Source organism: Dyadobacter sp. (assembly GCF_051859145.1).
Lineage (GTDB): Bacteria > Bacteroidota > Bacteroidia > Cytophagales > Spirosomataceae > Dyadobacter.
Genome location: NZ_JBHYGF010000445.1, coordinates 1 through 46,490 on the forward strand (window position 1 = coordinate 1; position 46,490 = coordinate 46,490).

Here is a 46,490-nt window from a genome sequence, read left to right on the forward strand (position 1 = left end):
AATATTGCTCTCAGATGCATTTTAGCGAGGTTATTTTAGTCACAGTTAAAAAATAGTGTTTACGCCCACCTCATAGTTTTTGAATATTTTAAAGATTGCTTTCTCAATTTCAGCCATGATCATAATTGTTTATTAGATGTACAAAATCATTTTTACCATATTTTTCTTCTTTGTTTCCATCCTATCAAAAGCGCAGGTTAGCACTGCTGATAGGATCTTGGGGGATTGGATTAGCGAGGAAAAGGACAGCCGGATTGAAATCTACAAAACGGGTCAGACATATTTCGGCAAGCTGGTGTGGTCGGTTGATCTTTTTGAAGCAGATGGTACCACTTCCCGGAAAGATGTACAGAACAGAGAAACTAATCTGCGTTCCCGTGAACTACATAATGTGAATTTGCTGCAAGGGTTTGTGTATAGTGACGGTATTTGGGACAACGGGAAAATGTACGATCCCCAAAGTGGCAAAACCTATAACTGCATTCTTCGCCTGAAAAATGATTTGCTTGAAATTCGCAGCTACATTGGGTTTCCGCTACTTGGGCGCTCGACCTACTGGAAACGTGCCCTCAAAGAAGCATTGTAACTGCCCTACTTTCTCGAAGTACACTCCATTTTCTTTATAGTAGATGAAATCATTATTTCTGCAAGAGCGGGCAGTGCTGAAAACAGGCTGCGTTCATTCGAGGTGATTTCAGAAGCATTAATTTGAGGGAAGCAGTAGTTTAAGCATATTTGCGTCTGATCTCTTCTTACCCGACGCAAATGAACCGCTTTGACCGCATTACTGCCATTTTGATACAGCTTCAATCCCGCAAAATCGTCAAAGCGCAGGATTTGGCAGAGCGTTTTGAGATTAGCCTGAGAACAGTTTACCGGGATATTAATTCGCTTGCGGAAGCAGGTGTACCAATCATAGGTGAGGCAGGTGTTGGCTATTCCATTATGGACGGTTATCGCCTGCCTCCCGTTATGTTTACCAAGGAAGAGGCGCGGACGTTCATTACGGCCGAGAAGCTGATGGAGAAGTTCACCGATTTTTCGACACAATCACAGTATCAGTCGGCGATGTTTAAAGTAAAAGCTGTGCTGCGGAGCAGTGACAAATCAATGGTCGAAAACCTTGAAAACCACATTGAAGTCCGGAAAAGCCACCACGCGTTCCACAAACCCAACAGCAACACACTCGACGTACTATTAAAAAGTATCTCGGAAAAGAAGATCGCCAGAATCAACTACAATGCGATCAACAGCGACGACCCGATGGAAAGGATCGTGGAACCCGTCGGCGTTTACCACGAAAACAGCTACTGGTACACGATCGCCTACTGCCACCTGCGCAGCGATTACCGCAACTTCCGCTCTGATCGCATTCTGAGCTGCGAGCTGACCGAACGGTCCTTTGAACACAAGCACGCGCCATTAAAAGATTTCCTTGAAGAAACCTACAACCACGCTGACCTCCGGCTTGTGCGGATCAGAATGGACAAAAGAATCGCCAGGTACGTTCGTGAACAGCGCGCGTACTACGGATTTGTCTCCGAAACAATCAAGGATGATGAAATCGAAATGAGCTTCCTTACCGCGTCGCTGGAAGGCTTTGCCAGATGGTACCTGATGATCGCTCCAAACGCCCGGATTATGGAACCAGTATCTTTAAAAAACACGATCAGAGGCCTTATAACAAAGATTTCAGAAAATCTGGATTGACTGAGAAGCTGCTGACATACTGTTGTCATCTGACTGATTTTATTTTGTCATAAACCAAAACAACAGCTAAAATGTCACAACTCACTGCAACTCCCGCAATTGAATCCAGCCTGGCTTATCTGATGCAGAACTACGCGGATTACAACCACTGGGCAAACTGTACATTGATCAACTGGTTAAAGACAAAACCTGGTGAAGTTGTTGAAAGAGAGACACTTTCAAGCTTTCCGACGATCCGCGAAACACTTATTCATATTGTGGAAACACAGCGTTACTGGCTGTCGGTGATCAATCCGGACGCTGATTACAGCGGCCAGGATTTTGATGGAGACCTGGACGAGACTTTTTCCTTCGTTATGGCGCAATCTCAGGAGCTTGCAGAGTACGTTGAAACGCTCTCACCCGGCGAACTGGCAGAAGAAACGTTGGTTGTCAATCCGTGGTTCGAATGCAACTTTCCAAAATTTGAGTATATCATGCAATGCATGAACCATAGCACCTACCACCGCGGACAAATCGTGACAATGGGCCGGAACCTTGGCTTCACTGATGCGCCGATGACAGACTACAACTTCTATAATGTCATGGCGAAGTGAAGATTGTTCCGGGATAGCTACCCATCCTGAAATATGCTACATTGTACCGATGGAACAAATACGAATTCTCGGGATTTCAGGAAGCCTGCGCACCGATTCAACAAACACGATCATCCTGAATACCTGCAAAACATTGCTGCCTGCAAATGCGGCACTTACTATCTTCCAGGGCCTGGACCGGATTCCGCATTTTAGTCCGGGGCTGGAAGACAATGAGGCTGTCGCCAGCTTCAAGTCTGCGATCTCACAAGCTGATGCAATTATATTCTCCACTCCTGAATATGCATTCGGGCTGCCCGGAACTTTGAAGAATGCATTAGACTGGACGGTCGCCACAGGTGAATTCAATGACAAACCGGTGGCTGCGATCAGCGCCTCTCCATTGAATACAGGCGGAGAAAATGCGCTCGCTTCCCTCCTTCTCACATTGACCGCGCTCGGCACTTTGCGGAACGATCACTCCGCAGCTGCCATTCCCAACATCAAAGGCAAAATCGAACACGGCTACGTCGCTGATCTTCAAATATTAAAGATCCTCCAATCTGTGATTGATAACCTGATAAGCCAGCTGGAACAGCGCGGGGTAATTTGAAGCGGAAATATCCAATTTATTATCCGGCAAACAAAAGACTACCAAATCAGTATAGTTCTATCGTTATTTTAATACATTTGGGTTTAATCCACATAAAACGTATTAAAATATGAAATTTGAGACCTTGCAGCTACACGCAGGCCAGGAACCAGATCCTGTAACCAACTCCCGTGCGGTACCTCTTTACCAGACTACATCCTACGTCTTCAACAATGCCGAGCACGCTGCAAACCTTTTTGCATTAAAGGAATTCGGAAACATCTATACCCGGATCATGAATCCGACCAATGATGTTTTTGAGAAAAGGGTTGCTGCTTTGGAAGGCGGTGTTGCCGCATTAGCTACTGCATCCGGGCATTCAGCGCAGTTTCTGGCCATTAATAATATTACAACTGTTGGGGACAACTTCGTTACGACTTCCTTTTTGTACGGCGGTTCTTATAACCAGTTCAAAAATTCATTCAAGAATATCGGCGTTGAAGCAAGATTCGCCGATGGTGACGATGTTAGCAGCTTTGAAAAGCTCATTGATGATAAAACCAAGTTCATTTATCTCGAAACAATAGGAAACCCAAGTTATAGTGTTCCCGATTTCGAGGCCTTTGCTGCATTGGCCAACAAATATGATCTCCCATTGATCGTGGACAATACTTTCGGTGCTGCCGGGGCTATTTTCCAGCCTATCAAACATGGAGCACACGTAGTGGTACAATCTGCTACCAAATGGATCGGCGGCCATGGAACTTCTATTGGTGGTGTGATCGTAGACGCGGGTACCTACAACTGGGGCAATGGGAAATACCCGCAGTTTACCGAACCTTCTCCGAGCTATCACGGATTGGTGCTAAATGATGTATTCGGAATAGGCGGTCCGTTCGGTAACATCCAATTCATCATCCGCGCACGCGTGGAAGGTTTGCGCGACTGGGGTCCCTCACTTTCTCCATTCAACTCATTCCTGTTCCTGCAAGGTCTGGAAACATTGTCTCTGCGCGTAGAACGCATCGGTGAGAATGCATTGAAACTCGCACAATGGCTGGAACAGCACCCTGCTGTGGAAAGCGTGAACTACATTGGCCTGGAAGGAAACAAGTACAACACGCTAGCTAAAAAGTACCTGACAAGAGGTTTTGGAGGTGTTTTATCGTTTGCTTTAAAAGGAGAGAAAAGTCAGGCGGAGAAGTTTGTAGATAACCTCAAACTGATCAGCAACCTGGCTAACGTAGGCGATGCAAAAACGCTGATCATCCACCCCGCGTCGACCACGCATTCGCAGCTCTCACCCGAAGAGCAGATCAAAGCAGGTGTACACCCCACCCAGCTTCGTCTCTCCGTAGGAATCGAGCATATAGATGACATAAAAGCGGACATCGAACAGGCGATCGGAGCATTGTAAAGGCAATCGGCTGTCAGCCATCGGCAAGATCCCAATGCCGTCAGGCATGAAACATCGGTAGGCATATAATATCGGTGGAAAAGGAATGCAAGCGATAACGCAAATGCCGTTAGGCATGAAACATCGGTAGAAACGAAATGCAAGCGATAACGCAAATGCCGTCAGGCATGAAACATCGGTAGAAACGAAATGCAAGCGATAAAGCAAATGCCGTCAGGCATGAAACATCGGTAGGCATATGATATCGGTGGAAACGCAATGCAAGCGGTAACGCAAATGCCGGTAGGCATGAAACATCGGTAGGAATATGATATCGGTGGAAACGAAATGCAAGCGATAACGCAAATGCCGTTAGGCATGAAACAACATCGCGAACGTTATGATCCGGCCATTGATATTACATCCCTACGGGATTTGACATCGGGCGATAACCTTACATTTCTACCGAGATTATATCCCTACGGGATTTGGCATTCGTTGGATACACCGACGTTTTACCGAAATTACATCCCTACGGGATTTGACATCGGGCGATAACCGTACATTTCTACCGAGATTATATCCCTACGGGATTTTCAGGAGCCAGGCGACCCTTTGGGTGCTTGGCTTTTTCTTGGCTGACGCGATTCGAAGCTAATTGCCGATTGCCGATTGCCGACAGCCGACCGCCGCCCCCTACTTTTCAATCCCTTCCAGCGCGAACATAAATGCGTATTGTAATGCGATTTCTTTGAGATAATCGAAGCGGCCTGAGGCTCCGCCGTGGCCGGCTTCCATGTTTGTTTTCAGGATCAATACATTTTTATCCGTTTTGTGCGTCCGCAGGCGGGCTACCCATTTGGCTGGTTCGAAATATTGTACCTGACTATCGTGCAGGCCCGTCATCACCAGCATATTCGGATAAGCCTTTTTCGCCACATTGTCGTAAGGCGAGTAGGATTTCATGTACGTGTAAGATTCCTTATTCTTAGGGTTACCCCATTCATCAAATTCATTGGTAGTCAGCGGAATGCTTTCGTCCAGCATGGTTGTAACCACATCTACAAACGGTACCACCGCAATAATCCCGTTCCAGAGATCAGGCCGCAGGTTGGAGACGGCGCCCATCAGCAGTCCGCCCGCACTTCCCCCCATTGCGTATAAGTGCCGCGTAGAGGTATAGTTCTGCTCGATCAGGTACTCGGCACAGTCGATAAAATCGTTGAATGTATTCTTCTTTTTGAACATTTTCCCGTCTTCATACCACTGGCGACCCATTTCCTGACCACCGCGGATATGCGCAATTGCGAACACGAAACCCCTGTCGAGGAGGCTCAATCTTGTGCTGCTGAAACTTGCATCGGTACTGTATCCGTAGGACCCGTAGGCGTAGAGTAAAAGCGGCGTCTGCGGACTCCTGCCCGTCTTCTTTTTATAAACAATGGAAATCGGAATGCGTACTCCGTCGCGGGAATTGGCATATAACCTTTCTGTTACATACTCTTCGGGATTATATCCCCCCACCACTTCCTGGCGCTTCTTCAACTCCTTTTTCTTCGACTCCATATCGTAATCGTATACAGAGCCCGGGGTTGTGAGCGAAGTATAAGTGTACCGCAGGTTTTTAGTATCGTACTCGGGATTTCCGGAAGGATGCGCAGTGTAAGCCGCCTCGCCAAAATCAACGTAATGTTCTGAATTGTTCCTCAGATCGCGAACCCGGATCTGCAGCAAACCATTTTTGCGCTCGCTTACGACCAGGAAATTCCTGAAAACCTCAATATTTTCAAGCAGCACATCATTTCTGTTCCCGATTACTTCCTTCCAGTTCTCCACGCCCGTGTTTGAAACCGGCGTTTCCATTAAGCGGAAATTCAATGCATCCTTATTGGTAACGATCAGAAACTTGTCTTCATGGTGGTCAATCTCGTACAACACATCCTTCATTCTCGGCTGAAAAACCTGGAATTCACCCTCAGGCTGGTCCGCATCAAGAATGCGGTACTCCGACGACATGGTAGCCGACGAACCAATCACAATGTATTTCTCCGACTTGGTTTTGCCCACGCCTATGTAGTTGCTTTTGTCCTTTTCAGCATAAACAACCACATCCTTTTTCGCGTCGGTACTCAAAGTGTGCCGTTTGATCTTCTCGCTCAGCAGCGTTTTCGCGTTTTTTGAAGTATAAAAAAGCGTTTTATTATCATTTCCCCATTCATAGCCGGGATCGGTACGCGGAATGGCGTCGGTGAAATTCTTTCCTGTTTCCAGATTTTTAACAAACATGGTATACTCCCGGCGCGAGACTGTGTCAACCCCATAAGCCAGCAGCTTGTTGTCCGGACTTACACTGAAACCATCCGCAGAATAGTAGGTATGTCCCTCGGCGAGCTGGTCTACATCCAGGAGAATTTCCTCCGGAGCTTCCAGCGAGCCTTTCTTGCGGCAGTATTTGAAATATTGTTTCCCTTCCTCACTCCTCGTGTAATACCAATATCCATTTGTAAAAACGGGCACAGATTCGTCTTTCTCTTTAATCCTGCCCTTCATTTCCGAAAACAAATCCTCCTGGAATTGCTTTGTTCCCGCCATCAACGTGTCAGCGTATGCGTTCTCCGCTTCGAGGTATTCTACTACTTTATTGCTGTCGGGACCGTTACTGAAGTAGTCCGCCATCCAGTAATATTCATCATTCCTTTTGTCGCCATGCATTCCGGTTTCATGGTCTTTCTTCTCTGCTACGGGCGCTTTTGCGGCCGGCCATTGATATGCTTTTCTTTCCAATTTCTTATTCTGATTACATGAAAAAACGATAACAGTTAACAGGAGTAAAATGATTCTCATTGCAAGGTGTAATATTAAATGTTTGAAATGTATTGTATGTTTAAAACTTACTTAACTTTTTAGATTACTTATAAACTACATACTTTAAATAAATTCATTACATAATAAATGGTCTAACAATATTCCACTTACTAGAAAATTTGAACATAAAATACATTTAATACTTTTGTAATATTTGATAGTATTTAAATGTATTATCCTTCTAGTATTTAGAATAAACTCAATACTAACCTGACAATTACAACATTTAAAAAGAACATAGCTGTACAAGCCTCTAAGTCAGCAAGCTACAAAAATACCTTTGTTATCCCTGTCGGTCGTTCGACTTACGTTATATTTGAGTCTTGTAACAAGACTTACCTCATGGATAAACCCGTTCATAAACTCTTTCTGCTCGACGCGATGGCGTTGATATACCGTGCACACTTTGCATTCATCAAAGCGCCGAGGATTACATCGAAAGGTTTAAACACCAGTGCCGTTTTTGGATTCACCAATACGCTGCTGGAAGTACTGCAAAAAGAGAAGCCCACACATATCGGTGTTGCATTCGATACCGCAGCACCTACGTTCCGCCACGTGCAGTTCGAAGCTTATAAGGCCCAGCGGCAAGAGCAGCCCGAAGATATTACCGTGGCGATCCCGCTCGTAAAGCGACTCCTGAAAGCAATGTGTATACCCATTCTCGAACTGGACGGTTACGAGGCCGATGATATCATTGGTACCATCGCCAAGGAAGCTTCCCTCGCAGGCTTTGAGGTTTTCATGATGACGCCCGACAAAGACTACGGTCAGCTGGTGGAAGAACATGTTCACATTTACAAACCCGCGTTTCTGGGTAAAAGTGCGGAGGTACTCGGAGTGAACGAAATTCTGGAACGCTGGCAGATCCAGCGCATTGACCAGGTGATCGACATACTGGGGTTAATGGGTGATGCAGTAGACAACATTCCAGGTGTGCCGGGTGTAGGTGAAAAGACTGCCCAGAAACTGATTTCTGAGTACGATACCATTGAAAACCTGATCACGCACGCAGATGAGATCAAAGGAAAACTTGGTGAGAAGATCCGCGAGAATTTCGATAAGGCTGTTTTGAGCAAACAGCTGGCCACGATTGATATCAAAGTGCCCGTACCTTTTGACGCGGAAGACCTAACCGTGTGCCCTGCCAATGCAGACCAGATCGTGGAGCTGTTTGACGAACTTGAGTTTAAAACCCTCAAACAACGCGTACTCGGAATCGGACACCCGATACAAACGACACAGGTAACCCGCCCGGTTGCCAAAACGCAGAAAGCCCAGCTAGACCTGTTTGGGAACCCGACAGAAGAAGTAGGCAAGCAACCCGCGATCATCAGTGAAGGCATTGCTGACGACGATGCCCCGGAACAAGCCTACGAAGACCTGCGAATACCCACAACCAGGCGCACGATTGACAATACTTTCCACAGGTACCACACCGTGGACACGCCGGAGCTCATGAAAAGTTTGGCTTATTACCTCAATCTGCAGGATGCATTCTGTTTTGACACAGAAACCACTTCGCTCGAAACGATCCACGCAGAACTGGTTGGCTTGTCATTTTCATATCTCGCCGGCGAAGCGTTTTACGTGCCGGTACCAGCAGATCGCACGCAGGCGCAGGAGATTGTGGAGTATTTCAGGGGCGTTTTTGAAAATGAAAACATTGAAAAGATCGGGCAGAATGTTAAATATGATCTGCTGATCCTGAAAAATTACGGAATAGAGGTAAAAGGAAAACTGAGCGACACGATGCTTGCCCATTACATTCTTGAACCCGACAAACGCCACGGAATGGATATTCTGGCGGCATCTTACCTCAACTATGATCCCGTTTCCATTACTTCCCTGATAGGCAAAAAAGGTGTGAAACAAGGAACAATGCGCGATGTCGCGATTCCTGAAATCACCCAGTATGCCGGTGAAGATGCGGATATTACCTTGCAGCTAAACGAGATCTTTTCGCGTGAGCTGCCGAAAGTAAATGCTTCAAAGCTGTATTACGAAGTTGAAATGCCGCTGACGAAAGTACTCGCTTCCATGGAAAGTACCGGCGTGCGGCTTGATATCAATGCATTGCGGGAAATGTCTGCCGTGCTGGAATCAGACCTGCGCGCAACGGAGTCGGAAATCTACGAAGCGGCCGGACAATCTTTCAATATCAGCTCTCCGAAGCAGCTGGGTGAGGTTTTGTTTGAAAAAATGAAACTGATTGAAAAACCCAAAAAGACCAAAACGGGCCAGTATGCTACCGGCGAGGATATCTTGTCGGACCTGGAAAACAACCACATGATCGCGCGCAAGATCCTCGACTACCGCGAGCTTCAAAAGCTGAAATCGACCTATGTGGATGCATTGCCACTGCTGGTCAGCAAGAAAAGCGGCCGCATTCACACCTCGTACAACCAGGCGGTAGCCGCTACCGGAAGATTGAGTTCAACCAATCCAAACCTGCAAAATATACCGATCCGAACGCCACGCGGGCGCGAGATAAGAAAGGCATTTGTGCCTGATACAGAGGAATTCCAGATTCTTTCTGCCGATTATTCGCAAATCGAGCTGCGGATTATGGCTGCATTCAGCCAGGACGAGAGTATGACGGAAGCCTTCAACCAGGGGCGCGATATTCACTCGACGACAGCCAGTAAGGTGTTCAAGGTAGATCTGGAAGATGTTACCTCGGATATGCGACGCAAATCGAAAATGGTCAACTTCGGTATTATCTACGGTATTTCCGCATTTGGGCTCGCTCAGCGGCTTGGTATCGCGCGTGGTGAAGCGAGTGAGATCATCCGTGCCTATTTCGAGGAATTTCCGGCTGTAAAAGGTTACATGGACCGCGTGGTGAATGAAGCACGGGAGAAGAAATACGTGGAGACGATCCTCGGCCGGAGAAGGTACCTGCCGGATATTATCTCAGGCAACCAGACCAACCGCGGCTACGCGGAACGAAATGCTATCAATGCGCCTATTCAGGGCTCAGCGGCAGATATGATCAAAGTGGCGATGATCAATATTCATGACTGGATGCAAAAAGAGCAACTGAAATCCCGGATGATCCTGCAAGTGCATGACGAACTTGTTTTCGACGCCCACAGGGACGAAATCTCGTTGCTGAAAGAAAAAGTGGATGACTTAATGCGCAATGCAATTCCGATGAGCGTGCGAATAGAAACAGGCATTGGCGTAGGCGCCAACTGGCTGGAAGCGCATTGAGTTGTGACAAACAAAAAAGAGCGGCAAGCCGCTCTTTTTTGTTTAATACCATCGTGGAATGCTTTCCTACTTCGACAACCAGATCTGCTGATTGATATCATCCTTACCAGCAAACTGGCTCTGAACGGAAGCATTGTAGTTCGCCTCATTCGTGGTACGTTCCGACAGCGGGTATTGCCAGCGCACTGCGATGCGGCCGGAGTTACCGGTTCCAACGCCCGTCATAAACTTCGGAAAACCCGTGCGGCGGTAATTGAAATAAGCCTCCATGCCTGAATTCATGAAGAATGCGAGGTACTTCTGCGTCACGATCTGTTCAAGGCCCGATACATTGTTGCCTGCATACTTCACGAGTGGTTGCGCGTAGTATTCATCAAAATTGAAGTTGATCGTATAGTTCGCGAAATCCGAAGCTGCGCGGCCGCCGGTTTTGGAGTAAGTCATCGTCAGCGCGCCGGTTTTCACACCATAAAACTCCTGTGAAGCCTGAATACCTTTTTTGTACCAGTCTTCGGCATTTCCGGTTGCCCAGCCGCGGTTGATACCTTCCGCTATGTTGAAGCACATTTCAGGATAGCCGATAATGAATGCATTCTCGCCAGTATAATTGGAATAATAGCGCGACCGGCTCTGGAATGAATATTCACCCGGAGCAAAGCCAGGTCCATTGTTTTTCCCCGCTTTATTGGACATATCCGAAAGATCCTCGCCTGAACTCGCTGCGATGAATGCAGAGAAGTCCGAAGGTTGCTTGCCGGCTTTCAACTGGGCGCCTGCTGGCTCAGTGGTCACCATCACGCGCGGATCTTTGCGTGCTGTAAGCAGTCCCACGTAGGTTTGTGCCATATTCTGGCGGGTCGCATCAAAACCGAAGTTGTCGGGATTAGAGGGATATTTATTGAAGGTATTGAATTTAAATTCCAGGTTATCTCCCATTCCTACCATCAAAGGATACTTGGCTGGATTTGAAATGATATCCGCAAACTGCGATTTTACATTCATTCCCGCCTCATTTTCTTTTTTACTCAAACGGATTAAAATGCGCAGACGAAAGCTATTAACCACTTTCTGCCATTGTTTAAGATCCTCGTTCAGGTAAAAATCCCCTGTCACTTTGGTATCGCCGGCAGCGATCAGCGATGTCATTTCTGCATTTGACTGGTCAAGCCAGGTCAGGATCTGCATGTAAATTTCCTTTTGAGAATCGTATTTCGGAGTTACATTTTCAAGTCCGAGCAGCGCCTCGCTCATTGGGAGATCACCGGCGCGTACAGACATCTGATCAAAGAAAAACGCCCGGGAAAACTTGCCCAATGCCGAGTAAACATTCACGTCGGCAGCACCGGCGCGCTTGGCCTCCTCCTCCATTTTGATCACATTCTTCAATGTAGGATAATGGTTTTCAAAGGAAGACCATTGGTACTCATTGTTTCCGTAATAATTGTAATTGATCGCGTAAAACTGGTTCCAGCGCATTTCGTCGCTGAAAGGCGTACCGATTTTATTATACATATCCATTTCAATCCCCTTCAAAACGAGGGAAGCGGGAGCAGTTACGGGCCGGTTTGGATCTTTTTCCAGATCCTCAAAGCTCCTTTCGCACGACGAAAGCGTGAATGCGAAAACGGCGCTTAATCCCAGAAGTTTTATGTTCAATTTCATTGTTCTGAATATTTCAAATGACAGTTTAAACAGTCGGATTTTAGAAAGTCAAGCTTACGTTAACACCGTAGCGGCGTACAGAAGGCGTTTGCAGATCAGAGCTGCCGCCTGCTACAAACTGGTTCAGATCGAGGTCTTTTTTCTCCGCGAAATAAAGCAGGTTACGTCCTACGAGCGATACTGATGCATTGCGGATGAACTTGCTTCTGGTCAGCCAGGTTTGTGGTAAAGTGTAGCCAATTACTACCTCACGCAGCATTCCGAAAGAGCGGCTCATCAGGTTACCTTCATCACTGTTGTAATAGCGGCTTACCCAATCCTGAACGTTTTGTGCAGTTGCATTTGGCTTGAAACGCAGCTCCGAAAGGTTCGTGATCTTGCCGTCAGCATCAAAATTCAATGCTGTTCCGCCTTCAACCTGCACACCCGGACCTACATACGTTTTGTTCTCGGTGTTGTTTTTGAAAGCCTGGTAATCCGTTTCCCTTGATGCACCCAGCTGGCCTTGTATCAGCTCAATGTGGCGACCGCCGCGGAAGGTTTGCTTTTGAATGTAGTTGGAAATCACACCGCCAAAGCGCCCGTCGAACTGGAAGCTGAAATTGACATTCTTGTAGTTGAATTTGTTATTGATACCCAATACAAACTTCGGGTTCACGTAACCCAAAAACTGGTTTACAGGAGAATATACCGGGCGACCTGAATCGTCATTAATAATCTGTCCATCAGCAGTTTTTGCGAAAGCGCGACCATAGTACTTGTCCATTCTGTCACCCACGCGGAAGAATGTGTTCAAAGCATCCTGGCCAGGGTAAATGTCCGTCAATACTTCCTTGAAAGTTGAATAATTGGCTACAACGTCCCAGTTGAAGCCGCCGTCAGTCTTCACGGGAGATCCTGTAACAGAAGCTTCCCAACCTGTTTTCTTCGTCTTGATACCATTTACCAGCGCCGTACTGTAACCGGTCGTAGTTGAAATCGGCAATGCAAAAATCCGCGGACCTTCGTTGGAGGTAAAGTAAGTCACGTCAAATCCCAGGCGATTGTTCATGATACGCAAGTCCAGGCCCACTTCGGTTTGAGAAGAAGTATTGGGTACCAGCGCCGGGTTGTTCAGCTGATCTGTAAAATACGCTGCCGGGGTATTGTTGTAAGCAAAAGGCGTAGAATAAACTGCTGCATTCTGGTAAGAAGGCCCGTCATAAGGTGATTTGTACTGATCGCCATACTCCTGCGGGTTGACATTGTTGGCTGTTGTGCCGATGGTCGACATCTTTAATCCGTCTTTTACATTCGCATAAGAACCGCGCAGTTTCAGGAACGAGATCACCTCAGGCAGCTGCACATAATCCGATATCACAGTAGAAGCGGCAACTGAGGGATAAAAGAAGGTATTGTTACCCGAAGGCAGCGTAGACAGCTTGTCCATTCTACCCGTAGTTGACAGCGTGAAGTAATCTTTGTAGGTAAAATCGGCAGAATAATAAGCCGAAGCCACGCGCATCGCCGAATTGAAATTCTCAATTTTCACCGGGTTCGCGGAGTTGCTGAAATTGTACAAACCCGGTACGTTAAGGTAATTCGTTGTGCCATAAGCAGAGTTGTACTCAAAGCTTCTGATGTTACCACCAGCCCATACTTTTGCATTCAGACCTGGTAAAATATCCTTATCAAATTTCACGAGAATATCCGTGTTGTTCTCAAAAAGGTTACGGCGGTCTTCCCTGTAATCACCACGGCGCTCATCACGTCCGTAAGCGCCCGCCGAATAAGGCATTTTCTCTGTGCGCAGCAGGTTCCAGGTAGTGATTTGCGAGCGGAATGTAGCTTCAAGGAAATCGGTGAACTGGTATGTCATGGCAGCTTGTCCGATGATATCCGATTTCTGGTGACCTCTCAGCCACTCGTAGCTCATGAAATAAGGGTTGTTGTAACGCTGGTACTCCGCGTAAATCTGCTGTATACCTTCTTTTCCAGGCTGCCAGTAGTTGCGCATCTGGTCAACATCCCAGTCAGCCCCTGCCCAGAGTACAATGTTGTAAATGATCGAATTGGGTCCGTAGTTCACGTCGGGAATGTTGGGCGTGTACTGGCGGTTGTACTGCAACGAGGAATTGAATTTCAGCTTTTTGGAAAAATTATAATCCGCCACCATGTTGAAGTTGGTGATATTCAGCTTCGTATTAGGCACAATCCCTTTCTGGTGTGTATGCGAAGTTGAAAAACGCAGGTTGTACTTTTCACCGGAAGCAGACACCGAAATGTTATTGGTAGAAAGCAAACCAGGTTGCAGGAAGCGTTTCAGGTTGTCTTTCCCGCGCGCTACCCAGGGAGTACCCTGCCGCTTGCCCGTAACCGGGTCCACCGGACTGTCATACTGCGGGATCAGCTGACCTTCAAACTTCGGGCCCCAGCCTCCATCGTAGTCACCATCGTTCAAACCGCCGCCTTTTCCGTCTCCGAATGCATACCGGCCGTGGTCACCCGGGCCGTACAAGTCCTGTACTTTCGGGATTGCATAAAAACCATTGTCCATCATAGTCGATGAATTGAAATCAACCGAAAACCCGCGCTTGTCTTTCGAGCCCCGCTTGGTGGTGATCAGGATTGCGCCATTCTTTCCGCGAAAACCGTAGAGTGCCGAGGCAGAAGCGCCCTTTAAAACCGAGTAAGTATCAATATCATCCGGACTCACGTTCCAGGTATCGGAGTTCACAGGTACCCCGTCGACTACGAAAAGCACATCAGAATTACCGCGTAGCTGGATATTTGGCTTGCGCAGCAGCTCCGACTGGATACCTACCGTCAATCCCGCTACTTTACCCGCAAGTGCATTGATCGCATTCGGTTCACGCGCTTTCACCACCGAATTTCCATCCACTGTCTGGATAGCAACACCAATGCGTTTTACGTCTTTCTTGATACCCAATGCAGTTACAACAACTTCGCTGAGCTGCCTCAGGTCGGTACCCAAAGTCACATCCACGGTACTCCGTCCATTCAGGTTAACTTCCTGGGTAGCAAAGCCGAGGAATGAAAAAGTGAGCACCGACGCATTGTCGCGCACTTCGATTCTGTACTTTCCTTCGGAATCTGTAATTGTCCCGTTGGTAGTGCCTTTCACGATGATACTGACACCGGGAATGGGCGCATTATCTTCACTGGCAGTTACTGTCCCAGTCACAGCCGTCTGTGACATAGCAATATGCGAGAACATCATGCAGGCAAGCAGAAAGCCGGCTTGCCTACTTCGCCTGAATAACTTCAGCCGCAGGTGGGAGTAAAAGTTTTCAATCATTTGACAAACGATTTGGGTGTTATGGATTAGAGAAAAGCTTTTGTTTAAACAGTTATTTTGAAATGCAAAAGTCAGACTTTGCAGAATTTTTGATGTTAAGTATTTATTAACATACTATAAACAAATAGGGCTGACCGGGACGGTGTTGCAGGAAAATGATATTGTCAGAAAGCAGCCGAAAGCGCTCCGTTAAAGTCGACCACATACTGGCCGGCCCTGTTGCAGGATCGCGCTTGCCCATGAAAACGGGAATCGAAGCCTATTAATCTGGCAAATTGGCATTAGTAAAAAAGGAAGGCTAGTACTCTAACTATGAGTTGTTTGCGGTACAAGTGATATTCAAACTTTCCAAATTGCTGTTTTATATTTGATTTGGTAAAAAGTTTTTTTCATACATTGACGAAGTCTCACTGCATTAGCTGACGTGGCAAATAAAATCCGGAATGTTGGTTTTGTTAAGCAGGCATTAACTTGTCTGAACAAGCTAACATTCACTACCACGTTTTTAATATAATTAAACATTTACCCGAAAAAAGCCAATTGCTTTTTTGTCACGCTCACCGTTACCTCACGCCAGAATACGCGTATCAAGGTCAATCGAAAAAAGATTTAAGAAACGGTTAGCAATGTTTACAAAGCAGGAAATCCAAATTCTCCATTTTATTGCGAGTGGCTATCCATCTGCCCAGATCGCCGAAAAACTTTTTATTTCCAGGGAAACGCTCAAAACGCACCGGAAAAATATCATCCGCAAGATCCGCCAGTCGCACGATAGCCGCATTACCCTGCTGCAATTCGCAATCACCTACGCCAAAGAGGTTGAAAAATCCCCCTGATGTGGGTATTTACGAGCGTTGGTAAAGCAACTAGTTTTGTCAAATTACTAATCTTGACAAAACATACTATTATGATGAAAATCACGCATTTATCCGCCTTTCTAATTTTAGCAGCGTTCGCGATCTTTCTTGCATGCGAAAGGAAATCTGACGAGCCTGGAAAACCATCATTCATCGAGGATGCCACTAATTTGGCCGATCAAACTGACGGATTTTACTCGAAAGTTGCTCAGGTATCTGTCGCAAAGGGTAGTGAGAATGGCCAGCACATGCTGCAACTGACCCTTTCCAACTCCGACCTCCTTCCCCAATCAGTAAAAATCTATTTTGAGGATGAAAATTGGGAGAAAGTAAATCTCCAATCCGGACAATACGAAGTGCTATTTTTAAAGTACGCGCTGATTGTTAACGACCCAATGAGCGGCAAAAGACAGGAGTTTATAGTTAACGCACAGCAATTGAGCAGTGTCTTAGAGAAATTACCAAAAAACTTTTTATCGGCATCTGCAGTGCCTGCGATCGGCATTGCGGTATACGGCCAACATAGCGCTTTGAAAGAAGGTCCAAATTTGGTACCTGATTGCCCGACCTCAGGTGGAACCGGGACTATTTCCTGTTCTAACTCTTGCTGTAGTATAACCTGTAACTCGGGGTACTATGCTACCTGCGCTGGTAGCTGTAGCTGCAGTAAAACACCCAAAGACCTTTGATGTCATAAAAATATTGGCTATTGCCACCAGCTATGGCCTTAGCTACCATAGCTGGTTTTTTGTCTAACTTTCTTAAAATAAATCCTAATACTTCCGGGTATAATAGAAGAAAAATTTGCGAACTTCGCTTTTTAATTGTAAACAATACACTTAATAGAGCCGATGCTTCATTTTTTCCGGAAAGTCTCTCTCCTTTTACTCGCTTGCCCGGCACTTGTCTTGGGCCAGGGTACAAAAGGGAACTACACTCCCCTGCCTCTCAAAGACCTCAGTGCATTTGAATCCGGCAGCCCCAACTGGACAGTTCAGGGGAACATTGCCATTCACCCGGCCGGTTCGGCCAAGATCAAGACCCAGTCAGGCGAAGGAATCCTGGTCGGCAGTCCGGGCAAGCCGATCGTGACAAAACTGAAAGCAAACGATCTTCGCTTCTACGCAGAATTCAATCTGTCCCCAGGCGCAGAAGGGAACCTGATCCTGCCCGGCGGCCAGAAAGTGCGCCTGTCAGATAGCAGCAAGCAAAAAGGACAGGGAACGCAGACCTCGGGTTATGTAGGTCAGTTTCCAACTCAAAATGCAGCAAAAGCACCGGGTTTATGGCAGACGATCGAGCTGGCTTATGATGCATCGGTTCCCAACCTGGCTGGCTCTGCAAGGCTGAATTCACTTTCGCTGAATGGAGTCACTGTTTTGGAAACGATCTACCTACCGAGTTCGAAGTCGCCTGCCGAAGGTCAGTCCATTGCGATGGAAGTGACAAAAGGCACGATTGCATTCCGGAATGTTGGCTACCAGCTGCTCGCAAGCCGCAAGCCGCTGACTTTGACTAGTCTGAACTATAAAGTATATTCAGACAAATGGGACAGCAAAGAATACAGCAAGCTGGACCACGAAGGTACCTCCGGCGTACTTACCCAGGAAGTGACGAATGGAATGCGCGAGTTCCACCTGGTTTATGAGGGTGATATGGAAGTGAACGAGGCAGGTGACTATATCTTTACCAGCATTTACTCCGGACCGATGCTCGATATGGAGATCGACGGAAAAAGCGTGCTCACCAGCGGAGAAGCCACTTCTCAGGAATCGCACCAGGGTACCGCAAACCTCACACAGGGAAAACACAAATTTAAACTCCATTACTCGCGCTTTCCGTGGAGACAGCCTGCACTCGGGCTGAGAGTTGAAAAAGCAGGCATCAGACCCTACGATCTGCACACATTATCGTCGCTTCCCGAGCCTGAGCCAAAACCTTACATCAGCGTAACACCTGATATGCGGCCCGAAATGGTTCGTTCTTTCATTCAGATTGATGGAGAGAAAATGAAGCGTACGCACTGCATCTCGGTCGGCAGCCCCGACGGATGGAACTACACCGTGGACCTTAACCGCGGCGCATTGATCCAGGCGTGGCGCGGACAGTTTGCTGATGTTACCGAAATGTGGTACGAACGCGGCGAGCCGCAGCTGCTTTTTCCAGCAGGTCTTAAAGTGCATGTATCCGGACGCAGCAGTCTGGCTTCGCTCGAAAACAGCAAGGCAGCCTGGCCTGATTCTTCCAACATCAACTACCTGGGTTACAACATCAATGCGCAGGGTTATCCTGTTTTCAGGTATGCGCTTGGTGCGGCAACTGTATCGGATCAGCTTGTTTCTGCCGGCAATTCCCTTTCCCGCACTTTTCAGGTTCAGGGCAATGCAGCCTCGCCACTGTTCGCGTTGGTAGCGTCCGGTAAGCAGATCATTGAAGTCGAAAAAGGTTTATACCAGATCGACGACCGCTTTTATGTTCAGCTTGACAAAAAATACAAGCCGACGATCAGACCGGCGGGAGAAGTGCAGGAACTGATCCTTCCTGTTTCGGGTACCACCAGCTATTCCATGTTTTGGTAAAATCTTTTGAACTGCATCCTTTTTAAATGAAAAATATACTTTTAACAACCCTGATCTCCTTCGGCTGCATTACCGGCTATTCTCAGTCCAAACAGAATAAAGAGGACGATTTTTACCGGATCATCACGATCCCCATTCCTGAGAATATCCAGATGGAAGTGGGCGGAATGGCGGTACTGCCCGACGGGCGGCTCGCTACGTCAACGCGCCGCGGAGAAGTGTGGCTGATCGGCAATCCATACCTGAAAGGTGACGGTAAGCCTTCCTTCAACAGGTTTGCAGCCGGCTTGCACGAGCCGCTAGGACTTTTGTACCGCGGCAAGGATTTCCTGATCTCGCAACGCGGCGAGGTAACCAGGCTTGCAGATACCAACAACGACGGCGTCGCCGATGTGTACGATTCATTTGCAAAATGGCCGCTTTCGGGCAACTATCACCAGTACTCCTATGGTCCCGTGGCAATGCCCAACGGCGAGTTGCTGGTCACACTCAACCTCGACTGGGTAGGTCGTGGCGCCAGCCAATCCAAATGGCGCGGCTGGATGCTGAAATTGGGCGAAGACGGAAAGCTTACCCCCTACGCTACCGGTCTACGCTCTCCTTCCGGCTTCGGATCTTACAAGGGTGATATCTTCTATACCGAAAACCAGGGCGACTGGGTAGGTTCCGGAAGAATGACGCATCTGGAAAAAGGTAATTTCGCAGGTAACCCGGCCGGATTGAAATGGAGCAAGGAAGAAGGCTCTCCCGTGAAGCTGAGCGCAAGCGATATCCCTAATACAGGCGAGCCGCTTTATGACGTAGCCAAGAAAGTACCGGGTATCAAGCCGCCCGCAGTGTGGTTCCCGCACACAATCCTGGGTATCTCTACTTCGGACTTCAAAGAAGATGTTACAAATGGCGGCTTCGGTCCGTTCACAGGACAGATGTTCGTAGGTGACCAGGGCCACAGTATCATTACCCGCGTGGATCTTGAAAAGGTAAATGGCGTTTGGCAAGGTACCGTTTTCCCTTTCCGCGAAGGTTTTATGTCAGGTATCCTGCGCCTGGAATGGGGACTGGACGGTTCATTGTTTGTAGGACAAACGAGCCGCGGCTGGTCTGCGACTGGTAAGTCTAACTTCGGTATCCAGCGACTGGTTTGGACAGGTAAAATGCCTTTTGAAATGAAAACAGTTCGTTCAATGCCAGACGGATTCGAGATTACATTCACGAGCCCGATAGACAAAGCGGCTGCTGCCAGCCAGGATGCTTACAAACTGAGCAGCTTCACTTACAAATACCACTCTACTTACGGCAGCCCGATCGTGAATACACAGGAAGTACCTTTGAAAGGGATTGTTGTGGCAGAAGACGGCCTGCACGTGCGGCTGGTGGTAGACCCTGCTATCCTCAGAAAGGGTTATATCCACGAGATCAAGGCGGAGGGAATCAAGTCGGCGGAAGGGAACTCACTGCTGCATACAACCGGCTACTACACGCTCAACGAGATCGCATCAGGCAACCCTGTGGCGGCCAGCCAGTTTACAACCACTGTGAAAGCGGCTGCTGTGGATCACAGCGCACACGCAGCAGCTGCGTCGGAAACTGCTGCCAGCACAGCTCCTTCGGCGAAGAGAGTCACTGAGATGCCAGCGAGCTGGACGAGCGGGCCGGACCAAACCATTACGATCGGTACTGTCCCTGGTTTGAAGTTCGATATCTCGGAAATACAGGTAAAAGCCGGTTCCAAAATCAGGATCGTCTTCAATAACAATGACGATATGCTGCATAACCTGGTTATCACCAAGCCAGGCACTGCCAATGCAGTGGGTGAAGCGGGTTTGAACCTCGGCCTGAAAGGTTCTGAAATGAACTATGTACCCCGCACCAGCGATGTACTTTTTCACAGTAATATCGTAGAGCCTGAGAAATCAGAGTCCATTTATTTCGTTGCTCCAAAACAAACCGGCACTTACCAGTATGTCTGCACATTCCCAGGGCATTACACGCTCATGCAAGGCAAGCTGAAAGTTGTGAGGTAATCCGATACTTCATCCGCAGGACCAACTTTCCACTCCGGTCCTGCGGATTTTTCAATACAATTTTAGCATACATCACACAGCCGCGGCAATAGGAGATTTATAAGTCCGTCCGTTTTGAGTAGCACAATTCTTTGAATAAATTAAACAAACCATCGTCTGTCATTTGCGCAAAGAAGAGATTTCATACGACCCCATCGAACTGGATGTGCAGCTCTGGAAGCGGTTTAAAGCCGGCGATCCCGACGCAATGGGACTGCTCGCACAGATCCATTACCGCGCGCTGTACAACTATGCTACCCGGTTCTCCTGCGACCCCGATCTGATACGCGATGCGATCCAGGAACTTTACCTCGATCTGTGGGAACGTCGTACCTTCCTCAGCGAGACTGCATTCGTGAAATCCTACCTGCTCAAAGCATTAAGGCACAGGCTGATCAAGGAAACGCTGAAACTTAAAAAATTTCACGAGCCCGAACCTGCATTCTTTGATGAGGATGATACCGATCCTTCAATTGAAGCAAATATTATTGACAACGAAAACCTTCGCCACCAGCAAGGTCGCTTGAAACAGATCATTTCGCTGCTATCAAAAAGACAGCAGGAGATCATCTACCTCCGCTTCTACCAGAACCTGAGCAACGAAGAAATTGCCAATATCATGGGGCTGGGCAGACAAAGCGTGGCCAACCTGCTTTACCGTACCCTGAAAGAGATCAAGCAGTTCTGGGTTCCGGCCGAATTCTTCTGGCTGCTGATCATCAGCTTCGTAGCTTCCTGACACATCCGCATTGCAGAGCGCATCAACCCGGATTGTCTAGCCGCACATTTCGATGCATTATCATTATTTCAAAAATATTTTGATTTTTTTGGTTATAACCTGACGATATTCTGACATAGTGTTTAAAGACCAAAGCAAAACCGGCTTTTCCGCAAATCTTTAAGCTATGATCAATTACAGGACCCACTCAGTGGAAGAACTGGCAACTGATGAAATGTTCCGCCGCTGGGTCATTGATCCTACGCCGGAGCTCCATTGTTTTTGGTCGCAATGGATCCGGGAGAATCCGGACAGGTTGCAGACGGTTAATCTCGCAAAGGAACTGGTGACTTCGGTACAGGGAATGTACAGTGACCAGCTTACCAGCGAAATGATGCGGCAGGAGATCAGTGAGATTGTCAGACTGGCAGCTGAACGGCGGGATACCAACACCTGGCGTATATACCTGCCCGCCATCTGGCGGGTAGCGGCCGCATTTGTCCTGATTTCAGGTCTGAGTCTTGCGTATTACAACGCCCGGCATTTACCCAAAAATGTGGAGACAGCACAGAAAATGCCAGCTATACCTGCACCTTTAATGCAGGTCAGTTCCAACAATGACCGGGAGGTCATGACGGTGCTGCTCAGTGACAATACGGTGGTAACCTTGTCCAAAGGCAGCTCGATCACCTACCCTGCCGTATTTAATGGAAGCGAGCGGCGCGTTTCACTCCGTGGAGAAGCGTTCTTCGATGTGAGCCGCAATGAGCAGCAACCTTTTGTGGTATATACCGGGGAAACTGTGACGCGGGTACTTGGAACGAGCTTCCGGATCAAGGCATTTGACCAGGACAAAACGGAACTGATCGCTGTAAAGACGGGTAAAGTCAGCGTTTTCGCGAAAAAAGAATACGAAAAAGCCAGCACAAAACCCGATGCTAAAATACCCGGCGTGATCCTGACGCCCAATCAGCAGGTGGTATATATCCGCAAAGAAAGCCGGCTTGAACGTGGCGCGGTAAGTCAGCGTGCAATGCTCGTGGAATCCATAGCAGACAGGGCGCAGCTTTTCGACGACAAACCGGTAACCGACGTACTGGTATCTCTTGAAAAGCTGTATGGAATCGCTATCCGCTACGATAAGGAACTGCTATCCAAATGCAGGATCAATGCGCAGTTCGACGATGAGAATCTGAAACAAAGAATGAATGCGATCTGCCAGGCAATCGGGGCAAGCTACGATATAGTTGACGGTCAGCTGGTGATCACCGCCAGGGGCTGTAACTAAACACAGTTTTACATCTTCAATTTTTAACAAACAATTATCTGTATGAAAAAACGTCGACGCACGTCCTGGCAAATTTACAGGCTTTTCAGAATATCATTTTACCAACTATTAATTGCCTTTATCTTTGGCGCTTCCGCAATTGCCGCCGGAGCACAAGATATCCTGAACCAGCGCATTACACTGCAGATGAACAATCAGGAGATTAAAACGGTGTTAAGCAGGCTGAACAAACTGACGCAAGTCAAATTCACCTACAATTCCTCCCTGATCAGGCCACAGCAGAAAGTCACGATCAACGTCGTCGAAAAGCCGCTTTCTGACGTGCTGGACGAACTTTTAAGGCCTTTGAATGTGGGCTACAAAATTGAAGGGAAGCAGGTTGTGCTGGTTAAAAATACCGCAGAGCCGACCAGCGGCATGATCCTCCGCCAGCTTCCTCAGGGAATTGACAGGACAATCAGCGGAACAGTGTCAGACGAAAAAGGCCAGCCGCTGCCGGGTGTCAGCATTGTGCTCAAAGGTTCAAAAGCGGGTACCGCAACAAACACCGAAGGTACCTACCAGCTCAATGTGCCCGACGCAGGCGGCATGCTCACTTTTTCCTACGTAGGCTACACGCCGCAGGAAGTTGCGCTGGGAAGCCAGTCTGTATATAACGTTACCTTGCAGCCCGACGTGCGCAACCTGGAAATGGTCGTAGTTACTGCATTGGGTATCAAAAGAGATGCAAAAAAGCTAGGTTACTCCACAGCTACCATTGACACAGAAGAACTTACAACGAACCGTACAACCAATCTGGGAAACAGTTTACAGGGAAAAGTAGCTGGCTTGAATGTAACGCCGCCTGCGAGCGGACCCGGTGGTTCTACCAAGATCCGTATTCGCGGACAGTCTTCATTTGGCGGCAATAACTCGCCCCTGATCATTGTAAATGGCGTTCCGATCAACAACAGCAGCGTTTCTGCGGGTGGATCAAATGGAAATGGAACAGGTAACCCTACCGGCGGCTCGTCTGATGCGGGTGACGGTCTGCAAAGTATTAACCAGGATGATATCGAGTCGATGACGGTGCTCAAAGGTGCGGCAGCTGCTGCGTTGTATGGTTTCCGTGCGAAAGACGGCGCTATTATCATCACGACCAAAAGCGGCAGCAGGACAACTGGCATCGGTGTAGAACTTAATTCCAACTTCCAGGCGCAGCAAGCACTGGATTATACCGATTTCCAATACGAATATGGTCAGGGAGAATTTGGAAAACGCCCAACGAACACAGCTGAGGCACAAAGCTCGGGTGTTTTTGCATTTGGTGAAAAACTAGACGGCAAACCGACTCCCCAGTTTGACGGTAGCACCCAGCCTTACATTGCACACAAAGACCGCATTAAAAACTTCTACCGCACCGGCACCAGCTTTACCAATTCCATTGCGTTGTCAGGCGGAAATGAGAAGGGAAATTTCAGGCTGTCATTTGCCAATACCGACGCGAATGCGATCATGCCGAATTCGGATTACCACAAGCGCATTTTCAATCTTGGCCTGAACTATAAGTTCTCCAAAAAACTGTCTGCGCAGGTAAATGCCAATTATTCAAACGAATACAACAAAAATCCGCCTCAGATTGGTATCCAGGATATGAATGCGAATACGACAATTTATACCCTCGCAACCAGCATTGATACGGATTGGCTCAAAAACAGGAAGGACCAGAATGGAAATGAAATGCCACTTGCACGTTTTACCAATCGTAACAATCCTTATTGGGTGGCTTACGATCGTTTCGAGAATGTAAAGCGCGACCGGATTTTTGGAAACACCTCCGTACGCTATGATTTCACAAGCTGGCTGTTTGTTCAGGGACGTATTGGTCAGGACTATTACACCCGCCCCTACAACTACAACCGCCCGACCGGAACACGCTCGATCAGTGCAGTTACCACAGGGTTTAATGGGTATTACTACCAGGATGTATCCACGTTCCGTGAGCGGAACCTGGACGTGCTCATCGGCGCCAACCGTACTTTCGGGGACTTTGGTATCGACATTACCCTGGGCGGCAACCAGATGTTGCAGGTTAGTGACAATGTATCTACGGCAGTGACCAACTTCTACGTCCGCGATTTGTACACGATCGCAAATGGTCAGGTGAAAACCCCCAACTACGGATATAGCAAGAAGAAAGTAAACTCCATTTACGGTGCCGCTGAATTCTCTTACAGAAACTTCCTGTTTGTGAACGTAACGGGCAGAAATGACTGGTTCTCAACATTAAACCCGGAATCAAACAGCTACTTATACCCTTCTGTGAGCGGAAGTTTTGTATTCAGTCAGGCATTTGCAAATGCACCGGCCTGGCTTAACTACGGAAAGTTGCGCGCGGCTTACGCGGAAGTGGGAGGAGATACTGATCCGTATTCAAACAACCTTTATTACGGGATCAATGCAAATCCATTTAATGGAACTGCTTTGGGAAATTTACCTTCAACAGTAAGTCCGAATGCCAATTTGCGTCCGCTTAAAGTGAAGGAAACGGAGATCGGTCTGGAAATGAAAACGTTCGACAGCCGCCTGAACCTGGACGTTTCGGTTTACCGCAAAAATACCGTCGATGAAATCCTGAACGTGGATATTTCAAATACCTCGGGGTTCAGCCAGACCAAGGTGAATGTGGGTAAGCTGCGTAACCAGGGCGTTGAATTCCTGCTGACGATCGTGCCTGCGCGCACAGATGCATTTACCTGGGAAACAAGCTTCAATGGAAGCTATAACATCAGCAAGGTGATTGAGCTGGCAGCTAATCAGCCCCGGTTTGACGTCGGCACGGGCGAATTCTTTGGCATTGTCTCCCATGAAGTGGGCAAGCCGCTGGCTTCTTTGCGCGGATTTGATTACAAAAGAGATGCGCAGGGCCGCATTATCACATCGGGCGGTTTGCCGCAGCAGGGTAACCTCACCACTTTCGGCAGCGCGATCCCAAAATGGGTAGGTGCCTGGGTGAACACATTTAATGTAAAGGGAATCCGTATCGGCACGCAGATCGACTTTAAAGCGGGTCACAAAATCCTTTCCAACTCCAACCTCAACTTCCTGCGCGAAGGTTTGTCAAAACCATCGCTCGTGGGACGTGAAGGCGGCGTACTGCTGGACGGCGTCAAAGCGGACGGATCGGCGAACGATACCCGCGTGGAAGCAGAGCAGTTTTACACGGCTTACCGCAGTACCAACCTCGCTTCGCCATTTGTGTACAATGGTGCATTTGTAAGATGGAGGACGCTCTCGCTCGGCTACGATCTTTCCCGTTTCGTCAAAGACAAAACCTTCATCAAGGGCCTGACGATTTCGGCGATGTGCACCAACGTGTGGCTGATCAAAAAATACATCGACAACCTGGACCCCGAAGCCCAAGTATCCGCCTCCGACAACCTACAAGGAATCGAAACCCATACCCTGCCTACAACGAGAAGTTATGGTATCAACTTGAATGTTAAGTTGTAAAAGGGAGGAAGGAGGATGGAGGAAAGGGAGGATGGAGGAAGACTCATTCACTCACTCACTAATTCAACATTCAGTCATTCAATCATTCACTCATTCAAAATTAAAAATGAAACAAATATTCCTATACGCAGCAACCATCGCCATTCTTGCAGGGGCTAGTTCTTGCGACAGTGGTTTTGAGGAGGTTAATAAAAACCCGGTGCAGGCTACCAGCATCGATCCGATTTACCTGTTTTCCAATGCCGAGTTTTCGTCGGCTATTGCTACACAGCATTATCAGATGCAGATCGTGCAGCAGATCAATACGCCATTTACGGGCGTGGTGGAAGGCGGGAACCATAATGTGGTTACCGACCCGAATTCAAATGCAAACTTCAATTCATTGTACCTGCAAAACGGCCCGGTGAATCTGCTGACAACCGTTATTGCGCAAACCAAAGACAATCCGGCGCGGTCCAATCTGTATAATATGTCGCGGGTCTGGAAAGCGTATGTGTTTATGGTTTTGGTAGATACTTATGGCGATGTACCCTATTTCCAGGCTGGCAAAGCATTTTTGGAAGGAATTAACCTGCCTAAATACGACGACCAGAAGCTGATTTACGACGATATCCTGAAAGAACTGGTGGAAGGTACCAAAGGATTGGAGGCGTCGAAGCCGATCGAAACGGGTGATTTGTTTTTCAAAGGCAATATCGCGCAATGGAAAAAACTGGGTAACTCCCTGCTGCTGCGTGCCGCGATGCGCTATTCCAAAGTAGATCCTGCCAGGGCAAAACAATACGTGGCGATCGCAGTGGACCCTGCCAACGGAGGATTACAAAGTTCCAATGCAGATAATGCTTTTATCGCATTCAACAGCACATTCAACCATCCGCTCGCTGGCTATTTCCAGGGAACAGAGCGCGGAAATGTGTACATGGGCAAAGCGTTCATCGATTTCCTGAAAACAACAGCTGATCCCCGGCTGAAATACATCGCTGTCAAATACGAAGCGCCGGGAAATCCGCTCGCGACCGTGGGTGCGGAAGACACGAACCCGGCGAACCAGGAAGGAATGCCTTACGGGTACAACGAATCTACGATCACGACCATTCCGGGCTTTCCGGGAAAAATCGGATCGGCATTCAAGTACTCGCAGATCAACCGCAGGACTGTTGGCAAAATCGATGCCCCTGAATTTTTCATCACTTACTCCCAAACTTCCCTGCTGCTGGCGGAAGCTGCGCAGCGCGGTTGGGCGACCGGTGACGTGAAAGCGTTGTACGAAGCTGGCGTAAAGGCACATATGTCACAGCTGGCTACTTACGATGTGTCTGCTACAATTCCGGAAGCGACACAAACTGCTTACCTGGCCGCTAATCCATTCAATGTGGCAAAAGCATTGGAGCAGATCAACAACCAGTACTGGGTTTCTTCCTTTCTAAATGGTTCCGAAGCCTGGGCCAACTTCCGCAGAAGCGGCTTTCCAACACTCCCGATCAATAATTATCCGGGCAAAGATCCGTCGGTGAAAGACTTCATCAGAAGACTGGTATATCCTGTGCGCGAACGTTCTGTCAATGAGGCCAACTACAAGGAAGCCGTAGCCAGAATGGGCCCTGACGAGCTTGGAACACCCATTTTTTGGGATAAATAAGAATATCAACTAACCCTTAACTGTTTCTTTATGCTTAAACAAACCTTGCTGACGGGGATGCTTGCCTGCTGGGGACTCGCTTCCCAGGCGCAGGCCATCTCTCCTAGTCCCGACCAGATCAAAGCGTACACTGCTGCCTGGAAAGGCGAGCGACTGCCCGATGGTCGGCCGAAGGTGTCTGACGCGATCCTTGCCCGACTCAAAAACATTTCAATGGAAGAAGCCTGGGGCGTACTGCGCAACAAAGGCTACCACAACCAGTTTGAAGGCGACTGGCAGCTGATCCACACGGACAGTACTATGACCGGCCGCGTGGTAACAGCACAATACATGCCCGCCCGCCCCGATTTGCAGGATCTCGTGAAAGAAACGGGCAAAAAGGAAGGCCGCGTGCAGACCGGCGGTACGAACTCCTGGCCAATCGATGTGCTGAAAGAAGGTGATGTGTACGTGGCCGACGGTTACGGCAAAATCGCTGACGGTACCCTCATCGGTGACAATCTGGGTAATTCCATTTACGCCAAATCAAAGCGTGGAGTAATTTTCTACGGCTCCGTGCGCGATGTGGAAGGTTTGAGTGAGATCAAAGGTTTCAATGCCTGGATCAAAGGTCAGGATCCTTCTTATATCCAGCAGATGATGTTGTCCAATATCAACACGCCGATCCGCATTGGTCGCGCCACGGTGCTGCCGGGCGATGTAGTACTTGCCAAAAAGTACGGTACCATCTTCATCCCGGCGCATTTGGTAGAAGAACTGGTGATCACCTCGGAAGTGACTGCCTTGCGCGACGAGTTCGGCCACCTGCGCCTCCGCGAGGGCAAGTACACACCCGGAGAAGTCGACACTAAATGGTCAGATGCGATTCAGAAAGACTTCCTGAACTGGGTAAACAACTACCCCGGCAAACTGCCAATGACGAAGAAGGAGCTGGATGATTACTTGAAGGAGAGGAATTACTAGGCCTCCGGGTATGCAGCTGGTTTACCTCCGGGTATGCCCTTCGACTGCGCTCAGGGTGACAAGGGCTTGTCATGCTGCGACAAAAGGTGGTTGCGTTGTTATTAATATGACATGGCCGCAAGGCACTTTGTCACGCTGACAAACAAGCCTTGTCATGCTGAGCGCAGTCGAAGCACGCTGCCCGGAGGCAATGCAGCTACTTTACCTCCGGGTATGCCCTTCGACTGCGCTCAGGGTGACAAAAGAGTAAATACCTCAAAGTGACACAACGATTTTTAATTGTACACTAACCCAAAACCAATTACAATGAAAGACTTTCTCAAACGAATATTAGCAGAAAACAAACAAGTTGAACAAGCGGAAAAAGCAGCTGCGCAGGCGGAAATGAATGCGGTGTCAACCAAAGACAGCCGCCGGAACTTCTTGCGGAAGACGGCGGTGGGCGGTATTGCATTGGGCGGTTTTATGTCGATGTCGACGGAAGATTCCATTGCGCAGGCTACCTCAAAAGTAAACCGGGCTTCGAAGCCTTCGGAGCTGAAAATTACTGATTTGCGGTATTGCGTTGTACAGAACGTGGGCCGCACGCCGATCATTCGCATTGATACCAATCAGGGAATATACGGACTTGGTGAAGTGCGTGATGGGGCTGATGAGCGTTACGCGCTGTTCCTGAAAGCACATTTACTTGGCCAGAATCCTTGCAATGTGGAGCAGCTTTTTAAATCCATTAAGCAGTTTGGGTACCACGGCCGACAGGCTGGCGGCGTGTGCGGGGTTGAAATGGCACTTTGGGACCTTTGCGGAAAGGCTTACGGCGTTCCCTGCTGGCAGCTGCTCGGTGGGCGGTACCGCGACAAGGTGCGATTATACGCCGATACACCGGAATCGAATGATCTGAATGAATTTAAACAAAAGATCAAGTACCGCACGGTGGACCAGGGTTACACCTGGCTGAAAATGGATGTTTCGATCGGTATGCTGCGTAACAGCGAGAATGCGGTGGTTAATAATAAATTCTGGGGAGGCGGCTTTTCGCAATGGGCGGGAGATTTCCATTCCTATGCCAATACCAAGCACCCTTTTACGGCCATTCAAATCACTGAAAAAGGGTTGGCAGAAATGGCGCAGGTGGTGGAAGATGTGCGGAGTGTGGTGGGTTATGAAATTCCACTTTCGACAGATCATTACGGTCACTTCGATATGAATAACGGGATCCGCCTGGGCCGCGCACTTGACAAGTACCGACTTGCCTGGCTGGAAGATATCGTGCCCTGGGAGTATGTGGATCAATGGAGGACCATTTCAGACGCACTCGAAACGCCCACTTTGACCGGAGAAGATATTTATCTGAGAGAAGGCTTTAAATCGCTGATAGACAAACGTGCTGTCGACATTGTACACCCCGACCTGGCTTCCTCAGGCGGTTTGCTTGAAACTAAACGCATCGGCGATTACGCAGAGGAAAACGGGATTGCGATGGCCATGCACTTTGCTGGAACGCCAGTGAGTTTTATGGCAAACGTTCATTGCGCCGCAGCAACGCAGAACTTCCTCGCGCTGGAACACCACTCGGTGGATGTGCCCTGGTGGGAAAGTCTGGTAAAAACGACGGACGGTCGCAAGCTGATCGACAGAGGCTACGCGCCGGTCCCGCTCGAAGCGCCGGGATTAGGCATTGAGCTGGTAGACGAGGAGGTAAAAAAACACCTGAACCCGAAAGACAAAAGCTACTTCGCCCCTACGCCCGACTGGAACGAAAAGCGCTCGCACGACCGACTCTGGAGTTAGCAGACAACCGTGGTAAGTCCCCCAGACTTACCACGGTTACATTCCTGGAATTACTTCCCGCACGCTAATACACGTATTTGTGAAAGATTTTTTTTGGTATTTTGCATATCGTCACTCCCATATGTAACCATGAAAAACTTACGCAGTGCACTCTTTTACACGCTGACTATCGGGATATTTTCAGTCTTTCTATACTTCTTTATCCGGCAAGGCACTTTCCTCGAAACGGCTGCGACCAAATTACACAGCCACGTCAGCAATGCAACTTCCTGGGAGCAGTTTACGGATACTTTCGTGCACAATCTCACGCACCCGCTTGCTACTCTTTTACTACAAATCATCACCATTATTGTAGCTGCCCGCTTATTCGGGTGGCTATGCAAGCTGATAGGACAGCCCACGGTAATCGGAGAAATTGCCGCCGGTATCTTTCTCGGGCCTTCGCTGCTCGGTATGTTTTATCCCGAATTCTCCAATTTTCTTTTCCCAAAACAGTCCCTGGGCAATCTCCAATTCCTTAGCCAGATCGGGCTGATACTCTTTATGTTTATCATCGGAATGGAGCTGGACCTGAAAGTGCTCAAAACCAAAGCGCAGGAGGCGGTTGTGATCAGTCACGCCAGCATTATGCTTCCATTTGCATTGGGTGTGGGGCTGGCTTTGTATATGTACCAGCAATTTGCACCCGAGGGGATCAGCTTTTTGTCTTTTGCATTATTCATCGGAATCGCGCTGAGTATCACAGCATTCCCCGTGCTGGCCCGCATTGTGCAAGAGCGCGGATTATCGCGGACCAAGCTTGGGATGATGGTAATTACCTGCGCAGCCACCGACGATATAACCGCCTGGTGTATCCTCGCTGCCGTAATTGCGATCGTGAAGGCGGGTTCTTTTGTTAGCTCCATTTACACGATCATCCTTGCCGGTGCCTATGTATTGTTCATGCTGAAAGTGCTTAAACCTGTTTTGAAACGGGTTGGCGACCATTATTCATACAAAGAGGGACTGACCAAACCAGTGGTCGCGATGTTCTTTGTGGTGCTGCTGATCTCTTCCTATACGACCGAGGTAATCGGCATTCACGCATTGTTCGGTGCATTTATGGCGGGTGTGATCATGCCTGCTAACCTGAGTTTCCGCAGCATTTTTATTGAAAAGGTTGAAGATGTATCGCTGGTGCTATTACTGCCGCTCTTCTTTGTTTTTACAGGTTTAAGAACGCAGATAGGCTTGCTAAATGATCCGTATTTATGGCAGGTTACGGGGCTGATTATCCTGGCTGGCGTTGCCGGAAAATTTGCCGGCAGTACCATTGCCGCCCGCTTTGTAAAACAATCCTGGCGCGATAGTCTGATTATTGGCTCATTGATGAATACCCGCGGACTCATGGAGCTGGTTGTCCTCAACATTGGCTACGATATCGGTGTGCTATCTCCCGAAATCTTCGCGATGATGGTCATTATGGCGCTGGCTACCACCTGCATGACCGGGCCTGCGCTCGATTTGATCGACAAATTCTTCCCACAAAAAAAGTGGGAGGCCCTGCGTGACAAGCTTGAACCTTCCCGTTTTTCGGTACTGATCGCATTCGCCAGTCCGCAGGGAGGACGCAAAATGCTGCGCCTGGCAGATAAAATGATCTGGAAAGAAGCCGATGACCAGCAAATTACAGCCCTTCACCTTTCGCCGAGCAGCTATCTGAATCAGGTGAATACAGAGGAATACCAGTTTGAAACCTTCCGCCCGCTGAATGAGGAAGCGCAGCAGCTGGATGTTTCATTCACTTCCCTCTTCAAACCGTCACAGGATGTGGAGCACGATATCATCGACATTGCCAACAATGGCGACTACGATATGTTGATGATCGGAATCGGCAGATCAGTGTTTGAAGGGACTTTCCTCGGCAAAATCCTTGGTTTTACTTCCAGAATTATCAGCAGAGAGCGGCTGTTTGATACCATCACCGGCAAAGAAAGATTGTTCCACGAAGATGTCCTGGACGAGCGGACTACACAGATCATCAAGTCTGTGAAAATACCCGTCGCGATTATGATAGAGAAGAACTTGAAGGAAGTGAATGATATCTTCATTCCGATCTTCTCCCCGCAAGACCAGTTCCTGCTGGAATATGCGCAGAAGCTTGTTTCGGCAGGTGACCTCAATGTGACGATCATGGATCCTTCCGAAATTGTCAGCGCGTATGCAGATGTGCAGGATTCACTCAATGCTATCCAGGATTATGCGCCTGAGAAAGTGAGAATGCACTTCGACAATGCATTGGAAAAGGAGTTTCTCGAACAAAAAGATCTGATGATAATCAGTTTTGAAAGCTGGAAGAAAGCGGTTGAATCTCATAGCGTCTGGCTTGCAAATTCGCCTTCTGTCCTGATCATACGCGCGTAGGCTGCTGTTTTTAATAGAAATAATAAGTGTTTACTTTACGTAAGCGAATCAGCTTTCCGACTTATGATCTCTTTTTTAAAGAACAGCTATACCAATTCCTTCAATCCGCAGACAATCCTCTTTTTTTTCCATAATTTCTTCATCAATGTAGGTACCACGCTGGTTTATGTCTCCGCCAACGTGCTTTTGCTTGAAAATCACCCGGAATATTCCTTGCCGATCGCTTACATCGCTGCGGCGCTGGCCGTGATGACAGCGGGGAAAATTTACGAGTATTTCGAGCACCACCTGATCCTGAAACGCCTGAGCCTCGGCACTATGTTCTCGTCGCTCTTTATGGTGTCGGTGGTAATGGTGCTGCTGTGGCTGGGTCACGGCATTGCCACGGCAATTTCCGTAATGGTAGGTTACCGGATCATTTACCTGCTTATCAATCTGGAATTCTGGGGCTTATCCGCATTGGTTTTTGATGTACGCCAAAGTAAGCGACTATTTAGTGTGATCGGGTCTGGGGATATGCCCGCCAAGGCGCTGGGTGCCGTGCTGGCGGTACTGATCCACTCCCCTTCCGTGTTGATGATCCTGCTGGTTATCTCGCTGATCTTCTTCGCATTGGCTTTTTACACGCAGATACTGACATTCAAATACACGGAAATCCCCAATCCGCACCACGCAAGACCGCGCCAGGTATCGGCATCGGATTCGAAGATCATTCAAAAGTATTTTGGCGGTAACAAGCTGCTTACCTCGCTTTGTCTTGGTATGGTCGCCATTGCTGCGACTGCTACGTGGATCGAGTACCACTTTTTTGTGAATGTCAAATACAAATTCCACAGCCAGCACGATGTAATCACTTTTGTAGGTACGCTGCTCGCCGCTACTTATGGGATTTCGACGATTGTTAAATTGTTGTTTTCGGGTAAAACGGTGGAGCGTTTCGGGGTGCGGCTTACCTTGTACCTGCTGCCGCTGACTACCATTTTCATTTCACTTGGTCTGCTGATTTCCTCTTACTTCCGGAAAGACGAACCCTCGCTCCTCTTCTACTATTGTGCTGCATACCTGCTTTTCGAGCTGGTAAGAAGAACGATTTTCGACCCGGTATTCCTCGTATTGTTCCAGCCACTTTCTACCAAAACCAGGCTGAAAGGACACACGTTGGCTAAGGGACTTTTTGAACCAATGGGAATGCTGATCGCGGGCGCATTGCTCTGGATCGTGTACTCTCGCAACCTGAACAACATCAGTCTTACGTTCGATCTTTCGCTGCTCTTCGCGGTGGCGGCACTGGTTATTTTCAGGAAATCTTACGGACATTATACCCAGGAGTTGAAATCGGCGATCGGAAAGCGCTTTATCAAAAGCGGCGAAATGGCCTCCCCGGCAGAGGCGCTGCCCATTATCACCGAAAACCTGAAAAGTGAAAGAAGAGAAGAAGTACTGAATGCAATTGACTGGCTGGCGAAAAACAAAGTGGCGCTCTTCCGCAAGAATGTCGATCTCCTGATCAAAAACCCGCACGTACAAGTGCGCCTGAAAACGCTCCAAACACTAGCAACACTGGATCAGCCAGACTTGTCTGATGCTTTTTTGAGATATATCGAAGCCGAACCGGATACAGCTTGTCAGACGCTCGCTGTGCGCATTGCCTGTGCGGCTTCCCGCTTGTCGGATGAGCAGCTGGCCAGGTTCCTCGCCCACCCCGACCTGGATATCGTACGCGGGTCCGTGATCGGAAGCTGGGAAGCCGGCAAATCCCTGCCGCTCGTACACGGTACCCTTCGCAAGCTCTTCACTTCGGGCGACGAAAAACAACAGCTGACTGCATTGGAATGCATCAGGGTGATCGGGATGCATTCCTATGAAGAGCAGCTCAAAAACTACATTCAGAACGGTAGTGAGAAAGTAAAAAATACCGCCCTGGAAGTAGCCGCAGGCTCGGGTTCCGCGCAGCTGCTGCGTGAGTTGAAGCCGCTGCTTGGAGGCGCGCTTTCCAGATCTACCCTCGTCGCATTGATTAAATCGGGTAACGCCGGTATCCGCATTGTTGAAGAATGGCTGCAAAATGACGGGTCGGGAGAACGCATTCGTTTGTTCATTAAAGTAGCTGAAAAAACGAAACACGAATTTATACTGCAAATACTTTTCAATCTAATTAAAAGTATTTACCTGAACAAACATTCGAAAAGTAAAGAACTTACCATTAACTCTGATAAGGTAGATACATTTACATTGCTGGATGCATTGAAGGCAATGTCAAACTACCTGCTTGTTGCTGACTATAAATCAGTTGTGTCAGAATTTGTGGAGAAAGAACTGATCCACGCTTCGCGGCTCCTGGCTGAAATGGAAGACCATGCAAACGACAAAACGTGGAATGACACGCTTGAATATGAATTGGAACTCACCGGACAGCGCCTTTTCTATTTGTTTATGATGCAGTATGACAAGGACGCGGTGTACAATGCGTGGCGTGGAATACGTCACGCGAGCAAGGAAAAAAGGGCAAATTCACTCGAAATGATCGAGAGCCTTTTGCCGCGCACGCTCTATCCTGCATTGCACGCATTGTTTGAAAACATCCCTGTCCAGAGAAAGCGGGAGGCGCTGCGGCAGTACGTCGGTAACCAGGATGGCGGACTTGCATTGATACCTTACATTCTGACTCACCACGATCGCTCTTTTACAACCTGGACAGTCGCCGTGGCGATTAAGAAGTTTACTCCGGGAGCCGATGAACTTACCTATCTTGAACAGCTTGTACACCACCCGGCGCGCCTGATCCGGGAAGCAGCTGCGGAAAAATACAAGTCGCTTGCCTTAAACCCCGAACTCAGATTCAGCCTTAACATTCCTATGCAACATACAGAAACTGCACAGACCATTTCAGAAATGGAGCGCGTGATCGTTTTGAAAAACACGCAGCTTTTTTCCCAAACTCCTGAAAACGTACTGAGCTCGATCGCTCCGATCATGAAAGAGGTGACTTACAGTGAAGGCCAGCAGATCTTCGCGAAAGGTGACCTGGGCGATTCCATGTACATTATATATACAGGTTCTGTGGGAATTTACGACGGCAAAAAACAGCTCGCATTGTTCGATAAAGGAGAGATTTTCGGTGAGCTTGCCTTGCTGGACACCGAGCCAAGGTCTGCCTCTACCGTTGCCGAAACAGACGTGCTCGTCTTCCGCATTGACCAGGAAGATTTCTTTGAATTAATGGAAGAGCGCGACGAGATTTTAAGAAATGTACTGCGTATCCTCTGTCAGCGTATCCGCGTTCAAAATGAAAAAATGCGGATGCAGGGCTGAGGCAATATCAATGTGCCGCTTGTTTGAGCTTTTCAAGGTGCAATGTTTTTATTGCATTGCGCCGCTCCTGCTGTGATTTGATCCAATAGAAATGGTTTTCGAGGAAAGCCACCTGCGTTGCATTCCATTGCTCGGGATCCGAAACCAGCTCACGCGCTTTCAGCTCTTCAAACAATGTTGCAGATATCGTTTCAAAATCATCTCTGCCGAGGTAATCCAGGTCTGCGTCTGCCAGGATCATTTGCAGTTTATTTTGCGGCATTTGCGGGATTTTAGTTGCCATGATCATCCCGCAGATCGCCTCGATTTGTTCGTCCGAGTATTGATATCCCGGCAGGATTTCTCTTACGATCCTGCAACCCTCCTCTTCGTGGCCGCGGTACACATTCATGAAACCTGAATCGTGGTACAAAGCCGCTGTTTCCAGTAAGATCATGTCATTTTCATCCGTAATTTCCTCCAATGCAGCCAGCTCCATGGCGGCGGTTACTACATCTTTGGTGTGATGTAAACCGTGGTAAAAAAGGTTACTATCCAACCGGGTACGCAGCTCTTCAAAAATATATGCTCTTGCGGCCTCAATGTTCATGGCTATTCCAGTACTTCGTAAATCATCACGGGATTTTCCTTGTTTTTCAGGTTTACCTCGCCCACTGCGTTGCACTGAAAAGCCTCTTTAATGCGCTGGTAGGCCGATTCCGGCACCACAACCTGACCTGGCTTCGCCACAGACTGCAAGCGCTGCGCCACATTCACCACGTCGCCGATTACCGTGTAATCCAGCCGCCGCAATGCAGCCGAACCAATGTTTCCCGAAACCATTTCACCCGAATTGATCCCGATAGATACTTTCGGGCAGTAAGCAGAATTGTCAGAGAGCTCTTCTCTGAAACCGTCAATGTGGTTACGCACAGCCAGCGAAGATTCCACTGCCCTGTCCAGGTGGTATTCGCCGCGGAAAACTGCCATTACTGCGTCTCCCATAAACTTGTCAACAAGTCCGCCCTGCGCGATGATCTCTTTTACCATCACATCGAAATACTTATTGATCATGGTAACCACACGGTCCGCCGGTTCCTTTTCTGAAATGGAAGTAAACCCGCACAGGTCCATAAAAACGACGGTACCTTCGATATTTTCGCTCGTCATCAGCGATTTTTCGAAAGTGTCCTGCGTCATAAATTGCAGCACGGAGGAGTCGACGTACATTCTAAGAATGTCGTTTTCCCGCACTGCCTTTAATGTATCTTTCAGCTGGGCGACATACTGGAGTGTTTTCTCCATAGTCACTTCCAGGTCTTTGAAATCAATTGGTTTGGTCAGAAAGTCGAATGCGCCGCGGTTCATAGCAGTACGGATATTATCCATATCTCCATAAGCTGACACGATCACCGCTTTCAGTACCGGACTTACCTCTCCAATGCGGACCAGCAACGTCAGTCCATCCATTTCAGGCATATTAATATCGCTCAAAACTATATCGATATCCTGGTTCTCAGCAATTACTTCAAGCGCTTTGATCCCGTTTTCAGCAAAAAGAAACTCGTATTCCTGCTCACGGATCTGCCTCCTGAACTTTTGTTTGATCAGCAGCTGCAAGTCAGCCTCATCATCCACAACCAATATCCTGGCTTTCATAAAATCGTCAGCAGTTTCTCTTTCAGTTCAACAAAATTGACCGGCTTGGTCAAAAAATCATCAGCGCCAAGCTGCATAGCTTGGTCGTGATTGGCGCTGTCGCCATAGGCAGTGATCATCATCACCTGCGGCGGCGCGGACGGGTGGTCTCTCCTTATTGTTTTTAAAAGCTCAATGCCGCTCATTCCCGGCATATTGATGTCGGAAAGAATCATCACCACTTCCGAAGGATGTGCTGCGAGGTAAGTCAGCGCCTCTTCGCCCGAAAACGAGAAGGAAAACTGGAACTGCCCGCTTCGAATTTCCTTTCTGAACTTCTGTTCAAACAGGGATTTCACATCTTCCTCGTCGTCTACAACTAATATTTTCATGAAGGTTTTTGTAAAATGTCAGGATTCGCTGGTTGGTTCGCTGACAGGTATTGTGATTCTGAATTCTGTTTTCTCACCCGGAATGGATTCTACATCCAGCACGCCGCCGTGCCCGTTTGTAACAATATCGTAGCTCATCGAAAGTCCGAGACCGGTTCCCTGGCCAGTCGGCTTGGTTGTAAAAAACGGCTGGAAAATCTTGGCTTTGACGTGCTCGGGCATTCCGGTTCCATTGTCGGTGACGCGGATATACAGCTTATTGGCAAATTTCTTGGTACTGATTTTCACTTCGGGTTTGTAGTCGCTCCCCAAACCTTCCGCTGCCAGCTTTCGCTTTTTCTCCGCGACTGCGTAAAATGCATTGGTGAAAAGATTCAGGAATACCCTTCCCAAATCCTGCGGAAGTACATTCACTTTGCCGATCGTTCCATCAAAATCAGTGACCAGCGCCGCATTGAATTCCTTGTCTTTGGCACGCAGGCCGTGGTAAGCGAGCCGCATATATTCGTCTGCCAGCGCATTGATCTCGACAGGTTCTTTCTCGCCGGACGACAGTCTTGAATGCTGCAGCATTCCCTTCACAATGGAATCAGCGCGCTTTCCGTGGTGGGTGATCTTCTGCTGGTTCTGGCTGAGGTCCGCGATAATCTCTTTGATATAATCCTTGTCCGCGTCTGCCAGTTGTGATTTGTCAATTTCTTCTTCAAGCTCTGTACAAAGCTCTACGGATACCTCTGAAAAGTTGTTTACAAAATTCAACGGGTTCTGTATCTCGTGGGCAATACCAGCGGTAAGCTCCCCGAGGGAAGCCATTTTCTCGCTCTGGATCAGCTGGTTTTGGGTGGATTTAAGTTCTTCAATCGTCTTTTGCAGCTCTTCCTTCTGCATGGTAAGTTCCTGGGTCCGCTCATTCACCAGGTATTCCAGCGATTCTTTTTGCGCGCGACTTGCCTGCTCTTCCCTGAGCCTGTCTTCCCGCTCCTTTTGCAGCACTTTCATCTGCTTTCTTGCATAAAACCACACGAAAAAGCAGAGTACGAATGCGAATGCGACGGCTACCTGGAAAAAGCTGTCGTTCGATTCATAGAACTTCGGGAAAAGCCCCTTGACAAAATCCCGAATAATGGAAATGGCCACAAAAGGCATGACCGTCTGCGCCGTTGACCTGAGTGAGTTGAAAACCTCATTCCGGTAAATAACGACGATCAGCCACACCAGGAAAATATCCCATACCCAATTGGTCCAGAAAGGCTCGTCGGCGATGTAGAAGGTGGCGATCCATGCAATACTGAAATACCGCGCAAAAACCAGCCGTTTGTCCCATTCAGGATGGTTGACGGCGGTTTGTAAAGAAGTGCGGATGTACTGGATCAGGAAAAAGGAAACTAAAAAATAATCCATGCAAGGCAGGGTTGCTGTTTCTTCTTTTGGTTAAAAAGGATTGTGTAAGCAAAGTAAAGATTTTCCTTCAAATAACCGATTCAGCAGATGCCAGGCAAGATCGCCGGGATTATACTTTCGTGTAAATCTCGTTTTTAATCAACTTTACATTATTCAGCTGCGGAATTGCCAGTACCTTATTACGCGGTACCACGCCGCGTGAAATCCAGTTTTGTACGCGACTGACTTTGAGGTTGTGAATGCGAGAATACTCTGAAATTGTAATCCATTCATGCAAATCGTACTCGGCACCTTCAACAACAATCCGCACATCTTGTAACTGCTGTAATTCGTTCAGGGCATCCTTAATCTCAGCGACGGTTTGTCTTGCACGATCCTTGATCGCCTTCCAGAATGGTCTGATTTCCTCGCGCTCGGTTTCCGAGAGCGCATAGTACCAATCTGCAAATTCTTTGCGGATTGCCGGGATACCCTCGTGATCGGCCGCTTTCATGCGCGCTGTATATTGGTCAATGTAAGCTTGGAAGTCCTCTCTCATATCTCGTCAAAATCAGTTAAAAAACTCAATGCCTCCCTTAACTTGACCGCCTCTTTTATCAGCTCTTCGTATTCCGCGTCAAGCTCATCCGAAGGCGGCAACAACAATTCCAACTCCAACTCTGCAAGCCGGGCGGTGATTTTAGAAATAAGGTCCTCCTTTCTGAACTTTTTTGTCATAAAGCAGTGTGTGTTATTTTTTCAAACCTAATGAATGTAAAGTTATTTTACAAGCAACAGTGTATACTTACTTCACAGTGCAAGTCACCCGCGCATTTCCGCACAAAACTTGTCCGAATCCGAACAGCGTAGCTACATTTTAAATAGCTAAGTACCTCTTTCTCAGAAGTTACTTAATCTGGTATATATTTTATACATAGAACTATGTATTACAATGTACTATCTGTTAGCCATAAAAATAAAACTGCCCCAGCTTTAAAGACCTGACTTATGATTCGTAATTACTTCAAAATCGCCTGGCGGAACCTGCTGCGCAACCGGGCGTTTTCTGCCATTAATATTGCCGGCCTCGCTATTGGGCTGGCTTCCTGTATGCTGATCAGTTTGTATGTGATCGACGAGCTGAGCTTTGACAGGTTTCACGAAAAAGCCGACCGGATCGTGCGCGTTGTTTTTAAAGGATCGATGCAGGGCGGCAAGTTCAATGAGGCGAACGTGATGCCGCCCACAGCAGCTGCATTGAAAGCAGATTACCCCGAGGTACTCGACGCAACGCGCCTGAGACAAGGCGGCAATCCGATTATCTCCATCGACGATCAGCTATTTACCGACAATAAAATGGCGCTTGTAGATCCGAATTTCTTCCAGGTATTTACACTGCCTTTTACACACGGTAACAGCAAAACAGCATTGACAGACCCGAATGCGATCGTGATCAGCGAGTCGCTTGCCCGGAAATTCTACGGGGACAAAAATCCGGTCGGCCAGTTGCTTACATTCAAAGGCTCCCGCGACAAGGCCCGTATCGCAGGCGTATTTAAAGACATACCCGGAAATTCCCACTTCCGGTTCGACATATTTGCTTCCCTGATCAACTCCGGCGAGGCGAAGTCTACCTCGTGGATGCAGTCAGAGTTCTTCACTTACCTCGTTCTGCCGGAAGGTTATGATTATAAAAAGCTCGAATCCAAATTGCCGTCGACAGTCCGCAAGTACATGGGACCGCAGGTTGCGAATGCATTTGGGATGAGCTTCGACGAATTTGAGAAAAAGGGAAACCAGATCGGCTTGAAACTGCAGCCGCTCACGGATATTCACCTGCATTCAGATTTCCAGTACGATCTTGGCGACAATGGGGATGTGCGATACGTGTACATTTTCGGCGCCGTCGCCACGATCATGCTACTCATCGCCTGCATCAATTTCATGAACCTTTCCACCGCAAGCTCTTCGAAGCGCGCCCGGGAAATTGGCGTGAGAAAAGTAATGGGATCCGAGAAAAGCGAATTGATCTGGCAATTTTTGACTGAGTCAACCTTGGTAACATTTCTTGCAATGACGATCGCCCTCGCTACCGCGATCATCGCATTGCCGCTTTTTAATCAGCTGGCCGACAAAAACCTGCGCATTGACTTACAAACGCTGCCCGCATTGTGCCTGTACTTTGTGGTGTTCGGACTTTTCGTCGGGCTTTTTGCGGGAAGTTACCCTGCCTTTTTCCTCTCTTCATTCAAACCCATTGCCGTATTGAAGGGGAATATCAGCTCAGGGTTTTCGAAGAACTCAGCCAGTTTCAGCATGCGCAGCGCGCTGGTTGTATTTCAGTTTTGCGTTTCCATTGTGCTGATTATTGGTACAATGGTCGTTTACAACCAGCTTCGCTTTATTCAGAATAAAAAACTGGGCTATGATAAAAGTCAGGTGCTGGTACTGCCGGATACCTGGGCTTTGGGTAAAAATCAGGAGGCTTTCAAAGAGGAAATGCTGGCCGATAGCCGCATTGCGCAGGTTAGCTCATCGGGTTACTTACCGGCTGGTCCTTCTTACAACAACAATTATTCGATATACCCCGAAGCAAAATCGACCGAGCTCGTAAAAACGCTGCGGTACGATGTTGACTTCGACTATATTTCGACGCTCGGAATGCGTATCCTGGAAGGCCGCAACTTTTCACGCGAGTTTGGAACGGATTCTTCGGCTATCATTATTAATCAAACTGCTGCCCGGATGCTGGGCTGGAAAGAAGGCGCATTGAACCACACGGTGAGCAACAGCGATAATGCAGGAAAACGCTCGACTTACGTGGTAATCGGCGTAGTAAAAGATTTCCACTTCCGCTCATTTCACGAGCCGATCACGCCATTGGTGATGGTTTTGGGAAAAGGCTCCGGCACAACCATCGCCAAGATTAAGACCAATGACATACCTGCATTGCTCTCGTCACTCGAAAAGAAATGGAATGCATTCAAACCAGACCTTCCTTTTACCTACTCTTTCCTCGACGACCGTTTTAACGAAACCTACAAAGCCGAGCAAAAAACGGGTAAGATACTCGGTCTGTTTGCGGGACTGACCATTTTCGTCGCCTGCCTGGGTCTCTTCGGACTGGCTACCTTCACGGCCGAGCAGCGGACGAAGGAGATTGGCGTTCGCAAAGTGCTCGGTGCATCGGTACCCGGCATTGTGGCGCTGCTTTCGAAAGATTTTCTGAAACTGGTCGGCATTGCGCTGGTAGTGGCAGCGCCGCTAGCCTGGTGGCTGATGGATCAATGGTTGCGGGATTTCGCTTACCGCGCGGAGATCGCCTGGTGGATGTTTGTTCTGGCAGGAGCGCTTTCTGTTCTGATCGCGTTGTTCACAGTTTCTTTCCAGTCAGTGAAAGCTGCGTTAATGAACCCCGTAAAATCGCTAAAATCGGAGTAAGAGCTGGAAAATGCCTTTGGAATAATTATTTAAGAACGTGGCCATCACAAATCAACAACTGTTATGGCACAACATGAAGAAGTAATCGAAGCACTCAACGATCTGATCGTCATTAATAACGACCGGATCGCAGGGTATGAAAAGGCTTACAGCGAAACGAAAGAGATAGAAACAGACCTGAGGTCTATGTTCAATAACCTGGCGGATCAGAGCCGGGCGAATGTAGCCGACCTGAACAATTTGGTAAGAAGTCTGGGCGGAGAGCCTGAGACGGGTACGATGACTTCCGGAAAACTGTACCGAGTCTGGATGGATATCAGGTCACTTTTCAGCTGGGATAACAGGCGCGCAGTGCTGGAAAATGCAGAAGGCGGCGAAGATGCGGCCAGGAAGGCGTACGACGAGGCTGTCAACTCCGTTGAATTCCCAAAGGAAATCATGGACCTGCTGGTGAGGCAGCAGTCTGCGATTCACAATGCGCACGATACGCTTAAAAGAGAGCGGGACCGGCAAAGGGACCTTCCGCAATATCCTCTTACTACCTGACAGAAGCCGGCTAAAAACCGGCTTTTTTGTTGTTCAGCGGCAGGTACTACAGTACTTCGCAACTTTTTGAAAAAAACTTTTAATTTCCTGTAACCTTTTCGGCATCTCCCAGTTTCCACGTCAGAACCACCACTAAAAAGAGGCAGCCGCTTGAATACGCTCACAGATAATTCATTGATGCTACGGGTAAAAGCCGGCGATCTGGATAAGATGGGCTTGCTATTTGAGCGGTATAACCGGCCTCTTTTCGCGTTTTTCTATCACATGACCCACAATGCCGACCGGAGTGATGACCTGGTCCAGAATGTGTTTTACCGGATGCTCAAATACCGGCATACTTTCACCGGTGAAGGCGAGTTCAGGTCGTGGATGTACCATCTGGGGAGAAATGTACTGAACGATTCCGTACGTGAAAACAAGGGCCGGAACAATGTCGATGTAAGTGATCTGGCTGATCAGCTTGGCGGGGGAACTTCGGCGGACGGCGGTTTCGAACAACAGCAGGACAAGGATCTCCTGCACCAGGCCATGGCTGGCCTGAGTAGCGAACACCGCGAAATCCTGATCATGAGCCGCTTTCAGGAGCTGAAATACGAAGAAATAGCCAAAGTGCTGAACATCAATGAAGGGACTGTGAAAGTGCGTGTTCACCGCGCTTTGGGGGAGTTAAAGAAAAAGTTTTTTACCAATGAAAGAAGATAAACACATACGTTGCGCACAGTCCAGGGAGCATTTGACCGACTGGCTGCAAAACCGCCTCAGCAAAGCGGAGCAAATGGACATGAACATGCACCTGGCGGAATGCCTGGAGTGTCAGGAAGAGTTTGCGGCAGATAAACAGCTTTGGGATAGTTTGGGTAAAATGTCCGCTCCGGAACCTAGTCCGGCTATGCGGGTGAATTTTTACAACATGCTCGAAGAGTTCAAGGTTGCTGAACAGAAAACACCCCGATTTTCGTGGCAGGCGCTGCTGGAAAGGATGCAGGGGCTGGTAGTGCCGCAATGGACCATTCAGCTCGGTTTCAGCCTGCTTTTAGTGGCCCTAGGCGCGGCGATCGGATATAAAGTCAATCAGCGGAACAGCCAGGCTGCCGCTTACCAGCAGCAAATAGAGAACCTGGCCGCCCAGGTACAGGATATGAAAAGCACCATGATGCTCTCACTGATCGAAAATCCATCGGCAACGGAGCGGCTGCGGGCGGTAAGTTATACCAGCGAGATCACCGAGGCAGACGAACGTGTAATTGATGCGCTTTTTACCACGCTTAATAACGACGATAATGTAAATGTACGCCTCGTCACGCTTGAAGCACTTACGCAGTACGCGGACAATCCGCTTGTCCGCAGCGGGCTGGTGAAATCACTTTCCAAACAGGAATCGCCGATGGTTCAGGCTGCATTGGCCGACGTGATGGTGAAGCTGCAGGAAAAACGCGCTATCAAAGCATTGAAATCACTGCTCCGGAAAGAGGGGCTTGACGATCTGGTCAAAAACAAAATCGAACAATCGATCAGGGATTTATCTTAAACATCCAATTATCCATTTATCAGCCATGAAACTTTATGCAATCCCCCTGCTGGCGGGAGCGGTACTCTGCTGTACCCAGGCCCCGGCACAAAAGCTGGAATTCAAGGAGCATATCAGCAAGGAATTCGCAGTTCCGACTGCTACCGGAAGTACGCTCGCCATTTACAACATCAATGGTTTTATCAAAGTGGAAGGATATGCCGGTGACAAGGTGATCGTGGAAGCAGATAAAAGGATCACTGCTAAAACTAGTGAGGTGCTGGAACAAGGCAAGAGCCAGTTTAAACTAAGCTATGATCAGAAAGCCGACAGTATCATCGTGTACATTGCCGAACCTTTTGACTCGCGTCCGAACCGGGGACGGAAAAACTGGGACGGATCAAAAATCGAATACAACTATGCGCTGGATTTTACGGTGAAAGTTCCCTACGCAATGAGCCTGCACGTTTCGACGGTCAATGGAGGTGATGTGACGGTAGACAATGTGACCGGCCTGCTAAGTGTCACCAACGTTAACGGAGCAATCCGCGTCGCGAACGCAAAAGGTACCGCCCGGATGCGGACGGTTAATGGAAATGTCGAAGCCAACTTCCTGACGCTGCCGACGGGCGACTCTGACTTCAAAACGCTGAATGGCGATATCCGGATCACCTACCCTGCTTCACTTTCGGCCGACTGCCAGTTCAAGAGCTTCCACGGCGAATTCTACACCGACTTCCCTAATGCAGAGCAGCTGCCTGCCCGCGTGGTGAAGAACCAGGTCAACGACGGGAACAAGACCGTGTACAAGCTGAACACCGAAACGTATATCCGCATTGGGCAGGGCGGCCCTACTTACAAGTTTGAAACATTTAACGGAAATATTTACCTCAAAAAGCAATCATAAGCGACAATGAAAACCAACCGACTTATAACCCTCGCACTAAGCATTTCACTGGCTGTCTCCGGCAATGCAACTGTTTTCGGACAGGCAAAAGAGACCATTACTGTGCCCCTCTCGGACCCGTCCAAACCCGGCAGCCTGAAAGTAAACCTCCTCAACGGGAGCATCCGGATCAGCGGCTATGCGGGCAAAGAAGTAGTGATTGAAGCAACGGGAAAAGCACCTGAGCAGAACAATAAGCCGAAGGATGAAAACGCAGCGGGAATGCGGCGCATTGTTCCTTC

33 protein-coding genes and 1 pseudogene are annotated in these 46,490 nt (G+C 48.3%); 25 read left to right on the forward strand and 9 right to left on the reverse strand.

The window, feature by feature from the left end:
• Positions 1 to 136 precede the first annotated feature (136 nt).
• The 6 genes from ACTIE6_RS21320 to ACTIE6_RS21345 all read left to right on the forward strand — a co-directional run bounded on the left by ACTIE6_RS21320 (position 137) and on the right by ACTIE6_RS21345 (position 4,831).
• Positions 137 to 586, forward strand: a complete 450-nt coding sequence (locus ACTIE6_RS21320) for a DUF2147 domain-containing protein (RefSeq protein WP_439558554.1) — start codon at positions 137 to 139, stop codon at positions 584 to 586.
• Positions 587 to 765: 179 nt separating this feature from the next.
• The gene (locus ACTIE6_RS21325) at positions 766 to 1,710 is read left to right on the forward strand and encodes a helix-turn-helix transcriptional regulator (protein WP_439558555.1); all 945 of its coding nucleotides are present in this window, start codon (positions 766 to 768) and stop codon (positions 1,708 to 1,710) included.
• Between the two features lie 71 nt (positions 1,711 to 1,781).
• Positions 1,782 to 2,306 carry a DinB family protein gene (locus tag ACTIE6_RS21330; RefSeq protein WP_439558556.1) on the forward strand — a complete coding sequence of 175 codons (525 nt, stop codon included), beginning with the start codon at positions 1,782 to 1,784 and terminating at the stop codon, positions 2,304 to 2,306.
• Positions 2,307 to 2,355: 49 nt separating this feature from the next.
• A complete protein-coding gene (locus ACTIE6_RS21335; RefSeq protein WP_439558557.1) occupies positions 2,356 to 2,898 on the forward strand; it encodes an NADPH-dependent FMN reductase in 543 nt (180 codons plus the stop codon).
• A 109-nt stretch (positions 2,899 to 3,007) separates the two neighbouring features.
• Positions 3,008 to 4,294 carry an O-acetylhomoserine aminocarboxypropyltransferase/cysteine synthase family protein gene (locus ACTIE6_RS21340; RefSeq protein WP_439558558.1) on the forward strand — a complete coding sequence of 429 codons (1,287 nt, stop codon included), beginning with the start codon at positions 3,008 to 3,010 and terminating at the stop codon, positions 4,292 to 4,294.
• Between the two features lie 357 nt (positions 4,295 to 4,651).
• The gene (locus tag ACTIE6_RS21345; protein ID WP_439558559.1) at positions 4,652 to 4,831 is read left to right on the forward strand and encodes a hypothetical protein; all 180 of its coding nucleotides are present in this window, start codon (positions 4,652 to 4,654) and stop codon (positions 4,829 to 4,831) included.
• Positions 4,832 to 4,969: 138 nt separating this feature from the next.
• Here ACTIE6_RS21345 and ACTIE6_RS21350 read toward each other — a convergent pair whose 3' ends face one another.
• Positions 4,970 to 7,117: a S9 family peptidase gene (locus ACTIE6_RS21350; RefSeq protein ID WP_439558560.1), complete on the reverse strand. Its 2,148-nt coding sequence runs from the start codon at positions 7,115 to 7,117 to the stop codon at positions 4,970 to 4,972.
• 363 nt (positions 7,118 to 7,480) lie between these two features.
• Here ACTIE6_RS21350 and polA point away from each other — a divergent pair, with 363 nt between their 5' ends.
• Positions 7,481 to 10,354, forward strand: a complete 2,874-nt coding sequence (gene polA, locus ACTIE6_RS21355; RefSeq protein ID WP_439558561.1) for a DNA polymerase I — start codon at positions 7,481 to 7,483, stop codon at positions 10,352 to 10,354.
• A gap of 66 nt (positions 10,355 to 10,420) precedes the next feature.
• Here polA and ACTIE6_RS21360 read toward each other — a convergent pair whose 3' ends face one another.
• Together ACTIE6_RS21360 and ACTIE6_RS21365 are read right to left on the reverse strand one after the other, a co-directional pair.
• A complete protein-coding gene (locus ACTIE6_RS21360) occupies positions 10,421 to 12,016 on the reverse strand; it encodes a SusD/RagB family nutrient-binding outer membrane lipoprotein (protein WP_439558562.1) in 1,596 nt (531 codons plus the stop codon).
• Between the two features lie 40 nt (positions 12,017 to 12,056).
• Positions 12,057 to 15,314: a SusC/RagA family TonB-linked outer membrane protein gene (locus ACTIE6_RS21365; RefSeq protein ID WP_439558563.1), complete on the reverse strand. Its 3,258-nt coding sequence runs from the start codon at positions 15,312 to 15,314 to the stop codon at positions 12,057 to 12,059.
• Positions 15,315 to 15,940: 626 nt separating this feature from the next.
• Between ACTIE6_RS21365 and ACTIE6_RS21370 the strand changes: the two genes are divergently transcribed.
• From ACTIE6_RS21370 to ACTIE6_RS21425, 12 genes are all read left to right on the forward strand, one after another.
• Positions 15,941 to 16,150, forward strand: coding sequence for a response regulator transcription factor (locus ACTIE6_RS21370; RefSeq protein WP_439558564.1), 210 nt, complete (start codon positions 15,941 to 15,943; stop codon positions 16,148 to 16,150).
• Between the two features lie 71 nt (positions 16,151 to 16,221).
• Complete coding sequence (locus ACTIE6_RS21375; protein WP_439558565.1) at positions 16,222 to 16,860, forward strand: hypothetical protein; 639 nt, start codon at positions 16,222 to 16,224, stop codon at positions 16,858 to 16,860.
• A gap of 162 nt (positions 16,861 to 17,022) precedes the next feature.
• Positions 17,023 to 18,750, forward strand: a complete 1,728-nt coding sequence (locus ACTIE6_RS21380; RefSeq protein WP_439558566.1) for a family 16 glycoside hydrolase — start codon at positions 17,023 to 17,025, stop codon at positions 18,748 to 18,750.
• A gap of 26 nt (positions 18,751 to 18,776) precedes the next feature.
• The gene (locus ACTIE6_RS21385; protein ID WP_439558567.1) at positions 18,777 to 20,774 is read left to right on the forward strand and encodes a plastocyanin/azurin family copper-binding protein; all 1,998 of its coding nucleotides are present in this window, start codon (positions 18,777 to 18,779) and stop codon (positions 20,772 to 20,774) included.
• A gap of 163 nt (positions 20,775 to 20,937) precedes the next feature.
• A complete protein-coding gene (locus ACTIE6_RS21390) occupies positions 20,938 to 21,552 on the forward strand; it encodes an RNA polymerase sigma factor (RefSeq protein WP_439558568.1) in 615 nt (204 codons plus the stop codon).
• A 166-nt stretch (positions 21,553 to 21,718) separates the two neighbouring features.
• A complete protein-coding gene (locus ACTIE6_RS21395) occupies positions 21,719 to 22,819 on the forward strand; it encodes a FecR family protein (protein WP_439558569.1) in 1,101 nt (366 codons plus the stop codon).
• 42 nt (positions 22,820 to 22,861) lie between these two features.
• Positions 22,862 to 26,311 (forward strand): SusC/RagA family TonB-linked outer membrane protein, encoded by a 3,450-nt coding sequence (locus tag ACTIE6_RS21400; protein ID WP_439558570.1) that lies wholly within the window; start codon positions 22,862 to 22,864, stop codon positions 26,309 to 26,311.
• A gap of 106 nt (positions 26,312 to 26,417) precedes the next feature.
• Positions 26,418 to 27,950: a SusD/RagB family nutrient-binding outer membrane lipoprotein gene (locus ACTIE6_RS21405; protein ID WP_439558571.1), complete on the forward strand. Its 1,533-nt coding sequence runs from the start codon at positions 26,418 to 26,420 to the stop codon at positions 27,948 to 27,950.
• Positions 27,951 to 27,980: 30 nt separating this feature from the next.
• Positions 27,981 to 28,913, forward strand: coding sequence for an RraA family protein (locus tag ACTIE6_RS21410; protein ID WP_439558572.1), 933 nt, complete (start codon positions 27,981 to 27,983; stop codon positions 28,911 to 28,913).
• A gap of 306 nt (positions 28,914 to 29,219) precedes the next feature.
• A complete protein-coding gene (locus ACTIE6_RS21415) occupies positions 29,220 to 30,704 on the forward strand; it encodes a mandelate racemase/muconate lactonizing enzyme family protein (RefSeq protein ID WP_439558573.1) in 1,485 nt (494 codons plus the stop codon).
• Positions 30,705 to 30,833: 129 nt separating this feature from the next.
• Positions 30,834 to 33,107 carry a cation:proton antiporter gene (locus tag ACTIE6_RS21420; RefSeq protein WP_439558574.1) on the forward strand — a complete coding sequence of 758 codons (2,274 nt, stop codon included), beginning with the start codon at positions 30,834 to 30,836 and terminating at the stop codon, positions 33,105 to 33,107.
• Between the two features lie 63 nt (positions 33,108 to 33,170).
• On the forward strand, positions 33,171 to 36,419 hold the full coding sequence (locus ACTIE6_RS21425) for a cyclic nucleotide-binding domain-containing protein (protein WP_439558575.1): 3,249 nt from the start codon (positions 33,171 to 33,173) through the stop codon (positions 36,417 to 36,419).
• 7 nt (positions 36,420 to 36,426) lie between these two features.
• On the opposite strand, the gene ACTIE6_RS21430 is transcribed toward ACTIE6_RS21425, so the two are convergent.
• The 6 genes from ACTIE6_RS21430 to ACTIE6_RS21455 all read right to left on the reverse strand — a co-directional run bounded on the left by ACTIE6_RS21430 (position 36,427) and on the right by ACTIE6_RS21455 (position 40,546).
• Positions 36,427 to 37,008: an HD domain-containing protein gene (locus tag ACTIE6_RS21430; RefSeq protein ID WP_439558576.1), complete on the reverse strand. Its 582-nt coding sequence runs from the start codon at positions 37,006 to 37,008 to the stop codon at positions 36,427 to 36,429.
• A gap of 2 nt (positions 37,009 to 37,010) precedes the next feature.
• Positions 37,011 to 38,057, reverse strand: coding sequence for an adenylate/guanylate cyclase domain-containing protein (locus ACTIE6_RS21435; protein ID WP_439558577.1), 1,047 nt, complete (start codon positions 38,055 to 38,057; stop codon positions 37,011 to 37,013).
• Entirely contained in the window at positions 38,054 to 38,428 is a 375-nt protein-coding gene (locus ACTIE6_RS21440; RefSeq protein WP_056287960.1) for a response regulator, read from the reverse strand. Before ACTIE6_RS21440 ends, ACTIE6_RS21435 begins: the two co-directional genes overlap by 4 nt.
• 18 nt (positions 38,429 to 38,446) lie before the next feature.
• A complete protein-coding gene (locus ACTIE6_RS21445; protein ID WP_439558578.1) occupies positions 38,447 to 39,829 on the reverse strand; it encodes a sensor histidine kinase in 1,383 nt (460 codons plus the stop codon).
• Between the two features lie 109 nt (positions 39,830 to 39,938).
• Positions 39,939 to 40,367, reverse strand: coding sequence for a hypothetical protein (locus ACTIE6_RS21450; RefSeq protein ID WP_439558579.1), 429 nt, complete (start codon positions 40,365 to 40,367; stop codon positions 39,939 to 39,941).
• The gene (locus ACTIE6_RS21455; RefSeq protein ID WP_439558580.1) at positions 40,364 to 40,546 is read right to left on the reverse strand and encodes a hypothetical protein; all 183 of its coding nucleotides are present in this window, start codon (positions 40,544 to 40,546) and stop codon (positions 40,364 to 40,366) included. The genes ACTIE6_RS21450 and ACTIE6_RS21455 overlap by 4 nt, the downstream gene beginning before the upstream one ends.
• Before the next feature lie 270 nt (positions 40,547 to 40,816).
• Here ACTIE6_RS21455 and ACTIE6_RS21460 point away from each other — a divergent pair, with 270 nt between their 5' ends.
• From ACTIE6_RS21460 to ACTIE6_RS21485, 6 genes and pseudogenes are all read left to right on the forward strand, one after another.
• On the forward strand, positions 40,817 to 43,249 hold the full coding sequence (locus tag ACTIE6_RS21460; protein ID WP_439558581.1) for an ABC transporter permease: 2,433 nt from the start codon (positions 40,817 to 40,819) through the stop codon (positions 43,247 to 43,249).
• 63 nt (positions 43,250 to 43,312) lie between these two features.
• Complete coding sequence (locus ACTIE6_RS21465; protein ID WP_439558582.1) at positions 43,313 to 43,795, forward strand: ferritin-like domain-containing protein; 483 nt, start codon at positions 43,313 to 43,315, stop codon at positions 43,793 to 43,795.
• A gap of 177 nt (positions 43,796 to 43,972) precedes the next feature.
• Positions 43,973 to 44,497: an RNA polymerase sigma factor gene (locus ACTIE6_RS21470; RefSeq protein ID WP_439558585.1), complete on the forward strand. Its 525-nt coding sequence runs from the start codon at positions 43,973 to 43,975 to the stop codon at positions 44,495 to 44,497.
• Complete coding sequence (locus ACTIE6_RS21475) at positions 44,484 to 45,323, forward strand: HEAT repeat domain-containing protein (protein ID WP_439558583.1); 840 nt, start codon at positions 44,484 to 44,486, stop codon at positions 45,321 to 45,323. Before ACTIE6_RS21470 ends, ACTIE6_RS21475 begins: the two co-directional genes overlap by 14 nt.
• A gap of 25 nt (positions 45,324 to 45,348) precedes the next feature.
• Positions 45,349 to 46,209, forward strand: a complete 861-nt coding sequence (locus ACTIE6_RS21480; RefSeq protein WP_439558584.1) for a DUF4097 family beta strand repeat-containing protein — start codon at positions 45,349 to 45,351, stop codon at positions 46,207 to 46,209.
• 6 nt (positions 46,210 to 46,215) lie between these two features.
• Positions 46,216 to 46,490 (forward strand): annotated as a pseudogene (locus ACTIE6_RS21485) (hypothetical protein); the annotation flags it as partial.

Coding starts and splice junctions, on each gene's coding strand:
- ACTIE6_RS21320 (WP_439558554.1), top strand. CDS start 137: ATGTACAAAATCATTTTTACCATATTTTTCTTCTTTGTTTCCATCCTA.
- ACTIE6_RS21325 (WP_439558555.1), top strand. CDS start 766: ATGAACCGCTTTGACCGCATTACTGCCATTTTGATACAGCTTCAATCC.
- ACTIE6_RS21330 (WP_439558556.1), top strand. CDS start 1,782: ATGTCACAACTCACTGCAACTCCCGCAATTGAATCCAGCCTGGCTTAT.
- ACTIE6_RS21335 (WP_439558557.1), top strand. CDS start 2,356: ATGGAACAAATACGAATTCTCGGGATTTCAGGAAGCCTGCGCACCGAT.
- ACTIE6_RS21340 (WP_439558558.1), top strand. CDS start 3,008: ATGAAATTTGAGACCTTGCAGCTACACGCAGGCCAGGAACCAGATCCT.
- ACTIE6_RS21345 (WP_439558559.1), top strand. CDS start 4,652: ATGAAACAACATCGCGAACGTTATGATCCGGCCATTGATATTACATCC.
- ACTIE6_RS21350 (WP_439558560.1), bottom strand. CDS start 7,117: ATGAGAATCATTTTACTCCTGTTAACTGTTATCGTTTTTTCATGTAAT.
- polA (WP_439558561.1), top strand. CDS start 7,481: ATGGATAAACCCGTTCATAAACTCTTTCTGCTCGACGCGATGGCGTTG.
- ACTIE6_RS21360 (WP_439558562.1), bottom strand. CDS start 12,016: ATGAAATTGAACATAAAACTTCTGGGATTAAGCGCCGTTTTCGCATTC.
- ACTIE6_RS21365 (WP_439558563.1), bottom strand. CDS start 15,314: ATGATTGAAAACTTTTACTCCCACCTGCGGCTGAAGTTATTCAGGCGA.
- ACTIE6_RS21370 (WP_439558564.1), top strand. CDS start 15,941: ATGTTTACAAAGCAGGAAATCCAAATTCTCCATTTTATTGCGAGTGGC.
- ACTIE6_RS21375 (WP_439558565.1), top strand. CDS start 16,222: ATGATGAAAATCACGCATTTATCCGCCTTTCTAATTTTAGCAGCGTTC.
- ACTIE6_RS21380 (WP_439558566.1), top strand. CDS start 17,023: ATGCTTCATTTTTTCCGGAAAGTCTCTCTCCTTTTACTCGCTTGCCCG.
- ACTIE6_RS21385 (WP_439558567.1), top strand. CDS start 18,777: ATGAAAAATATACTTTTAACAACCCTGATCTCCTTCGGCTGCATTACC.
- ACTIE6_RS21395 (WP_439558569.1), top strand. CDS start 21,719: ATGATCAATTACAGGACCCACTCAGTGGAAGAACTGGCAACTGATGAA.
- ACTIE6_RS21400 (WP_439558570.1), top strand. CDS start 22,862: ATGAAAAAACGTCGACGCACGTCCTGGCAAATTTACAGGCTTTTCAGA.
- ACTIE6_RS21405 (WP_439558571.1), top strand. CDS start 26,418: ATGAAACAAATATTCCTATACGCAGCAACCATCGCCATTCTTGCAGGG.
- ACTIE6_RS21410 (WP_439558572.1), top strand. CDS start 27,981: ATGCTTAAACAAACCTTGCTGACGGGGATGCTTGCCTGCTGGGGACTC.
- ACTIE6_RS21415 (WP_439558573.1), top strand. CDS start 29,220: ATGAAAGACTTTCTCAAACGAATATTAGCAGAAAACAAACAAGTTGAA.
- ACTIE6_RS21420 (WP_439558574.1), top strand. CDS start 30,834: ATGAAAAACTTACGCAGTGCACTCTTTTACACGCTGACTATCGGGATA.
- ACTIE6_RS21425 (WP_439558575.1), top strand. CDS start 33,171: ATGATCTCTTTTTTAAAGAACAGCTATACCAATTCCTTCAATCCGCAG.
- ACTIE6_RS21430 (WP_439558576.1), bottom strand. CDS start 37,008: ATGAACATTGAGGCCGCAAGAGCATATATTTTTGAAGAGCTGCGTACC.
- ACTIE6_RS21435 (WP_439558577.1), bottom strand. CDS start 38,057: ATGAAAGCCAGGATATTGGTTGTGGATGATGAGGCTGACTTGCAGCTG.
- ACTIE6_RS21440 (WP_056287960.1), bottom strand. CDS start 38,428: ATGAAAATATTAGTTGTAGACGACGAGGAAGATGTGAAATCCCTGTTT.
- ACTIE6_RS21445 (WP_439558578.1), bottom strand. CDS start 39,829: ATGGATTATTTTTTAGTTTCCTTTTTCCTGATCCAGTACATCCGCACT.
- ACTIE6_RS21450 (WP_439558579.1), bottom strand. CDS start 40,367: ATGAGAGAGGACTTCCAAGCTTACATTGACCAATATACAGCGCGCATG.
- ACTIE6_RS21455 (WP_439558580.1), bottom strand. CDS start 40,546: ATGACAAAAAAGTTCAGAAAGGAGGACCTTATTTCTAAAATCACCGCC.
- ACTIE6_RS21460 (WP_439558581.1), top strand. CDS start 40,817: ATGATTCGTAATTACTTCAAAATCGCCTGGCGGAACCTGCTGCGCAAC.
- ACTIE6_RS21465 (WP_439558582.1), top strand. CDS start 43,313: ATGGCACAACATGAAGAAGTAATCGAAGCACTCAACGATCTGATCGTC.
- ACTIE6_RS21470 (WP_439558585.1), top strand. CDS start 43,973: ATGCTACGGGTAAAAGCCGGCGATCTGGATAAGATGGGCTTGCTATTT.
- ACTIE6_RS21475 (WP_439558583.1), top strand. CDS start 44,484: ATGAAAGAAGATAAACACATACGTTGCGCACAGTCCAGGGAGCATTTG.
- ACTIE6_RS21480 (WP_439558584.1), top strand. CDS start 45,349: ATGAAACTTTATGCAATCCCCCTGCTGGCGGGAGCGGTACTCTGCTGT.